The organism is Petrimonas sulfuriphila (assembly GCA_038561985.1).
GTDB classification, from domain to species: Bacteria; Bacteroidota; Bacteroidia; order Bacteroidales; family Dysgonomonadaceae; genus Petrimonas; species Petrimonas sulfuriphila.
Genome location: CP073276.1, coordinates 2,422,200 through 2,479,870, shown reverse-complemented (window position 1 = coordinate 2,479,870; position 57,671 = coordinate 2,422,200). Strand labels below are relative to the sequence as shown.

Annotated in this window: 41 protein-coding genes, 1 tRNA gene and 5 pseudogenes (2 of these 47 cut by a window edge); 36 read left to right on the top strand and 11 right to left on the bottom strand. The window is 42.0% G+C overall.

What is annotated here, in order from left to right:
* The 11 genes from KCV26_10350 to KCV26_10300 all read left to right on the top strand — a co-directional run.
* Nucleotides 1-876: the 3' portion of a sugar MFS transporter gene (locus tag KCV26_10350; GenBank protein ID WZX35713.1), read on the top strand. It extends 393 nt beyond the left edge of the window; 876 of the gene's 1,269 nt are visible here — the last part of the coding sequence; the start codon falls outside the window, past its left edge; the stop codon is at nucleotides 874-876.
* 47 nt (nucleotides 877-923) lie between these two features.
* Entirely contained in the window at nucleotides 924-1,784 is an 861-nt protein-coding gene (locus KCV26_10345; protein ID WZX35712.1) for an N-acetylglucosamine kinase, read from the top strand.
* Nucleotides 1,781-2,518, top strand: coding sequence for an SGNH/GDSL hydrolase family protein (locus KCV26_10340; GenBank protein WZX35711.1), 738 nt, complete (start codon nucleotides 1,781-1,783; stop codon nucleotides 2,516-2,518). The genes KCV26_10345 and KCV26_10340 overlap by 4 nt, the downstream gene beginning before the upstream one ends.
* A gap of 92 nt (nucleotides 2,519-2,610) precedes the next feature.
* The gene (locus KCV26_10335; protein WZX35710.1) at nucleotides 2,611-4,737 is read left to right on the top strand and encodes a hypothetical protein; all 2,127 of its coding nucleotides are present in this window, start codon (nucleotides 2,611-2,613) and stop codon (nucleotides 4,735-4,737) included.
* 16 nt (nucleotides 4,738-4,753) lie between these two features.
* Nucleotides 4,754-5,821: a Tat pathway signal protein gene (locus tag KCV26_10330; protein WZX35709.1), complete on the top strand. Its 1,068-nt coding sequence runs from the start codon at nucleotides 4,754-4,756 to the stop codon at nucleotides 5,819-5,821.
* Between the two features lie 590 nt (nucleotides 5,822-6,411).
* Complete coding sequence (locus KCV26_10325) at nucleotides 6,412-7,785, top strand: DegT/DnrJ/EryC1/StrS family aminotransferase (GenBank protein ID WZX35708.1); 1,374 nt, start codon at nucleotides 6,412-6,414, stop codon at nucleotides 7,783-7,785.
* A 185-nt stretch (nucleotides 7,786-7,970) separates the two neighbouring features.
* Entirely contained in the window at nucleotides 7,971-9,023 is a 1,053-nt protein-coding gene (locus KCV26_10320; GenBank protein ID WZX35707.1) for a hypothetical protein, read from the top strand.
* Nucleotides 9,024-9,251: 228 nt separating this feature from the next.
* Nucleotides 9,252-10,616, top strand: coding sequence for a DegT/DnrJ/EryC1/StrS family aminotransferase (locus KCV26_10315; GenBank protein WZX35706.1), 1,365 nt, complete (start codon nucleotides 9,252-9,254; stop codon nucleotides 10,614-10,616).
* 10 nt (nucleotides 10,617-10,626) lie between these two features.
* On the top strand, nucleotides 10,627-11,988 hold the full coding sequence (locus KCV26_10310) for a neutral/alkaline non-lysosomal ceramidase N-terminal domain-containing protein (protein ID WZX35705.1): 1,362 nt from the start codon (nucleotides 10,627-10,629) through the stop codon (nucleotides 11,986-11,988).
* 29 nt (nucleotides 11,989-12,017) lie between these two features.
* Nucleotides 12,018-13,397: a hypothetical protein gene (locus KCV26_10305; GenBank protein ID WZX35704.1), complete on the top strand. Its 1,380-nt coding sequence runs from the start codon at nucleotides 12,018-12,020 to the stop codon at nucleotides 13,395-13,397.
* A gap of 61 nt (nucleotides 13,398-13,458) precedes the next feature.
* A complete protein-coding gene (locus tag KCV26_10300) occupies nucleotides 13,459-15,864 on the top strand; it encodes an alpha/beta fold hydrolase (GenBank protein ID WZX35703.1) in 2,406 nt (801 codons plus the stop codon).
* A gap of 659 nt (nucleotides 15,865-16,523) precedes the next feature.
* Here KCV26_10300 and KCV26_10295 read toward each other — a convergent pair.
* The 5 genes and pseudogenes from KCV26_10295 to KCV26_10275 form a co-directional block, all read right to left on the bottom strand.
* Nucleotides 16,524-18,239 (bottom strand): RagB/SusD family nutrient uptake outer membrane protein, encoded by a 1,716-nt coding sequence (locus KCV26_10295; GenBank protein ID WZX35702.1) that lies wholly within the window; start codon nucleotides 18,237-18,239, stop codon nucleotides 16,524-16,526.
* Between the two features lie 20 nt (nucleotides 18,240-18,259).
* Complete coding sequence (locus KCV26_10290) at nucleotides 18,260-21,304, bottom strand: TonB-dependent receptor (GenBank protein WZX35701.1); 3,045 nt, start codon at nucleotides 21,302-21,304, stop codon at nucleotides 18,260-18,262.
* Nucleotides 21,305-21,957: 653 nt separating this feature from the next.
* Nucleotides 21,958-22,236, bottom strand: a pseudogene (locus KCV26_10285) (acetylgalactosaminidase).
* Between the two features lie 356 nt (nucleotides 22,237-22,592).
* The gene (locus tag KCV26_10280) at nucleotides 22,593-23,975 is read right to left on the bottom strand and encodes a DUF4886 domain-containing protein (GenBank protein ID WZX38374.1); all 1,383 of its coding nucleotides are present in this window, start codon (nucleotides 23,973-23,975) and stop codon (nucleotides 22,593-22,595) included.
* 646 nt (nucleotides 23,976-24,621) lie between these two features.
* Nucleotides 24,622-25,227, bottom strand: a complete 606-nt coding sequence (locus KCV26_10275) for a hypothetical protein (GenBank protein ID WZX35700.1) — start codon at nucleotides 25,225-25,227, stop codon at nucleotides 24,622-24,624.
* A 2-nt stretch (nucleotides 25,228-25,229) separates the two neighbouring features.
* Between KCV26_10275 and KCV26_10270 the strand changes: the two are divergent.
* The 3 genes and pseudogenes from KCV26_10270 (at nucleotide 25,230) to KCV26_10260 (ending at nucleotide 27,525) form a co-directional block, all read left to right on the top strand.
* Nucleotides 25,230-25,349, top strand: a pseudogene (locus KCV26_10270) (phenylalanine--tRNA ligase subunit alpha).
* Nucleotides 25,350-25,433: 84 nt separating this feature from the next.
* Nucleotides 25,434-26,516, top strand: a complete 1,083-nt coding sequence (locus tag KCV26_10265; protein ID WZX35699.1) for a DUF4831 family protein — start codon at nucleotides 25,434-25,436, stop codon at nucleotides 26,514-26,516.
* A 139-nt stretch (nucleotides 26,517-26,655) separates the two neighbouring features.
* Nucleotides 26,656-27,525 carry a DUF3298 domain-containing protein gene (locus tag KCV26_10260; GenBank protein ID WZX35698.1) on the top strand — a complete coding sequence of 290 codons (870 nt, stop codon included), beginning with the start codon at nucleotides 26,656-26,658 and terminating at the stop codon, nucleotides 27,523-27,525.
* 23 nt (nucleotides 27,526-27,548) lie between these two features.
* Here the strand turns inward: KCV26_10260 and KCV26_10255 are convergent, their stop codons facing one another.
* Nucleotides 27,549-28,118, bottom strand: coding sequence for a YceI family protein (locus KCV26_10255; GenBank protein WZX35697.1), 570 nt, complete (start codon nucleotides 28,116-28,118; stop codon nucleotides 27,549-27,551).
* Between the two features lie 179 nt (nucleotides 28,119-28,297).
* Between KCV26_10255 and sufB the strand changes: the two genes are divergently transcribed.
* The 5 genes from sufB to KCV26_10230 all read left to right on the top strand — a co-directional run bounded on the left by sufB (nucleotide 28,298) and on the right by KCV26_10230 (nucleotide 34,045).
* A complete protein-coding gene (sufB, locus tag KCV26_10250) occupies nucleotides 28,298-29,749 on the top strand; it encodes a Fe-S cluster assembly protein SufB (protein WZX35696.1) in 1,452 nt (483 codons plus the stop codon).
* Nucleotides 29,750-29,822: 73 nt separating this feature from the next.
* On the top strand, nucleotides 29,823-30,713 hold the full coding sequence (locus KCV26_10245) for a hypothetical protein (protein ID WZX35695.1): 891 nt from the start codon (nucleotides 29,823-29,825) through the stop codon (nucleotides 30,711-30,713).
* Between the two features lie 139 nt (nucleotides 30,714-30,852).
* Nucleotides 30,853-32,181, top strand: coding sequence for a GntP family permease (locus tag KCV26_10240; protein WZX35694.1), 1,329 nt, complete (start codon nucleotides 30,853-30,855; stop codon nucleotides 32,179-32,181).
* A 9-nt stretch (nucleotides 32,182-32,190) separates the two neighbouring features.
* On the top strand, nucleotides 32,191-33,495 hold the full coding sequence (locus tag KCV26_10235) for a glycerate kinase (protein WZX35693.1): 1,305 nt from the start codon (nucleotides 32,191-32,193) through the stop codon (nucleotides 33,493-33,495).
* 49 nt (nucleotides 33,496-33,544) lie between these two features.
* The gene (locus KCV26_10230) at nucleotides 33,545-34,045 is read left to right on the top strand and encodes a hypothetical protein (protein WZX35692.1); all 501 of its coding nucleotides are present in this window, start codon (nucleotides 33,545-33,547) and stop codon (nucleotides 34,043-34,045) included.
* A 40-nt stretch (nucleotides 34,046-34,085) separates the two neighbouring features.
* Here KCV26_10230 and KCV26_10225 read toward each other — a convergent pair.
* Nucleotides 34,086-34,160, bottom strand: a tRNA-Pro gene (locus KCV26_10225).
* A gap of 144 nt (nucleotides 34,161-34,304) precedes the next feature.
* Here KCV26_10225 and aspS point away from each other — a divergent pair.
* A pseudogene (gene aspS, locus KCV26_10220) lies at nucleotides 34,305-36,042 on the top strand (aspartate--tRNA ligase).
* A gap of 81 nt (nucleotides 36,043-36,123) precedes the next feature.
* Here the strand turns inward: aspS and KCV26_10215 are convergent.
* The 3 genes from KCV26_10215 to KCV26_10205 all read right to left on the bottom strand — a co-directional run bounded on the left by KCV26_10215 (nucleotide 36,124) and on the right by KCV26_10205 (nucleotide 39,690).
* Nucleotides 36,124-37,449 carry a Gfo/Idh/MocA family oxidoreductase gene (locus KCV26_10215; GenBank protein WZX35691.1) on the bottom strand — a complete coding sequence of 442 codons (1,326 nt, stop codon included), beginning with the start codon at nucleotides 37,447-37,449 and terminating at the stop codon, nucleotides 36,124-36,126.
* A 154-nt stretch (nucleotides 37,450-37,603) separates the two neighbouring features.
* Complete coding sequence (locus KCV26_10210) at nucleotides 37,604-38,926, bottom strand: Gfo/Idh/MocA family oxidoreductase (protein ID WZX35690.1); 1,323 nt, start codon at nucleotides 38,924-38,926, stop codon at nucleotides 37,604-37,606.
* A gap of 101 nt (nucleotides 38,927-39,027) precedes the next feature.
* Nucleotides 39,028-39,690, bottom strand: a complete 663-nt coding sequence (locus KCV26_10205) for a Crp/Fnr family transcriptional regulator (protein WZX35689.1) — start codon at nucleotides 39,688-39,690, stop codon at nucleotides 39,028-39,030.
* A 252-nt stretch (nucleotides 39,691-39,942) separates the two neighbouring features.
* On the opposite strand from KCV26_10205, the gene hcp reads away from it, so the two are divergent.
* The 4 genes from hcp (at nucleotide 39,943) to KCV26_10185 (ending at nucleotide 43,802) form a co-directional block, all read left to right on the top strand.
* Nucleotides 39,943-41,604 (top strand): hydroxylamine reductase, encoded by a 1,662-nt coding sequence (hcp, locus tag KCV26_10200; GenBank protein ID WZX38373.1) that lies wholly within the window; start codon nucleotides 39,943-39,945, stop codon nucleotides 41,602-41,604.
* Between the two features lie 117 nt (nucleotides 41,605-41,721).
* Nucleotides 41,722-42,045 (top strand): cupin domain-containing protein, encoded by a 324-nt coding sequence (locus KCV26_10195; GenBank protein ID WZX35688.1) that lies wholly within the window; start codon nucleotides 41,722-41,724, stop codon nucleotides 42,043-42,045.
* A gap of 4 nt (nucleotides 42,046-42,049) precedes the next feature.
* Nucleotides 42,050-43,285 carry a DUF438 domain-containing protein gene (locus tag KCV26_10190; GenBank protein WZX35687.1) on the top strand — a complete coding sequence of 412 codons (1,236 nt, stop codon included), beginning with the start codon at nucleotides 42,050-42,052 and terminating at the stop codon, nucleotides 43,283-43,285.
* The gene (locus tag KCV26_10185) at nucleotides 43,272-43,802 is read left to right on the top strand and encodes a DUF1858 domain-containing protein (protein ID WZX35686.1); all 531 of its coding nucleotides are present in this window, start codon (nucleotides 43,272-43,274) and stop codon (nucleotides 43,800-43,802) included. The genes KCV26_10190 and KCV26_10185 overlap by 14 nt, the downstream gene beginning before the upstream one ends.
* A gap of 256 nt (nucleotides 43,803-44,058) precedes the next feature.
* Here the strand turns inward: KCV26_10185 and KCV26_10180 are convergent, their stop codons facing one another.
* The gene (locus KCV26_10180; protein ID WZX35685.1) at nucleotides 44,059-44,400 is read right to left on the bottom strand and encodes a type II toxin-antitoxin system HicB family antitoxin; all 342 of its coding nucleotides are present in this window, start codon (nucleotides 44,398-44,400) and stop codon (nucleotides 44,059-44,061) included.
* 617 nt (nucleotides 44,401-45,017) lie between these two features.
* Between KCV26_10180 and KCV26_10175 the strand changes: the two genes are divergently transcribed.
* From KCV26_10175 to KCV26_10120, 12 genes and pseudogenes are all read left to right on the top strand, one after another.
* Nucleotides 45,018-45,332 carry a hypothetical protein gene (locus tag KCV26_10175; protein ID WZX35684.1) on the top strand — a complete coding sequence of 105 codons (315 nt, stop codon included), beginning with the start codon at nucleotides 45,018-45,020 and terminating at the stop codon, nucleotides 45,330-45,332.
* A gap of 10 nt (nucleotides 45,333-45,342) precedes the next feature.
* Nucleotides 45,343-45,546, top strand: coding sequence for a hypothetical protein (locus tag KCV26_10170; protein WZX35683.1), 204 nt, complete (start codon nucleotides 45,343-45,345; stop codon nucleotides 45,544-45,546).
* A 199-nt stretch (nucleotides 45,547-45,745) separates the two neighbouring features.
* Nucleotides 45,746-47,017: pseudogene (locus KCV26_10165) on the top strand (IS5 family transposase).
* 112 nt (nucleotides 47,018-47,129) lie between these two features.
* Nucleotides 47,130-47,897, top strand: coding sequence for a glycoside hydrolase family 16 protein (locus KCV26_10160; GenBank protein ID WZX35682.1), 768 nt, complete (start codon nucleotides 47,130-47,132; stop codon nucleotides 47,895-47,897).
* Nucleotides 47,898-48,688: 791 nt separating this feature from the next.
* Complete coding sequence (locus tag KCV26_10155) at nucleotides 48,689-48,796, top strand: hypothetical protein (GenBank protein ID WZX35681.1); 108 nt, start codon at nucleotides 48,689-48,691, stop codon at nucleotides 48,794-48,796.
* Between the two features lie 300 nt (nucleotides 48,797-49,096).
* Nucleotides 49,097-49,561, top strand: coding sequence for a transposase (locus KCV26_10150; protein WZX35680.1), 465 nt, complete (start codon nucleotides 49,097-49,099; stop codon nucleotides 49,559-49,561).
* Between the two features lie 441 nt (nucleotides 49,562-50,002).
* Complete coding sequence (locus tag KCV26_10145; protein ID WZX35679.1) at nucleotides 50,003-51,373, top strand: DegT/DnrJ/EryC1/StrS family aminotransferase; 1,371 nt, start codon at nucleotides 50,003-50,005, stop codon at nucleotides 51,371-51,373.
* 3 nt (nucleotides 51,374-51,376) lie between these two features.
* Entirely contained in the window at nucleotides 51,377-52,738 is a 1,362-nt protein-coding gene (locus tag KCV26_10140; protein ID WZX35678.1) for a neutral/alkaline non-lysosomal ceramidase N-terminal domain-containing protein, read from the top strand.
* 28 nt (nucleotides 52,739-52,766) lie between these two features.
* Complete coding sequence (locus tag KCV26_10135) at nucleotides 52,767-54,146, top strand: hypothetical protein (protein WZX35677.1); 1,380 nt, start codon at nucleotides 52,767-52,769, stop codon at nucleotides 54,144-54,146.
* Between the two features lie 137 nt (nucleotides 54,147-54,283).
* Nucleotides 54,284-55,370: pseudogene (locus KCV26_10130) on the top strand (IS110 family transposase).
* Between the two features lie 407 nt (nucleotides 55,371-55,777).
* Complete coding sequence (locus KCV26_10125) at nucleotides 55,778-57,157, top strand: DegT/DnrJ/EryC1/StrS family aminotransferase (GenBank protein ID WZX38372.1); 1,380 nt, start codon at nucleotides 55,778-55,780, stop codon at nucleotides 57,155-57,157.
* A gap of 32 nt (nucleotides 57,158-57,189) precedes the next feature.
* A protein-coding gene (locus tag KCV26_10120; protein WZX35676.1) for a hypothetical protein crosses the window boundary here: on the top strand, nucleotides 57,190-57,671 show its beginning. Its footprint extends 922 nt past the window's final position; the window shows 482 of its 1,404 coding nt (coding positions 1-482); it begins with the start codon at nucleotides 57,190-57,192; its stop codon lies beyond the right edge, outside the window.

Here is a 57,671-nt window from a genome sequence, read left to right as displayed (position 1 = left end):
CCCCGGGAAAGCGGAGCCCGCAGGATGAGCATCATGGGCATCTGCAATGGTGTTGCCGGTATTCTGGGGCCCCTCATCTTGGGATCCATTGTCCTGAAGGATGCAGACGGACTTACTGCTGCACTCGAGACGATGGCCGCTGCCGACAAAGCAGTAGTGCTCGATGAACTGGCCCGCAAGGTGATTGTACCCTACCTGCTGATTGCAGCCTTGCTTGTACTGGTTGCCTTGGCAATCTATTTTTCCTCACTGCCGGAGGTGGTTGAGGAAGAAACGGAGGGGTCGTCCGAGACTAGTTATAGCGCTTCAAAAAAAAGCATTGTTCAGTTCCCACACCTTATGCTAGGCGTCTTCACCCTCTTCCTTTACGTAGGGGTCGAAGTGATTGCCGGGAACACCATTATAGGATATGGCTCTTACCAGGGAATAGCTTTAAGCAGTGCCAAGCTATTCACTTCAATGACCCTCTTTTTCATGCTGACGGGTTATGTTATTGGAATCATCGGTATCCCCAAATACTTCTCTCAGCAGCAGTCACTCATATTTTCCGCACTGCTCGGCATTATTTTCATCATCGCCTCTCAGCTAACCAGTGGTTTTGTGTCGGTACTTTTTATTGCGCTGTTGGGATTGGCTAACTCCTTGATGTGGCCTTCCATATGGCCCCTGGCAATATCCGATTTGGGACGATTCACCAAGACTGGCTCTTCCCTGTTAGTGATGGCTATTTCCGGAGGAGCCGTACTGCCGCTCATCTACGAGCGACTGGCTGGCAGCCTGGATGCACGTCAGGCATACTGGATGGTAGTCCCCTGCTATATGATTATTGCGCTCTACGCTTTGTGGGGACACAAAATCAGAATCAGAAAGAGGTAGCAACAAAAAATAGTTACACAAATTTTAACACCGAATTATTAACTGATATGATACTGATTGCTGATGGAGGATCAACAAAGACAAGCTGGGTGCTGCTGGATCAGACAGGGGAAGTGCTGCAATTTGAGACTGAGGGGTACCATCCTTTTTTCGTGGGGAGTGACTACATCCGTGACTCACTGGAGAAGAAACTGCCAGAAGAGCTGAAAGAGAAGACCTGTAGTGTTGAAAGAATCTTTTTCTATAGTGCTGGTGGAGGCTATTCTCAGGAGACTGACAACATCCTTGTAAAAGGAATATCAGGTGTCTTTACATCGGCGCAGATTATTATTGAAACCGACCTGCTGGCTGCTGCCCGTGCACTGTTGGGTGATAAGGAAGGTTTTGCCGCCATCCTGGGCACAGGAACCAATAGCTGTATTTACAACGGGGAAGAGGTGACAGTCAATATTGAATCACTTGGATTCCTGCTGGGTGATGAAGGAAGCGGCAGTTATATAGGGAAGAAATTAATTGGAGATTATATCCGGGAAGTGATGCCTGATACAATCAGGGATGTTTTTTTTCAAACGTATAATCTCACCGGTACGGATTTGTTGAACAAAGTTTATGAACATCCTTTAGCCAATCGTTACTGCGCCTCCTTTGCAAAATTTGCAGGTGATCATTTACAGGAGGACTCCTATTATGAACACCTGATAGTCAGCGCCTTTCGGGATTTCTTCCGGAATATTGTAGTCCTGTATCCCAACTACCGGAAATACAAGTTTAACTGTGTCGGTTCCATCGCTTACTATTTTCGCGAACTCCTGGAAAGGGTAGTTATTGAACAGGGCATGCTACTGGGAATTATTGATAAAGATCCGATAAAGGGATTGATTGCCTATCACCGAAAAGATCTGTCATGAATAAAATTCTTTCTGTCATATTCTTTTTTCTGATATCTATCTCTGCCCTGCCGCAGACCGACTCATTAAGGATTGTGGCCTTTGGCAATTCCACCACTGCCTTTAGAAAAGGGGTGGATAAAGTCTATTCGGTCAGGTTACAAGAGAAACTTACCCAGGCTGGCATTTGTGCTTGTGTAGTCAATTCAGGGGTTGGAAGCAGCCATACCGGGTCAATTAAAGATAATGATTTTGCAAAGGTAAAACACGGGATGGATCGGTTTAAAACCGATGTGCTGGATCTCCGACCCAATTGGGTAATTATTAATTTCGGACTGAATGATGCTTATCAGGATGAGGGAATCAAAGGCAAACCAAGGATACCTTTGGTAAAATACCGTGAGAACCTTGAATATTTTATCAAAAAAATAAAAGATCAAGGGGGAAATGTAATCCTCCTCACGCCGAATCCTTTGGGTAGCAGGTATGAGCAGTTCAGAAAAAGCCAGGTAGAGAAGTATGCCAACTGTGTACGGGCTATCGCCAGAGAACAAAAGGTGGCGTTAGTTGATTCCTGGGAATTGTTCAGCCGACATGCTTCTGCAACCCATGTCGCGGGTGATATTGATTTTCTATACCTGGACGGTATCCATCCCAATGATCTGGGACATGAGCTGATTGCAGATGCATTATTCCGTTCGTTAACTCATTTTTTGAGTAATGAATCTGAAAACTTCCGGAATAATGCGGAATAGTGTTGAAAACAATACAATCATATATAACCGGTGTTTAAACAATTTTTCGGGACAGAAAGCTTATACCATAGGGTTAAAAATATAAGTATTACATGAAAACAATTATCAACAGAAGAGATTTTATCAAAAGTTCCGCACTGGTTGTTGCCGGAACAGGATTGGGGAATCAACTTTATTCTGCTGTTGCAGAACATCCATTTCTTTCCATCACTCCGGATCAGAGACTGATTACAGCTCCAGATATCCCTTTCCGACCCAGACGGGTTGCCAGCTGGTGGAATACACTGGATGATTTGCTTTGGTCGCAAAAGGTCATTAAAGACAAGGTGAAAAGGAGGGCAGAAGGTTTTGCCAGCGCCCATATTGATACAGCCATGAACTATGGTTTTCATGTGAGATTTGACTATTCAAACTATTTCGGTCGTCTGAATGAATACTTTCATTTCGTGAAGGAGGAACTGAACCAATACGATATTAAGTTTATCGAGCATTATTCCTGTAATCATGTACACCGTCCGAGGGGAAAAGAAGAGCGGGAGAAACTGCACCGGACACATCGTCATCATGTTCTGCTGTTTCATGATCCGGAAGCTGCGGAGCATGCACAATATGAAGGGCATCTCTTCAGGGATCTTGTTGAGGTAGATATCATTGATGGTAGCAGAGGGTATGCACGTCAATACCAGATGGAGGCTTTCTGTCACAACAACCCGGGGTTCCTGGATATGCATCAGAAATACCTGGAGCGCCTCATCAAAGAAGTGGACTTTGATGGTTATGAAATCGATGATATGTGTGACTATGTGGGTCTTAGGGCTTGTGGTTGCAAATATTGCAGAGAAAGATTCAAACGCGATTATGGACATGAGTTTCCCCCGGTAACCGACACGAATTTCTGGGGAGATATTACTAAACCAATGCTCCAATGGGGTAACTATGGCAATCCTGTGTTCAGGGACTGGATAAAAATGAAGGATGATATTATTGCCGATCATGTAACAATGGTAAAAAAGGTTATTGGCAATAAACCGCTCTTCACCTGTTGTTCGAGCACCGGACCCATCATACTCAATTCAATATCTCTTAACCTCGAACGTATTGCAGATAAACTCGATTTTTATATGTTGGAGAATGTGGGGATCAACATTCGCTCCGTAAACTGGGGAGAAATGGATGCTGAAGCACTGCAACAGAAAGATATTGCAGAGAAAAGAGGTAATTCTCCCGCAATTGCCCTGAGCTACACCATTTATCCCGACGGTGGTTATCTGGGATGGAGCCTTGCACGCTTCTGGGGAGTGGCTAACTGGGCAAGCACATTTCAGCATCGGGTTTACGAAGAGGACCCTGCCGATTCTATGGAGACAGAAGATATGATCCGCCCTTACAACAATTGGGAAATGAAGCTCAGCGATCTCAATCACCATCAATCGAAAGATCTTCCGGAAGTTAGATTGGTGTACAATTATTATTGCAGGATTAACGGCTGGAAAGACCAAAAAGGTGTAGAACACTGGAATAAGACAAAAATGTGGTCAAAAAAATTTCTAGAAAATAATATTGGTTATAGAATTCTCAGATACAAAGAATTATCGGATGTAAATTGTCTGCTTTCAGAAAAGAGTCCGCTCTTGCTCGATGGTGTGGCATCCCTATCTGACAACCAGTATAATGCCATTGAAAAATATGTATCCAGGGGAGGTACACTCTGGGTCTCTCTTCCCTTTGGCACCCACGATGAGAAAGGAAACCTAAGGAAGAAACCCCTTTCCGATATATTGATAAACAGCAAGCGGAAAAATCTGAAACTGATAGATTCAATTTCTGATAACGACAATGTATTTCAGCAATTTGTTCTGGACAAGTCCTTTTCACCGATAGTACGTCAGGTCTCTGGCGATATCGGTTGGGTAGTAAGGTTACGTGATTACAAAGGGAAGAGAGTGATTCATTTTATGAATACCAATATGAAAGCAATTCCCCATCCAACTGTAAAAGATATCGGTCAATCACCCGTATTAAGTAGAATTGAATCGAGTATTAAAAATAACGTATTGAAGTTTGAGATTGACACAAAACAGTTTGATATTACAAAACTAAATCTGTATAGCCCTGAATTAGGAGATCAGTCAAGGGAAATCCATCTTTCCCGGGCACGGGGAAAAACAATCTTGGAAGTGGATTTGACTGGAATCAGAGTTTATGCCGTAGCACAATAATTAAAACAGTAAAACGATGAAACGTAGAGATTTTATTCAGAGTATCGCAGCAGCTAGCTTGATGGCCAATGTCCCTCAATCTCTTTTCGCTGAAAAGAGCGGAAAACAAAAAAATGATTTTATCTGGGCCAATCTCCTTCACTTGAGCTACAACATGTGGGAAGATCACACACCTGCACCTTATCAGGACTCAGTTTTCACGGGTAATGATTGCCGGGAAGCCTATCTTTGGGCACATAAATATCACCCTGATCTTTCATTTGATAAAAAGATGTGGGATCGTTTATTAATCAGAATGGCTGATGTGGGGATGAATATGGTTTTAATTGATTTGGGAGACGGTGTAAAATACGACAGTCACCCGGAAATTGCGGTTAATGGAGCCTGGAGCCCCTCCCAATTGAAAAAAGAATTAAAGACAATTCGTGAACTTGGATTGGAGCCCATACCCAAACTAAATTTTTCAACAGGACACAAAGCCTGGTTGGGACCCTATCAACGCATGATCTCCTCTGATACATATTATAAGGTATGCTCCAACCTAATTCATGAAGTGATCGATTTATTTGATAAACCCCGTTTCTTCCACCTCGGGATGGACGAGGAGACTGCAGAAAACCAAAGAACACATCAAAATGTGGTGGTACGACAGGGTGACCTTTGGTGGCACGACTTCTATTTTCTGACTGAACAAGTTGAAAAACAGAATGTCCGTTCTTGGATCTGGTCTGATTATGTATGGAGTTTTCCGGATGAATTCTTTAAGAAGATGCCAAAATCTGTACTCCAGAGTAACTGGTACTATGGGACTCAGTTTGAAAAGTTTGACAACGCATTGAATGAAAAATATGTCAGGATATACGATCGGCTTGAAGAGCATGGTTTTGACCAAGTACCAACGGGCAGCAACCACAGTAATGATATAAATTTCAGAGAAACAGTAACATATTGTGAAAAGAAGATTGCCCCGGAGCGACTGAAAGGTTTTATGCAGACTGTATGGAGACCAACACTTCCTGCCTGTCAACAAAAACACATCGATGCAATTGATCAGGTTGCAGAAGTGATTCGGAACCGTAGCTGAAACAGAAAAAACAGTAGAAATTAATGTGCTTTTGTTGAGGATATTTGCGTATTTTGAGGGATGGGTTGCGTAATTAGAAAATAAATTTAATCAATTGTATTCTATATTTGTCATTGAGGGGAAGCATCATTTTTAAAGGTCAAATCTGTGTTTAATTCTTCAGTAAAATGTTTTTCGGCATAGTGTAATTTTAAGTTGGTATTTAAACAAAAACGACTAATTCTACAAAAAACAAATGAAGATGTGCCATTGATTTATCACTCTGATGAAAAACTTTTCCCATTACATAAACATAGTCCATGGACAAGTGAATGGCATTCTAAAACATTTTTTTTACCGGAGTACTTTAACGTAAATTATTTAATAACAAAACTGTTAGTAGATAACGCATTAAGAAAATCCTCGATTCCTCTATGAAAACACCGGAACATATGTATTTAGATAGAAATTAGAAAATGTAAACGGAAATCCGCTAGCAAGATCAGCCTTTCTCCCGGATAATCAACTTTTTTGTCTTATAAGCCTAAAGCGGTTTTTAGGACTAAACACACTTAAAAAATAACAAGTTTAATTAATAAAAAGTAATCAACATGAAAAGTAATGAAATCAGTCGTCGTCGCTTTATAGGTACATTAGCTGCCGCCACAACAGGGGTAGCAGTATCGGGCATTACGCCCGTTTTTGGAAATTCCCGGGACACTTCGGATAAGCTTGCCCTTCTCGGTGGAATCCCTGTCCGGGGGAATAAGAAATGGCAGACCTGGCCGCAATGGGATGCTGAAAAATTCAATCCTAAAATGAACGAAGTGATGGGTAACCGGGTTTGGTCTCGGAGCCGCAAGGTTGCTGAATTTGAAAAAAAGTGGGCAGAAATGCACGGGTCGAAACATTGTCTCACTACGGTTAATGGTACTAACGCTTTGAGTGCAGCATGGATGCAATCGAATATTGGTCCTGGCGACGAAGTAATCTGTTCCCCTTATACCTTCAGCGCTTCAATTTTCGGCATCCTCTATAAAGGGGCCATGCCGGTTTTTGCAGACATTGATCCGGAGACATTCCAGATTGATCCCAAACAGATAAGGAAAAAAATTACTCCTCGGACCAAGGGTATTTTACCAGTTCATATTTGCGGATATCCATCTGATATGCCAGAAATTATGAAGATTGCCAAGGAACATAATCTGTTCGTTGTGGAAGACGCTTGTCAGGCTCACTTGGCAGAAATCGGAGGTAAAAGAGTCGGAACATTCGGTAATGCCGGTTGCTTCAGCTTTCAGGCATCGAAAAACCTTCCTATAGGCGAAGGAGGAGGAATCCTGACTGACGACACCGAATATTTTGACCGGCTGTATTCGTACCATAATTTCGGCTACGCATCAGGGTCTGTATCCGGGCAAATAAGTTCTATTTCGGCGCTCATCCTGGCAAACAAAATTCGTATGGCTGAGTACCAGGCTGTAATTGGATTGTGTCAGTTGGAAAAACTCGAAGAGCAACACAAAATCAGGAACGAAAACGGAGCTTACCTGAATGAGAAACTTGCTGCCTATCCCGGTATCACACCGGTCAAATTGCACAAGGGTGCAACAGCGGCTTCCTATTACATTTACTCCATGGTTTACAACCAGGACAAACTTGACGGACTGCCGCGTCAACGGTTTATCGAAGCGCTCAGTGCCGAAGGTGTTCCGGTAGGGACCGGTTATCCGAACGATCCTCTTTACGGTCAGCCGATGATGCGTGAGGTATTCAAATCCGAAATTTACCAAAAGGTTTACACTGCAGACGAATTGGATTTTGAAAAATATAAGCAAAAAAATCACTGTCCTTCTTTGATTAAAACTTACGGTTCAGCACTTTGGATTTGGAATGGCGGACTCATGCTCGGAACGAAATCCGATATGGACGACATTATCAACGCTGTAGATAAAATCCATAACAACGTTGCGAAACTCAAATAAATACAAGAACTGCGTAATATTTTGCACACAGGTTGTCTGCTCCGGCTATACAAGATAGTCGCATGCCCGGTTTGAATGGAAATATATCGACGGTTAGATTCTACCAAAATTTTGGGGATACGTTTGAATGATTTTTCCGTATTGAAAACCTGGCATGCGCCGGAGTATATCTTCGCCGAAAACACATGGCTGAAGCAGTAATTATTCTGTCAACCACAAATACATTACAGAAACGGGGTATGAGATTTTGCATTATCCTTTTTTCCTTTTCTCTATTACACTCATTTATTGTGAACGCACAGGACACTTTTAAATGGACATTAGAGCAGGAAACGGCAGCGTGGTCACCGAGAGATTCACAGGGAGAAGTTGTACATAACGGATATATGTGGATATTGGGTGGGTGGCATAACTCATACGAAGCTCCTCCCCGAGATGTATGGCGATCGAAAGACGGCAAGAACTGGGAGCTTGTATTTAGAAATGCTCCATGGATACACAGTGATTTACCTATGAGCATATCTTTTAAAGGTAAAATGTGGATGATGGGAGGCTGGTACAATGGCCGCTTAGAAAACCGATCGGCCAGCCATATGGTTTGGTCTTCTCAAGATGGTAAAGATTGGAATTTGGTTACCCAAAATGCAGAATGGACTCCGCGATGTGCCGCAGCAATAGTTTCTTTTCAAAACAAGTTGTGGATATTAGGAGGAACTACAGACTATTATTATGGTAACAAAAATAGTCTTTTGAATGATGTTTGGTGCTCGGATGATGGAAAAAATTGGACACTTGCAACAAAAAATGCGGAATGGTCACCCAGAGCTTTTCATCAAGCTGTCGTATTAAATGATCGGATTTATGTAATGGGTGGAGGAAACTATGACCCGGAATATTGGGGTTATAATGACGTTTGGAGCAGTTCGGATGGTGTTCATTGGCAAAAAGAGACTGAAAATGCACAATGGCACGAACGAATATGGTTTTCTTCAGTAGTATACGGAGGGTATATGTGGATGATAGGAGGTTGGTCGGGAAACCCTTATAAGAATTGGGATGATGTTTGGTATTCAAAAAATGGTAAAGACTGGAAAGAGTTAAAAACGGAAGGATCAAAATGGAAGGAAAGACACGAACATGCTGTTTTTGTATTTCAAAATAAAATATGGATAGCCGGAGGAATGATCCCGCCGTTAAGCAATGATGTCTGGTCTCTGGAACTTCCTTCCGATTGGTAATGTAATACAAAGGAAAAAAATGCATTTGTTCCAGACCGGCTTTACAAACTCCGGGTTGGAAGCTTTCATACTAATTTTAAATTGACATTATAGCAATGCGAATGTAGCCAAGTACCTAAATTTTAAAAACAGATTAATTAATGAAGTTTGTGGAAGTTGAATTAACATTAAATTAGCAGCGACGAACAGTTATTCATTGTACAAATACAAAATCATTCAATAAATAATATGAACAGACGGAAATTTTTCAAAAAAAGTGTAATAGGTAGCGCTTCCCTGATGACACTAAATGGTTTTGGTAACCAAAAAGCTTGGGCTTTTAATAAAGTTGACATAAAACCTGCTATTCTGGGTGGTGAGAAATCATTTACAGGCCAATGGCCCAAATGGCCAATATGGAATCCTGCGACCGATGAGAAGCAACTTCTCGAGGTCATGCGCAGCGGCGTTTGGTCGAGGAGTAAGGTTACAGACGAGTTTGAAAAAAAATGGGCACAGTTGCTGGGTGCTAAACGCAGCCTGGCAGTTGTCAATGGAACCAATGCATTGAACACTTCTCTTGCCCAGTTGGAGATTGGTTGGGGCGATGAAGTGTTGGTTACGCCCTATACCTTTATTGCTTCTGTATCCAGTATTCTGTTTAATGGCGCAATACCTGTATTCGTGGATGTAGATCCTGAAACATTCCAGATGGACCCCAATAAGATTGAAGAGAAGATAACACCTCACACCCGGGCAATTCTTCCGGTTCATATTCTCGGCCTCCCGTGTGATATGGAAAGAATCATGAAAATTGCTGCAAAACACAACCTGTTGGTCGTGGAGGATGCATGTCAGGCATGGTTGGCCGAAATTAACGGGAAGAAGGTGGGAACATTCGGAAAAGCAGGTTGTTTCAGTTTCCAAAATTCCAAAAATATGGCAATGGGGGAAGGAGGCGCAATCATCAGTGATGATGATGCGTTTATGGATCGCTGTTATTCCTATCACAATTATGGCAATCCACACGGAACCACGGCAGGACAAATTGGAGCCGGCACTGTGATGATCGGCACCAAGCTTCGTATCACGGAATATCAGGCAGCAATTGGGTTGGCACAGTTGAAACGGCTTGAAGCTGAGACTGAATTGAGAAACAAAAATGCCACCTACCTCCAATCACTCATCGGTGATATACCCGGTATATCCCCTTATAAGTTATATAAAAATGTAACAAAAGCTGCATACCACCTTTTTCCCTTCAGATATCACAAGGAATATTTCAAGGGATTATCGAGAGCTGAATTCCTGAAAGCATTGCAGGCTGAAGGCATACCTTGTTCTGCCGGGTATAGTGAGTTGAACAAAATGCCTTATTTGAAAAACGCTTTTGAGAGCAAATATTTTCAGAAATTTTATCCAACAGAACGGTTGAATTATGAAAAATATGCGCAAGCAAATAAATGTCCTTTGAATGAGAAGCTTTGTAATGAAGAAGCGGTATGGATTTCCCAGAGTCTACTTCTCAGTTCAAAATCAGACTTAGATAAAATTGCGGGAGCAATAGAGAAAATTCAAAAACATGCAGAGCTTATAGTAGCTAAAACAAAATAACCACTCGTTGATGAAGAAAATAATTACACGGATTGGATTACAACTATTTTTCCTGTCGTTTTTTATATTACAGTTGCAAGCTGTGAATGATAACGAGGAAAAATATACCTGGAAAATCGGCACGGGACGAACCGTGATTACCCCAAACGAACCCACATGGATGGCAGGTTATTCCAGTCGCACTTCCCCGTCGGAAGGGAAATTGCATGACTTATGGGCTAAGGCTCTCCTGCTGGAAGATGCACGAGGCAATCGTTCCTTGCTTATTACGATGGACATACTGGGTGTTTCAAAGGATTTCTCGGATGAGGTGAGAAATCTGATAAACCGTAAATACAACCTGAACAATTCGCAGATAATTCTGAGCAGTTCCCATACACACTCCGGACCTGTCATCTCTCGCGCATTGCAGTATATCTATCCAATGACTGAGCAGGATTGGAAGGTTGTGGACAAGTATACGGAACAACTGAAAGAGAAGCTGGTTGAGTTGGTTGACCAGGCGATAAAAAATCTACAACCGGCGCACATTTATACGCAAAACGGTATTACACGCTTTCAGGTGAACAGGCGTAACAACAGGGAAAACAGCATTACACCTACCACTGAACTGAAAGGCCCCAACGATTATGCTGTGCCGGTCATTAAGATCGAATCACCGGACAAACAATTACTGGCTGTAGTTTTTGGTTATGCCTGCCACCCTACAACATTGTCCATCAATATGTTCTCCGGAGATTATGCCGGGTTTGCCCAGCTGGAACTGGAGAAACGCTATCCGGGTGTAACAGCCATGTTCTTTCAGGGCGCCGGTGCTGACCAGAATCCTCTTCCCCGAAGAACCGTTCCTCTGGCAATTCAGTATGGCAAGCAACTTGCTGCCACTGTCGAACGGGTTCTTTCTGAAGAGATGCCTCAGCAGGAGAGCAATCTGATCACAAGGTATTCCGAAATAGATCTTTTGATCGATGACCCTCTTCCAACAGAAGAACTACAAGTTATAGCCAAAGGTAGTGATTATCAGGCCAGATGGGCTAATGGCATCATCAGTGAACTGAAAACTAAGGGCCATTTGATTAAATCTTACCCGTTTCCTGTTGGATACTGGCAAATTGGCCAACAGAAACTGTTTATTCTCGGAGGAGAATCTGTGATTGCATACAGCGTGAAATTGAAACAGACTTACGGGGAGCAGATTTTTGTGATGTCATATGCCAACGATGTTATGGGTTATATACCTTCCGAAGTGATCCTCGAAGAGGGAGGATATGAGGGTGACACCTCACAACGGGTTTATGGTTTACCTTCCAAATGGAGTAAATCAGTAGAATCAAAGATTATTAGCGAATTAAAAAATATTACAACAAAATAAAATCATTATCATTTGAAAAGATTAACATCATGAAGAAAAATTATTTGTTTTACAGTGCTATACTATTACTAGCGTTGTTTTTTACTCAATGCGTTCAACAAAACAAGCAAGCAAATCTAAGTGAAATTTCCTCTGGGAATCAAACCGATACAATGATTGCCAAACGGTATTTTTCAGGTTTTGAGGATGCACACGATACCTATAATGCAATTACGGAAGCAAGCGACGGAAAGATTTACTATATCCTCTCCTCTACTCGTCACGATGTGGGCGGTCAGATGTATTCATATGATCCTCAGCTAGATAAGACAGAGTTTATAGCCGACCTATCTGAAGCATTGGGAGAGAAAGAACAAAACTACATTGCGCAGGGAAAAAGTCATACCGAATTTTACGAACATGACAATAAACTGTACTTCTCAACTCATGTAGGTTACTACGAAATGATTGACGGTGCGGAACATTTGCCGAAAAATGCACCGGAAGGCTACAAGCTTTACCCGGGTGGTCATTTTCTTTATTATGACATGAGCACCAAAAAACTGGTAAGTCTCGGACTTGCCCCCGACGGAGAGGGGATTCTCACCATGACCATGGACAAAGAGAGGGGACACCTTTATGGTATTACCTGGCCTAAAGGATATTTTATCGACTATGACCTCAATACCAACAAGATGAACAATTTAGGCCTTGTTAGTGAACAGGGAGAAAACGGTGTAATCGGGAAAGACTACAGGGTGCTCTGCCGCTCTATGTTCGTAGATCCAAGGGATGGCAATGTCTATTATTCTGTTGCCGAAGGAGACATCTATTATTACCATCCTTCCGATCCTCAACTGAAAAAAATGGATGGAGTGGATTTGAGACTCGATTATTTTGGGAAATTTGATGCCAGTGATGCCGGCAGTATGGGATATAACTGGAGAAAAATATACTGGTACGAACCGGAAAATAAAGCATACGGCGTGCATGGCAACTCCGGTTATCTTTTCACCTTTGATCCCCTTAACAAGAAAGTGGAGATTGTGGATAGAATTACTTCGGAACCGTCCAGAAAAAGTGGAATGTCCGACCAGTTCAGCTATGGTTATCTTGGATTCAAAATTAAAGACGGCGTTATCTATTATCTTACCGGAGCTCCTATCTACAAGGATGGCGTTAGAGTTGCCGGTCTTGATAAAATTAACATGGGTGCAGCTAAAGGCCTGGAACACCTGCATGTGGTAACATACAATATTCCCGAAAAGAAATACAAAGACCTGGGACCGGTCTTTTATGAAGATGGTTCTTTCCCTACTTATGTCAACTCAATCGCAATGGGGAGCCAAAACGACATTTACACACTGGCCAGATTCGAAAACAACGGAAAAGTCATTGAAGATCTGGTAAGAATCGATATAAAACGATAAAAGACTGTTACTAACAGGCTGAGGAAACTCACAGAAGTTGAATTTATAAAAAAAAGATGGGATGATTAACAACAAACGGCTGAAAGTAATGAGAATGCAATTTGTTTTTCTTCTTCTTTGTATTGCGGGATCAACATTTTCAAAGACTTCAAATGTTGATCCCCGGGAGAAACGAGGAATAAGGATTGCTACTTTTGATGTGGATGCTACTCCACCTATAGGGAGCAGACTCACTTACGATCCGATGATAAACTCCGGAGAACAAACATTGAGGGCAAAGGGCATTGTTTTATTTGGCGAAGGTGATCCTATCGTGTTGTGTTCTGTTGACTGGATAGGTATTGCTAACGAGTCACAGGATGCCTTCAAGGAAGCCATGGCCGAAGCTGCGGGTACTATTCCTAACCGGGTGGTGGTACATACAGTTCATCAGCACGATGCTCCCATCTGTGATTTCACTGCAGAAAAAATTTTAAAAGAAAACAACATTCCAGCAGGCTGTTTTGACGGCACTTTTGCAAGGGAGTTGATTCAAAGGCTTCAGTCATCAATCCGTTTATCACTCAAAGACGTGAAGGAGGTGACAGAGATAGGTATCGGTAGTGCGGAGATACATCAGGTAGCTTCAAACAGAAGAGTTTACAAAAAAGAGGGACGAATTGTTACGATGCGTGGCTCTTCGAGTAAGGATTCTCTCCTCCGTTCCATGCCAGAGGGATTAATAGATCCGGATGTGTCGCTTGTAAGTTTCTGGAATGAGAATACTCCGCTGGCTGTATTGAGTTTTTATGCAACCCATCCGCAGAGTTACTACCTGACCAAAACAACCAACCCTGATTTTCCCGGTATTGCCCGTTTTTTGCGTCAATTGGCTGTACCGGATGCCTTGCATGTTCATTTCAACGGGGCTGGAGGTAATGTTGCAGCCGGAAAGTATAACGATGGCAGCCATGAAACCCGTTTCATCCTCGCAAAGAGAATGGCAGACGGCATGGAGCGCGCGTGGAATAATACCCAAAAGTTCAGTGTTCAATCAGAAGATCTGGGTTGGGATACCGAAAACCTGTTGCTACCCTATCGGGATAAAATCAAAAAGATAGAGACGACCATGAATCAAATGGATAGCCGTTTGCTTGCCAACAATATGGGGCGTTTGGGATGGTATAAAAGGAGGGTTGCAGGAAAGGGGATAGAAATCGCCTGTTTGCGTATTCATAACGCCCGTTTGCTCTTTATGCCGGGTGAACTCTTTGTGGAGTATCAGCTGGCAGCCAAAAAGATGGCGCCGGATCATTTTGTTGCGATGGCAGCTTACGGTGATTACGGCCCATTTTATATCGGAACGGAGGCAGCCTACGCTGAAGGAGGGTATGAGATTGAATCCAGTCCTGTAACCGCAGAATCGGAAAAGTTGATCCTGACGAAGATTAAGCGGCTTTTAGACCGAAACAAAGCCAACCAACCCCGGGAGTTGTTGACCTACAAAGATCGTAGCGGTCAAATTTTTCCTGTCACAAATAAAAAAGAATGGGAGAAAAAAAGAGAGGAGGTACTAAACAATATGCAACTTGTCATGGGAAAAGTCCCGCCACGGCAGAAGAAAAAATTGCATGTGATCTATACTGACTCTGCTGTGTATGAAAAATATGTACGTTATAGTATCAACTTTGAGGCAGCACCCTCTGAAAAAGTGTTCGCCTATCTCTACCGGCCAAAAAATAAATCGATGTTATCTCCTGCTATGCTTGCTCTTCACGGAACCGGCATTGAAGGCAAGAAGATAATAGATGGCGTTACCAGTATTAAAAACAGGGCTTACGCCAAGGAGCTTGCAGAAAGAGGATATGTAGTTATTTCACCAGACTATCCGAGTATGGGTGAGCTGGAAAATTACGACTTTGCTAATGACCGCTATGATTCGGGAACAATGAAAGGGATCTTCAACCATATCTCTTGTGTCGATATACTGCAAAGCCTGCCTTACGTTGACAAGAAGAGAATTGGGGTTATAGGCCACTCACTGGGTGGTCATAATGCCCTGTTTGTTGCTGCCTTTGATCCCCGGATAAAAGTAATCGTCTCCAGTTGTGGATGGACATTGATGGACTACTACCACCCCGGTGAACAAGTAACTGCCGGATACGGTGGCCGTCTGGGTCCGTGGGCTCAAGAGCGATATATGCCCTTTATAAGGGATAAATACAATCTGGATGTTGAAAAAATCCCTTTTGATTTCGATGAAATCATTGCATCACTTGCCCCCAGGCCTTTTTATTCAAATTCTCCTGTATCTGACCTCAATTTTTCTATTGAAGGCGTCAGAAAAGGCATCAGTCACGTCAGGGAGGTTTATCGTTTTTTGGATAGCGAGGATCATTTAAAAATCGTTTACCCTCAAGCAAGTCACGATTTTCCCTCTGATATAAGGGAAGATGCGTACCGATTTATCGACAAATATTTAAAATAAGTTAGTTGTAAATGGGAATTTATACCTAATAACTGAGGGTATACCTGACACAAATGTCTTCGAAAATTAGTCTTGATAGCAGATATTTCTTTTCTCTCTATTCACCGAGAAATCAAGTACTTTTTTTTGCTTAAAGTGTTTATAGCCTTTGGGAAGCTATTTTCCCTTAGCATTTGGCTTTGTCCGTTTTAAAACGAAATGGGCGATATTTTTATCCAATTGACGCAATCTGTTGAACGATTACTCTTTAAACCTACCAAAATCTGTAGTTGTCGGGACCTTGATGTACCTGTAGAATTCACTCATTCACAACCCAGCTTCCTCGAAAGTCACGAAGCAAATGTAGTGATGTTTCAAAAAAACAAATGGACTGAACCTCTCAGTACTCTTCTGTTATTATGGTATCGCACAACCTGAACGTCCCTCGCATTTGAAGCTGTTGTCACGACTCTTATTTTCATACTAGAAACACCCTTAACGCGGTAAATTTAGCAAAACAAATTAAATGTGTGCTGATAGTCTGATATTTAAGACCGTCCTAAATTGAATGAGACAAGTTAGAGAAATAATGGGCAAGTGACCCCATAAAAAAACGATCAGGGGATTACCCCTGATCGTTTTTTTTATCTCCAAAATACTCTGACGACGAAAACTAAGTCTTAATATCCCGGATTTTGCGGAAATTCCGCATCAATATTCAAATCAATCTGTGTTTGAGGAATTGGCCAACGGAAATTATGCTCCTCGATATGTGCACCCGGGCATAATGGATTATCGTTGTATTTCCGTACCCTCTCAATGAGCTTACCGGTACGACGCAAAGCAATAAGGCGCCATTCTTCACCATAAAGTTCTCTGGCACGTTCATCCAAAATGTAGTCTATATCAATAGTACTTGCTGATACGGGCTTGGCATTAGCCCTTGCTCTTACTACATTCACGTCTGCAGCAGCTAAATCCGGACGATTAATTCCCAAATAGGCTTCGGCCCGCAACAGTAATGTTTCCGCAAAACGTAACGCATACCAGTCTTTATGAGTATTACCGGAACCTGCTCTGGGTAACTGCACCGTATAATTACAGGGATCATGAAATTTCATAAATGTAGGGAACATCAGTCGTATTGTATCATCTAACGGATTGGTTCGGGGATACGGTGTTCCTTCATAGAGTTTGAAATCAATCTTATGTCCATCATAGGCCGATTCGGGATTGTCGTAATAATAATTCCTCCTGAGATTGTGTTCAGCGTTTCGGATATCATTATCCCAATTGTCCTTCCATATGTAATAATGAACCAGATTGGTTCCTCGTCCGTTGGCGCAAGGACGGCTAAGTGTATCGGAGATTCCGGTATACTTCCCGCCATAAAAAGTTCCAAGTGTTGCTTTTTTTCCGTCAGGGGTTAGTGCTATATCAAAATAACGTGGCCCATAAATATATGCAGAATTGATTGTAGTTTCGTCCGACGTTCCTCTCTCTACTTGAATCACCCACATAGCTTCAGTATTGTTAGGCAGGTTATGGTTAGTATATCCAAACAGATCAAAATACGCATCACCTGAACCCAGAATATCTGTACCCAACCTGTTTCCGAATCGCTCAGTCATTAAGGCATAATCATAATCATTCACTGCATGGCTTGCTGCCGTAACAGCTTCTTGTGCATTTCCCATCTCTAGATAGGTTTCAGCTAAATAGTGCCATGCAGGACCTTGGGTAACTCTTCCGGGTGCACTCTCTTCTCCCGGTTTAGGAAGATTTGCAGCAGCAAATTTGAAATCTTCTTCCATAAATTTGTGAATTTCAGCGACAGGGGCTCTTACATAATCTGTTTTTGCCTTTGTTGTCGGTTCATCCAGTAATGGAATGTCTCCATAAGTTGAAACTAAGTGGCGATATATAAATGCACGGAAAAAACGAGCTTCGGCAAGATAAGCATTTTTCCCGGCTTCTCCCTGGGTGAATATTGTCGCATCAGCCTTTTTTATACCGTCAATCAATACGTTGGCCCATTGAATAATTTCAAATCCCCTCACCCAATGATCGACTACCGGTGTAAATGTGGGGGTTAAATCCCGGTACGAATTCAGATACCGGCTTCCACGGTCTGGTGTTTCACCATTGAATCCAACATCTGATCCATGTGTTGCCCAATTCATTGTACCAAAAGAGCCATAGGTGTAATATACAAATCTGATTCTATTTTGAATAGCAGTAATCCCCTGCTCTATACCCGTTTCGGTAGTATATGCATTTTCCGGCGATAAAAAATCGAGAGGTTTTTCGTCCAAGAATGCCTCACTGCATGAAGATAAAACTGCCGAAAAAAATACAAATCCAATTACTAGTTTTTTTATAATCGAAGTTCTCATAATTGTCAAAATTTTAATGATTAAAAGCTAAATCTTAAACCCAAAATAACATTCCGGGTCAGCGTTGGGAAAGTAGACGTAGAGCTGTAACCAGTTTTGCTATCACTTCCCGTAGTCCCGATCTCAGGATCCCAGCCTTGCCATTTTGTCCATACATAAGGATTTTTGCTAGACAAATAAATTTGACAGGAATTAATGTTTATTCTATCTAATAATTGCTTTGGAAAGCTGTATGCAAGAGAAACATCCTGAAGTCGTATAAAACTCCTGTTCTGATAAATTCCACTCCAAATCGGCGGATTATTGTAGATACCCGTTGTATTTGTAGTAGGAGCTTCAGGACTCCAATACGGATTAACTGCTGAGACATTTTGTCTTTCAGGGTAATAGATCAACGGGTTGACATTATCACTGTTATTGGCCATGAATCTATTTTTGCCCCCTTGTATAGAGTTGATAAAGAAGGAAAAAGTGAAATCTTTATACCGCAGTACATTTTCAATACCGAAACGATACGACGGAGATTTATAACCGATGATGCTTCGATCATTCACGGCATCAATCGAATTACTACCATCTAAATCAGCTAACTTAAACTGTCCTGGATACCATCCAGGATATACTTCACCAGCAAAAAACTCTTCTTCCGTCCATACTTTTTCAATTTGGTAATCGTAAATTGCCTGAATGGGCTTACCTACAAACCATCCGTTAGCTACATCCGCATCACTCTCTCCCCCGTAAAGTTTGGTTATTTTATCCCTATCAAGCCCAAAAGTGAATTTAGTGTTCCAAGTGAAGTCCTTACGGTTAACATTTAATGACCTTATTTCCAAATCGATACCTTTTGTTTGAAGTTCTGCAACATTATCCCATACATTGGCATAACCCGATGTAGCCGGCAACTGCCTTCTCACCAACACATCGTCTGTATTGGATAAATAGGCATCTATCGATCCTGAAAGACGGTCGTTTAGGAAACTAAAATCTACTCCAACGTTATTGGAAGTCGTCCTTTCCCAAGCCAACTCCGAATTCCCAAGTTTATTTGGATATAAACCAACAGCATAGTCCCCACCGTATACATATCCCAGATTGCTCATTGTAGCTAGACTGGCGTACCGGCCACTACCCTGATTACCGTTGACACCGTATGAAAACCTCGTTTTCAGGTAGAATGCAGGATTATTCATAAAAGGCTCTTCTGTAAGCACCCAGCCAAATGAAAGCGACGGAAACGTAGCCCACTTGTGATCTTTTCCAAATCCGGAAAAACCATCCCGACGAACTGTTCCTGTAAATAGATAGCGTTGTAAATAAGTATAATTAATCCTGGCCATATAGGCAATATTAGACTCTTCATAGGCAGAGCTAGCTACATACGGTGTAAGACCCAGGCCCATGTTATTGTATCCCAGGGTTTCGTTATCAAAACCGTCTGCACGCAAGGTAGAAGCATTCCCTGAAAGCTTATCAAGACTGTACAATAACGTACCGTATATGGAGTGGTTGCCAAAAGTCTCTGTATAGCTAAGAATATTATTCATTAACCATTTATTGGATTCTGTATGAACTTTCGTAGCACGTCCCCCGTATGCCATTCCTCCGGGTGTTCTGGAATTCCAATAGGTATAGTTTCCAGCAGTATTATACCTGTCTGAAATATCAAATTCAAATTTCAATCCTTTTAAGAACGGAAAATCAACAACTGCACGGCCTATTCCGAAAAATGTATGATTCAGATTCGAATTATCCGCGTAAGTAAAAACCAATGGATAAGGCTGAAACAACTCATTGGTCAGGTATATATCGTAGTCATCTTTTCCAATATGATTATCTGCCCAGGGAGTTGCTACCCTAGCATAATGTATATTGGCCTGCTCTCCGGATTGATCGGTTAATGTATAGGTAAGGTTTGTACTGATTGTAAGCCAATTATTAACTTTACTTTCTAAATTGCTCCGCAATGTAAATCTTTTAAAATTGTCGTTTAATTGTATACCTTCAATATCCGAATAGGATGCCGATAAATAATATTTTGAATTTTCTGATCCTCCGTTTAAACCGATATTGAAATTCTGCATCGGAGCAATTTGAGTCACTTCTTTAACCCAGTCAATAGGTTCTCCATTTAAATAATTGTTTTGCTCTTCCGGGGTTTTCAAATAGGTCGCAACCAATTGACGATTGGTAATATCCGGGCGCGCGGGACGGCCTGCAGCAGAAGTGGGCTTTGTAGCATACCATTTGTAAACATCGCTTTGCCATTGCCAATCCACCATTCGAATAGCAAATTCCTCTCCGTTCATTACCCGCATAGGGGTATTAGTCATATCTTGAAAACCATAATAAGCATCTACTGAAACCTGCGGTTTTTCATTTTTTCCTTTCTTTGTAGTAATCAGGATGACTCCGTTTTTCGACCTGGATCCATAAACAGCTGCGGCACTGGCATCTTTCAAGACATCAATGGTTTCAATGTCGTTTATATTAAAATTGGATATGGAACCATCGTAAATAATACCATCGACCACAATCAATGGAGAAGAAGAGGTTGACAAGGTGTTCTGACCACGTATTGATATAGAAGATTCACCTGTAGCACCTCCCCTTTGTTGAATATTAATACCTGCTACTCCTGACAAAACCTGTGAGAGATTCACGTTTGCCTGAAGACTTTTATCATCAACTGTAACTCTGGAAACTGCACCTGTTAAGTCTTTTTTTCGCATTGTACCGTATCCCACAACCACCAATTCATCCAACAATTCTGTATCTGTTTGAAGAATTACCCGTAAGTTTGGAGCGGGTGAAACTTCCTGAGTTTTCATCCCTACATAAGAGATAATCAACGTACTTTCGTTTGAAGGTACAGTCAGCGAAAAATTTCCGTCATAGTCCGTTACCGTGCCCTCTCCTGTTCCTTTAACCTGAATAGATGCGCCTATAACAGGCTCATTCGATTCATCCACAACATTACCTTTTACGCTTACTTGTGAGTACAATCCAAAAGATAATATCCACATAAAAGCGAAGAATAAACTTTTACATTTGAAAGATTCCATATTATTTCATTTTTTCTACTTTCGCAAGCTCCATCAGCCTGCCTGCGATAGGCTTTTAAATTTAAGAATTTTACAACATTTTCATTTACATATGTTTGATATGTATATCCTGAAAACCCGTGTTATTGTGGCAAAAAAATCAATGGTGGTGCCTCGAGTTTCTATCCCACAAAAATCATGAAACGGCAGACCCTTATCATGTGCATATGAATCATTAACTAACTGTGAAACAAAAGGGCCTGTTTCTGATGCATATAGCTTGACAGATTTAAATTCAATACATTATTAAATATAAAGGAATATATTTTAAAAGATAAAATCTCCTGTTTTTGCGAAAAGAAATCTTCAAAAAACGTTTTTATTTACAAACTGATATTTATTCAAAAAAAGTCTACAACCACATCGATTGATTATATAATAATCAATTAATTATGTTATACTTATATAAGACAAAGCTATTTTCTTTGGGTAATTTAACAGAAAGTCCGCCGTTGTCTTTTACCGTTTGTCTACTTTTTTGCCATCACCCAAAAGAGGTGTAAATTCCAACCTGATATTTTTTGGTAACCATGTAGTAATGTCTGTTGTTTCGTTTTTGTTGAATTCCCACAACACCAACAGAAAGTCCACTTTTTTTCCGATTTACACTATTTTTACTGAAAGAATTCCAATCCTTGTAACTCATTCCAATCTCCCCTGGTGAAATCGGGAATTTTCACCGGCTGCCCTCCATTGGTAGTGGATGTTTTTGTAAGTTCTACGAGACATGACCATTCTGCGGCATCATATACGTCCATATCAAGAGGCAAGCCATTTCTTAAGCAATAAATCAAACGATAATCCATCATGTAGTCCATTCCTCCGTGTCCGCCCACTTTTTTAGCTTTCTCTCCTATCTCTTTTATGAAGGGGTGCTCATACTGTCTCATCAGGTCATTAAACGTTCTATTACTATAGTATATTTATAGCTATAGCCTACTATATTTATTTCCTTTATTATCTATTCTTTATATTTTCCTTTCTTTTAATTTCATTGCATCAACCTGGGAAGCAAGATGTTCTGTCATTTCTAAACAAAATTTGAAAGTTAAAAAACATTGCTCCCCTTATGGACAATAAAGCAGAAAAAGAGGAGAAGCCGATATTAAGCATTTATCCCCTTTTTAATTGCACCCAAATAGTCAATGTCAGAAATTACAAAGGAAGAAAGGAATGAAAAAGATAGATCAGATTAATCCGCAGACTATTCCTTAAAAAACGGAAAAATAGCTGAAAAAGTAATAAATGATTATTCGTTTGGTGTGAGAAACCATTCAAAAAAAGCATACAACACTTTATTTGATTCCGCATTTGGGCTATGTTCAGGGCGGTTGGTCATAGCAACCCGGTGTGTATAGCCCAACAATTTATTAACAGCAACGGTATGATTCAGAGGAATCCAACGTTCAACCTGGTCGGACGATCCTCCAGACACAAGAAAAGGACGTGGAGCCATAAGGGCATGTAGTTCATGAAGGTCGTATTCTTCTTTTTTAAGCTTTGGATACACCCCCCGGCCATTTTCACCTGTCTTGCTCCATGTTTGTTTCCAAGGCGGTTGATAATAACCCAAGTACCACGGTTCCCAGTAATTTACCCCGGAACCCTTGGTCTCATCCAAAACGATGCCGGGATCAACCCACGCTGCACAAGCAAACTTATCGTACAGACAGGAGGCAAACATAGCCCACTTCCCTCCGTATGAGTGCCCGACAATTCCTATCCGTTCCGCATCTACATCCTCTACTTTTGTTAGTGCTTCCAGCGCATTTGCTGCAGCGTAGGCCAATGCTGATAAAGGTTGTATGATTGCAGACTCTCTATTTGGATAATAGATGGAATATGTTTTGTTTTTCGTTGTTTCAGAAGTACCTAGGGAGAGAGTAACAAATCCTTTTTTTACCAATTGATACGCAAAATCCCTATAAGGTTTTCCTCCTATTCCCACTGCTGTTTCCGGTTCATAGAAAACAGATATCACGGCAGGCTTTTGACCTTTCTTATCAGGAATCAGTAAATATCCTTCCGTTTGTTCATTGGGTGTCCAATAAAACCGGACTCTGTATTGTGTAAAATCTTCTCTTTTCTCTTTGTCGATAATTTTAAATTCCTGTTGATCCAATATAGGTGGCCATTCTCCCAACATCTCCATCCAGCGGGAACGGATCTCTTCACGCCTCTTTCTCCAATCTGTTCTGTCCTTTACAAGAGTACCGTCGTAAAACTGCAGGGGAGAGCGATATCCGTGGAAACTATACTCGTACTCTTTGGGTGGATAGAAATAGGGAGCAATAGTACGCCAGGAATATTCACTCACCTCAACAGGCGTTACTTTATCGGGATTGGCTACAGCATAATGGGCGGAAAGCTGAGCTATCTTTGCCTGAAAGGGAGTAACCGTACAGGGCACATAACTGTTTCCTACAACCGTTTTTTTAAATAGTTTCTCGTACCATGCACAAGAAGCCGTATACCTTCCGTAGTTCAGTTCCAGATGATAGCCATCTCTGCAAAAAGTGTCTCCCAGACTACTTGTTCTACCGTTTTGTATAGCCGTACCGGCCGGGATAATAATCTTGATTCCCGTTTTTTGTGCTGCACGGCCAGAGGCATCAATAATGGCATTGTACATCGAACCCTGATTGTTACTGTAATTCTGAAAACCCGCATGTGTAGAAGTTTGTGCATATGCCCAGGTAGCGTGTAAAATGGGCTCCATATCCGGATTGGAGGAGTATTTTTCTGCAAAACTAATCAGTTCTTCAAGGTATGGGAAATAGGACTCATATTGTCCGGAAAGGGAACTTACTTGTTGAAAGGAGATGTAGTCCCACTCTTCATCTCCAAAAGCATCGATCAGCGTGTAACCGGGTGTCGTAGTCTTAACCCCGTTAACAATTTTTCGATATGAGTAGTCGGGGGAATTATTTACAGAATTGTTGTAATGCTTTTCTAAAGAGCACCCGCCAATGTACATGTTTCCGAGTATAATGGTATCTCCATTTGCTTCAGCTAATCCGGAGAGATAATATTCAATTGCATCGTCTGAGAAGCTGTTTCCTATCGCAAGGAGTTTTATCTGTTTCGCATGAACAGATAAAATTGAGACACCAAACACAAGAAAAAACAGGGTGAATTTGTTCATCATCATTATGGATTATAATCTGTTTATATACTTTCACCTGTGTTACGATAAAAGCCCACAGGCTATCAAAAATCAACTCACTTCAATCAAACAACCTAGCAGATTTCACCTTAACAAACATCATTTAATTGCATTATTCTTCTCTCAGTTCAGGAATTTGATCAAACAATAAAAATCCGGTTATACGATCATTTTTATCGGCCCGTTTTCTTTTCCAGGATGGATGATCAAGAGTTTCCTTTTGCCATTGGACGAGCAACTTGGCTAATTTCCTACCCTCCTGTATATGTTCTTGTACATCGGCAACATTGTTCAATTCAAGAGAATCATTCTGCAAATCATACAGTTCTACCATCGGACGGGGAGCAGTAAATACTTGCATTTGATCTTTTGTCAAGAGACCATTATTTTGCTGCTTTCTCAATTCATACCAACTTGCGCTTGAACTCAAATCAGATGCTGTTCCATGCGGAACTTCAAAGTAGGCGTTATAAATAAGTTTATATTTCTCTGTGCGAATACAGCGTATGTATTCATCTGTGTCGTGCCAGTTTCGTTCAGCGAAGATGTAATCTCTTCCCCTTTTAGTATGATCAAAAACAATCTCATGAAAGCTGTTCCCGTAAATATTCTGAGGTAACGGAATATCAACAAGGCCTAAAAGCGTAGGAGCTAGATCAACACAACTGATTAAACCATTATCATGTACTGTATTAGGATTAATTTTCTCTTTCCACATAAGGATACGCTCTTGGAATGGGTATTGAGCGTATTACAAACCTGAAATACCAGGTAAAAGACCTGCGGATGTTTTCGGAAAACGATCTGCGCTTTTTGAAGCAATTTCAGGCAGCACATTAGACTTTAAAATTCAATACGGCCACTATTCGTACTATCGGGGAACTATTCAACTAAACAATTGAATATCATAAAACAACAAATGATATGATTAAAATAAAACGTCTTGTATTGTCCGCTTTAATTGTCTCACTCACTGCAGTTAGCATGCAGGCTCAGCAAACCGTGAGAATGAATGCCATCAAAGCCAGCGACTACGGTGTAATCTATTCATTGCCAAAAACGTCTCTGGTGGTAACGCTAAAAGTAAAAAAAACGGTTTACAATCGCGGCGAGTTTTATCAGTTTGCACAACGATACTTGAGTATTGACCCTATCACCGAAAGTGGAACCGAATTTACACTGGAAGATGTGATGATAATGAACCGCGGAATCGCCGACAAAGATAATTCGTTTATGGTAATCTTCAAGCCTAACTCAATCGCGCCCTACGTTCATCTCACGCAGGACGGACTGATTTCTACCATAAATACAGACCCTGAATTAGAAAAAACATCCTCTTTCGACGTTCCTGAGCCATCTCCCGCTCCGCTGAACCCGAGAAGGTTTTTGTCGGAAGAAACGCTGATGGCGGGCTCAACAGCCAAGCAGGCAGAATTGATCTCAAAACAGATCTTTGAGCTACGGCGAAGCCGCAACGATATCCTGATCGGCGAAGCCGATAATATGCCACCTGACGGTGAAGCATATAAAGTAGTGATGGAGCAAATAAACAATCAGGAAAAAGCATTAACTGAAATGTTTTCGGGAAGTACACAAACCGAATATTTCACCAAAGAAATTGTGGTCATCCCCACAGAAAAAGATATTGATAAAAGGATAATCGGCCGGTTTTCCGAAAAACTGGGCCCTGTGGATGCAGATAATCTTGCCGGTATTCCCATTTACCTGACACTGAGAAGCAAAACACAGAAAGTAGAGACCGTACTTTCCGACAAGGAGAAAGAACGCCTCGCAAAAAAACTCTCCGAAGGAATAGTGTATAATATTCCAGGAAAAGCGCAACTCACACTGGAATTCAGGAATAAAACGTTAAAAAATATGGAAACGGATATCGTTCAGTTTGGGACAAAGGATGTACTAGCCAAGAAAATGTTCGACAATATGAAACAACCCATTAAGGTGGTTTTCTATCCCGATCTGGGTGCTATAAAACAAATTATTCAGTAATATTCAGACACCACCCTTCGCCCTACCGGCATCACAAGACATTTCCAGGCAAATAAATCATTTTAAGGCCAATGCATGAGAACAAAAGGTGGAAAACCAGAGACTACATTTACCGACAGTCTCAATAAACAATTTAGACATGAGAAAAAATATTTTTATTCCGGTTGTTATTCTATCATTCATACTTTCGTGTACTCTATTTTCCTGCAAAAAGACCGCACAAAACTCCACAAAAATAGTTTTTGACAGTATTGTGGTTAAAGAACAGATACCTCTACTCGAAACGAATGACACAACATTGCCTTTTGCCGATATTAAAATAAGCTTTACCTATCCCGTGGAGTTTGGCAACAAGGAAGATCTTGCCCGTTTACAACAAATTTTTATCGGTACATTTTTCAACAGCCTCCATCTTGACACCCTTTCTCCGCAAGAAGCTGTAAATGCATATGTTTCCGATTACAAAGAAGAATATAAGTCACTGTCAAACACCTATTATTCCGAAATAAGCCGGCTTCCAAAGGGTGAGATGCCTATGTGGTACTGGTATTATATGTACAACACCAACAAGGTGATGTTTCAGAACGATTCTCTGCTGAGTTACGCTATAGAATATAGTGATTATACCGGCGGTGCGCACGGCTCGTACAGAATAACTTATGCGAACATTGATTTGGGTAAACTAGTGACTGTGTCGGAAGAAGACATCTTTATCCCCAATTATAAAAAGCCGCTCACAGAAATCATAATTAACAGACTGATGGATCACTACAACGTCAGCGTTCCCGATTCCTTAATCAGCTTAGGATTTTTCAATCTCGACGAAGTTTTTCCGAACAACAATTTTTGGCTGGACAATGAAGGGATTCACTACTCATTTAATCAGTACGAGATTGCACCCTACTCAATGGGTGTGATTAATGTGGATATTCCCTACGGGGATTTGTCGGCTGTCCTCAAACCGGAAAACGTTACACAAAAATTCTTTTTAAACTCAGGTCATCGCTGACCCGAGTTTTTTGAAAGATTCAGTTAATTGGCGACAAACTCCATATAAAGAACAAGATCTACATCTTTTGCAATCGCCTTGGAATCAGGATCGTAAGCTACGTTATAATCCAACCGGTTGATACTGTTTTTAGCCGTAAAGCCGATAATATCCTTACCGTCTCTGCCCACAATTTTTCCACCGTATTTAACCTCAAACGTAACGGGTTTTGTTACATCTTTGACGGTAAGCAAACCGTTTAATTTGTATTTCTTGTCGCCGGTTTTCTCGATGTCTGTACTTTTAAAACTCATTTTTGGATACTTTTCCACATCGAAAAAATCCGCACTACGCAAATGCTTATCACGCGGCTCAATCCGGGTATCAATACTTTCCGCATCAACCGTAAACTCAATATTGGCATTCTCCAGGCTGTTTAAATCCCCTTCTATAAATCCTTCGAAAGAATTAAAACTGCCGTTGACAAAAGATATTCCGTTATGTTTCACTTTAAAATTGACGGAAGAATGTGCTTTATCCACCAAATATCTCGTTTGGGCCATTAAGCCGAACATAAAAAACAATACTAAAAATGTTAAACCTGTTTTTTTCATCGTTTTATTCCTTTTTTAATTTAATTCCACCTTTTAACCCACCTACCACAGGTTTTGTTCAGAAATTGATGTAATTTTGCGTAAACAAATCCATACAAAGTTTGTTTATCCATGGAGGGGGAATTGGGCTCTCTTCTTTATTAAGAACCGATCACAGCGATCGATAATCAATATTTATCATGCAGGAATTAGATCAAGATCAGATATTAACCGACTTAACAACACAAGATTACAAATACGGATTCGTCACGGACGTTGAAACATATACAATTGAAAAAGGGCTGAATGAAGACGTTGTCCGGTTAATTTCTTCGAAAAAAAATGAGCCGGAATGGTTACTGGAATTCCGGTTAAAAGCATATCGTCATTGGCTGACAATGAAACTGCCCGACTGGGCGCAGTTAAATATCCCGGAAATAGATTTTCAGGAAATTATTTACTACGCAGATCCGACTCAAAAAAAGACTCCAAAATCGTTGGAGGAAGTAGATCCGGAGTTGTTGAAAACATTTGAACGATTAGGTATTCCGCTCAACGAACAAAAACAGCTGACCGGCGTGGCCGTAGATGCCGTTATGGATAGTGTCTCCATAAAAACGACTTTCAAGGAGGTCCTTGCTGAAAAAGGAATTATATTCAGCTCCTTCAGTGAAGCCGTGAAAAACCACCCCGACCTGGTGAAAAAATACCTGGCTACCGTGGTTCCTTACAAGGACAACTTCTATGCAGCATTAAACTCTGCCGTTTTCAGCGACGGCTCTTTCGTGTATGTCCCGAAAGGAGTTCGTTGCCCGATGGAATTATCTACCTATTTCCGTATAAATGCGCAAAACACAGGCCAGTTTGAACGTACGCTTATTGTTGCTGACGACAATTCATACGTAAGTTATCTGGAAGGATGCACGGCCCCTATGCGTGACGAAAATCAGCTGCACGCGGCAGTGGTGGAGATCATTGCCCTTGAGAATGCCGAAGTAAAATATTCGACGGTACAAAACTGGTATCCGGGTGATAAAAACGGTAAGGGCGGAGTTTATAACTTCGTTACGAAACGCGGTATCTGCAAAGGTAATAATTCAAAGATTTCCTGGACACAGGTTGAAACTGGTTCAGCAATTACCTGGAAATATCCCTCGTGTATCATGGCAGGAGACAACTCCGTAGGGGAGTTTTATTCAGTTGCCGTTACCAACAACTTCCAACAGGCCGACACAGGAACAAAAATGATCCACCTGGGCAAAAATACCCGCAGCCGCATCGTCTCCAAAGGAATTTCAGCGGGAAGCAGTCAAAACAGCTACCGGGGATTGGTGAAGGTTTCTAAAAAAGCGATCAACGCAAGAAACCACTCACAATGCGATAGTTTGTTACTTACCGATCATTGCGGAGCCCACACTTTTCCTTATACCGACATCCAAAACCCCTCAGCGATTTTGGAACACGAAGCCACTACTTCAAAAATCAGTGAAGATCAGATTTTTTACTGCAATCAGCGCGGTTTAGGAGAAGAAGAAGCCATAGGATTAATCGTGAACGGATATGTGAAAGAAGTAGTAAATAAACTTCCTATGGAGTTTGCCGTGGAAGCGCAAAAGCTGCTGCAGATCAGTTTGGAAGGCAGTGTAGGTTAATCTCCGGGTATGTATGGGTTGTGGATTGAAGACAAGTTAATTAGCTGTATAACTATTTAAAGCCGACACTGAAATGCAAAATGCTATTACAAAATTAACAACCGTTCTCATAGCACTTATCACGGTTCTATGTTTCACAAGCTGTGGAACTTCCTATTACGGGGCAGCGGAGAACAATTACTACGACAATTATTACGACTACAATCCGGCATGGGCGCCCGATTATTACTTTGGAACGCGCTATTACTATTTTCCCGACATTGAAACGTACTACGATCTGGGCACACGCAATTTCGTATATCTCAATAACGGACGTTGGCTTTTCGTACCAACGCTTCCGCCCATTTACGCTGCATTCAACCTGAATAATGCATTTATTGTAATCGTCAACCGCAGTGTGTACACCCCCTGGATGCATCATCACTATTACAATTCGCACTATCCACGCTATTATTACATTGATTATTACGACTTCAGCAATATCCCGTACGTAAGGGGATACAACGAAAACGGACGCAGGGCAGTATATTGGCGAGAAGCAGAACGAAACCGCGCACGCGAGTGGGGTGACAGGAACATTCGCGAAGGACGTAAATTCAAATACTCAACCGACGACCGGCGTGTGCAGCAAGAAGTTACCCGCCGGGTAGCACAACGTACTGCCGTATCGCCTGAAGAGCTCAGGCAGATTGCAAATACTGAAGAAGGGAGAATGACTACAACCCGACCACGCACTGCGCGAACTTCTGCTCGACAGACCACACCAAATACTACCCAGCGTACTAGCACAAGCCGTTCTGCAGAAACCAATTATTATGGCGGAGAAATCGGACAACCGGTGAAAGTTCAGCCACAAATGCGCGGGAACACAAGTGGGCGTAGTTCTTCAACAAGGAGTGAAGGAACGTCAACACGAAACAGAGAGAAAACAACTTCAGGAAGGAGTTCTGATTCCCGCCGATAACTATTTCACGGTCGCAATAAAACAAGATCGTTAAAATAAACACATAAAATATATTTATTTTACCTCTGTTATTAGCTGTTTAAACAAAAAAATCTGAAAAATTCTTACCGGAAAGCCAGTAAAAAACCTAAAAATACACATGAGCATCCTTACCATTTCCGTTCTTGTACTGCTGAGCATCGTACTGATTGTAATCCTTACATCCGTCACAAAGCTCAACGCATTTGCATCGTTGTTCATGGTGTCTTTACTGCTTGCGGTTATCGCACTACCAGGTAAAGACATCGTGGAAATTCTTAAACAGGGCTTCGGCAACACCGTATCATCCATCGGATTTCTTATCATTTTTGGAGCAATCATTGCTGTGGTATTGGAAAAAACCGGTGGTGCAGCCAGCATCGCCAATTATATTTTATCGAAGACAGGACACCGGAACGCTGCCTCGGCAATGGGAATCACGGGGTTCATTGTAGGATTGCCCATTTTTTGTGATTCTGGATATATCATTATGAGCGGACTGGCAAAGTCATTCAGTTCCAAAGCCAAAGTCGCGCTGCCTTTTATTGCATTTGTACTGGCGACTTCGCTCTATTCAGTTCATTGCCTCACTCCCACCCATCCCGGTGCTTTGGCCGCCTCCGGGATTCTGGGTGCCAACCTGGGTATGCTGATCGTCTTGGGAGCACTGTTTGCTATTCCTGCAGCTTTGGCCGCCTTTTTGTGGATTAAATGGCAAACCCGAAACGACATTTACACAGAAACCGAAAATTCTCATCATGAAATCCGGAGCAATGAACAACTTCCTCCGGTTCACCTTTCCTTGTTACCTATCGTTACACCGCTTTTGCTTATAGCAACCGGCTCGTTGCTAACCGTACTGGATATTTCCAATGTCAACTTTATACTAAAAGGATTGGCTTTTCTCGGACAACCTATCGTTTCACTGATGATTGGGGTATTGCTATCGTTGTTTCTACTAAAAAACAGGGCAATAAAAAATATCAATATAGTCCTAGAATCTGCTATTGAAAAAGCTGGACCGATACTGATCGTTACCGGTGCAGGAGGAATGTTCGGGCTGGTGATCAAGGAAACCGGGGTGGGCGCTTATGCGGGCGAGTTTTTGCTGCAAACGGGATTGGGACTTGCCGTTCCGTTTCTCATAGCATCAATTTTAAAAACGGCGCAAGGTTCTTCTACCGTGGCAATTATCACGGCTGCATCTTTCGTTGTACCAATGCTACCCGCTTTGGGACTTGACTCTGAACCAGGAAAACTTTTGGCAATGATCTCGATGGGTGCAGGTTCGATGATGGTATCACATGCCAATGATTCTTACTTCTGGGTGGTTTCCCGGTTCTCGGGAATCGGCTCAAATACAGCGCTGAAGGTATACTCATCAGCCACCGTTGTGATGGGAATTGTAACGTTTCTTTGCGTGTGGCTGACTTCGCTCTTCATGTTGTAACCGGAAAAGATGAAAAAAATTGCCGAACTGATATTTTTTGCCGGAGTGAACGGTGTCTTGCCTGAGAAGCTGATGCAATCACAGGTGAAACTCTCTGGAGATCTATTGCAAGTCGCAGAAAAGAGATTCCCGTTATCCCGTTTCAGGCACATTTATGTTTTAGCTGCCGGTAAAGCAGCCGCCTCAATGTCTAGGGGGGTGGAAAAAGTTTTAGGCGACAAAATAACAAACGGTCACGTTGTCACCAAGTATGGACACGGAATGAACCTGAACTACCTGACACTTACCGAAGCTGGTCATCCTATACCCGATGCGGAGGGGGTAAAAGGTACTCAAAAAATAGTTAATATCGCCCGAAAAGCAACCGAAGATGACCTGGTTATCTGCCTGATATCCGGAGGAGCATCGGCTTTAATGGCCGATTTCCCGGAAGGTGTAACTCTCGATGATTTAAAACGCACCAATGAATTGCTGACCAAATGCGGCGCGAATATTACCGAAATTAATACGGTACGTAAGCATTTATCAAAAATTAAAGGAGGTCAACTCGCCCGGATACTCTTTCCGGCAACAACGGTGTGCCTGATATTATCGGATGTGGTCGGTGATAGGCTGGACGTGATTGCGTCTGGGCCAACTGTGGGTGATTCAAGTAGTTTTGCGGATGCACTGACTATTATTGATAAGTATTCGCTACAAAACCGGCTTCCCTCGTCTGTGTTGCATTATTTACTCGAAGGTGCAGACGGTTCAATTGCAGATACTCCCAAACCGGACAATCCGGTTTTTCAAAATGTGCACAACTACATTATCGGTAGTAATGGTATCGCTCTCGAAAGCTCCGCAAAAAAGGCGATGGAACTGGGCTTTGAAACGCATACAGTAACCGACAGTATACAGGAGGATGTCACCGAAACCGCCAATTTTATTCTGAAAACAATCGATAATCAGAAGCCCACCGGTAACAAACCCGTTTGCCTGCTATTCGGCGGAGAGCCCACAGTAAAAGTTTCGGGGAAGGGACTAGGTGGGCGTAACCAACACCTGGCCTTGTATTTAGCAACAAAAATCTGTTGTAAAAAAAACATCACTATTCTTTGTGCGGGCACCGACGGTACAGACGGGCCTACAGACGCAGCAGGGGCAGTTGTGGATTACGAAACCGCGACCAAGGCTGTAGAGAAGGGTATCGACCCGAATCATTACCTCTCCAATTGCGACTCCTATCGTTTTTTTCAACAAGTTGGAGGGCATATCATCACCGGAAATACAGGTACAAACGTGATGGATATAATTGTGGCAATTGTTCAATAATTTTGTTTAAATTTGTACGACAAGCCCATAAAATAAAATCGAATCAACAATGAAAAATCTTGCCACAATTTCCACCATCATCGCATTACAATTATTATCGGTGAGCTTTCTTCACGCACAAAATCTTTCCGAAAAACTTGGCGCAGTCCAAACCAATCTCATTATTACGTCGCATGGTATGGAACTTGAAGTTACAAATCAAATTATCGCAAAAAGAGCCGAAAGATTTTACGACTGGGGTGGACATAACGATGGCGCATACGGATACGGTTACGGATATGAATCATTCCATTTGGAATTTACGGTAAAGAACGGAGAAATAGACCTGCCGCAACCCGGTGGGCTTTTGAAAGGAGAAAAGCGCACTATCCTGGATTTCTACGATGCGGAAGATAATTTGTTGGGGTCTATTGCAAAAGCTCCGCGTGAAGTCCGTCTTGTCAGCAATAACACCCTTGAGAACAAACTAATGCATTACACCATTGACCTTATAAACATACCTTTACCGTTGCTGGATGCTACAAACAGAATTGATATTTATAGGGAATAAAAGCAAAACCACTCGCAAAAAATGCAAGTGGCTCTCTCTGTCGGGGTGGCGGGATTCGAACTCGCGACCCCCTGCTCCCAAAGCAGGTACACTAACCGGACTGTGCTACACCCCGAGTCGTTCTTTTCAAAACGTGGGTGCAAAAGTACGATTTTATCCCGATAATATCAAAACTTTTCAGCTTTTTTTAATCGATAAGCGGTTTCAACGTTAGAAATGTGTAAATTTGCAATTCAAACATGGCAAACGAGCAAAATATATGTATAGAAACAGGACTTGTGGCGAATTACGAATCGCCGACATAAATAAGGAGGTCACCCTTTCGGGCTGGGTGCACAAAATTCGTAAAATGGGAGGTATGACTTTTATTGACTTACGCGACCGATACGGAGTCACTCAATTATCGTTTAACCAGGAGATAGACCGCGAACTTTGCGAACAGGCAAATAAACTGGCACGTGAATATGTAATTCAGGTGACGGGAAAAGTAGCAGAAAGATCAAGCAAGAATCAAAACATACCTACCGGAGATATTGAAATAGTAGCAACGGCTGTGACTGTTTTAAACGCAGCACAAACGCCTCCTTTCACCATCGAAACAGAAACTGATGGGGGTGATGATTTACGCATGAAATACCGCTACCTCGATTTACGACGCAGCATAGTTAGAAAAAAACCTTGAACTCCGTCACAAAATGGCGTTCGAGGCACGGAAGTATCTCGATAAAAGAGACTTTCTGGAAGTAGAAACTCCCGTGCTTATCGGTTCTACTCCGGAAGGTGCACGCGATTTCATTGTACCATCGCGTATGAACCAGGGAGAGTTTTACGCGCTGCCACAATCGCCGCAGCTCTTTAAGCAGCTACTGATGGTTTCGGGATTCGATCGTTATTTCCAGATCGTGAAATGCTTTCGGGATGAGGACCTGCGCGCCGACCGCCAACCGGAATTTACACAAATCGATTGTGAAATGTCGTTCGTTGAGCAGGAAGACGTGCTGAATATGTTTGAGGGACTGACGAAACATCTTTTTAAAACGCAGAAAGGAATTGAGCTTCCCGATTTTCCGCGGATGAGCTACGCCGATGCCATGCGGCAATACGGATCGGACAAGCCCGATATCCGTTTCGACATGAAGTTTGTGGAAATAAAGGATTTGACAACCGGCCGGGGTTTTGGTGTCTTCGACTCATCGGAATACGTCGGTGCCATTTGTGCTCAGGGATGCGCTGCATACACCCGCAAACAACTCGACGAGTTGACGGATTTTGTGAAGCGACCGCAGATCGGAGCCAAAGGGTTAATCTATGTTCGTTACAACGAAGATGCAACCTTAAAATCATCGGTAGATAAATTCTTCTCCGAAAGCGATTTGAAATTGTGGGCGGAACGTTGCAACGCCAAACCCGGAGACCTGCTTCTTGTGTTAAGTGGAGAAACCGAGAAAACACAAAAACAACTCTCTGAACTTCGTCTCGAAATGGGTGCGCGCCTAGGATTACGAGACAAAAACAATTACAAATGCCTTTGGGTAGTAGATTTTCCTTTGCTGGAAAAAGACGAAGAGTTGAACCGGTTTTTCGCCAAGCATCATCCCTTTACCTCCCCCAAACCGGAAGATATCGCACTGCTTGATTCAGATCCGGGAGCTGTTCGCGCCAACGCTTACGATTTAGTAATCAATGGCGTGGAAGTTGGTGGCGGATCTATCCGTATCCATGACAGCGCGCTGCAAAAGAAAATGTTTTCGGTTCTTGGTTTTACCGAAGAACGCGCCCAGGAACAATTTGGATTTCTGATGAACGCTTTCAAGTACGGGGCACCTCCGCACGGAGGGATAGCCTTCGGCTTGGACAGGCTGGTTTCACTCTTTGCCGGGCTCGATAGTATTCGCGACTGCATCGCTTTCCCGAAAAACAATTCCGGACGCGACGTCATGATTGATGCTCCTTCGCGCATTGAACAAGAGCAGCTGGATGAACTGGGCTTGATTATCGTAGAAAAAAGAAAAAATAAGTTTTGGCGAACAATAATATTAAAAAAAGCTGCCAAAAAAATTTTGGCAGCTTTTTTAATATCAGATCGAAAACCCTTCACTGTATGTTTTCGTGAGGTATTTTGTCGCTTCGGGGTCATCTACAAATGTTTGAGTTTGCGGATCCCATTTAACCGGACGTTTCAGTTCAATGGCAATATTGCCTAGATTGCACGTAGTACACGTGCTGTGCCCAATCTCTACCGGGACAATGGGATCAATATTTGACTTTACGGCATCGATAAAGTTCTGATTATGTGGAACTCTCGTTTCATATCTTCCTCCCTGAGTTTCTGCCTTAGGAGGCATCAGACTTTCATCGGAAGCATGATAGAATTGTCTCGAAACTTCAATCCAGCCTTTATCTCCCCAGAACTTAATTCCCAATGTTTTTTCCTCGTCAAACGGCTCGTTGGTCACAACTACTCCATTATCGTATTTGAACGTAAGAAATTCCGTGCCCGCGTAGCCGGCGGGAATAATTTCAACTGGACCGCTCTTATCCATCCCGATACCCCATTGAGCGATATCGAAGTTGTGCGCTCCCCAGTCGGTAGTGTATCCTCCGCCTAATCCCTTGTTGTAACGCCATTCAGCCCAATAACTTTCATTCTGCTCCGGATCAAGCGAGATGGGTGGATTCAACCGGGAATTGTAATGAAAATACTCCAACGGGCCTAGCCACATTTTCCAATTCAAATCGGCAGGTACAGGTTCTTCCGGCAGATCATACGGATGTGGTCCAGGGCCTACATAAGCATTCACTTTCTCAACTTTCCCGATCTTCCCTTCCTGAACCATTTTCACAGCATGTTGAAAATTCGGATCCGAACGTTGCTGGCTGCCTACACCAAGAATTACATTATTTTCGCGTACGGCCTTGACCAGTTCCTGACCCTCTTTTATCGTAAATGTTAACGGTTTTTCCAGATAAATGTGTTTCTTTGCTTTACAAGCATCAATGGCAATAAAAGCGTGCCAATGATCGGGTGTGGCAATCACAACGGCATCAATATCATCGCGAGCCAGAAGATCTTTGTAATTTTCATAAACATCCACTGAAACAGTTTTTTGCTGCGATCCATAATGATCGTTCAACCGTTTTAGAAAACGTTCCCGCTTAATCCCGTATACATCACTTCCTGCTACAACCTCCACTCCTGAAATAGTCAGAAATGCACCCAACAGGCCTATACCCTGCTGACCTAAACCGATGAACCCTAAACGAGTGATACCATCGTCAATCTTCTCATTTCCCGATTTTTTGTTTGAGTTGCAGGAAGCCAAAAACTGGGGAAGCACCGTTACACCAACCACTCCAACGGCTGCTGATTTAATAAATTTTCTCCTTGTTAATTGATTACTCATGACTTTAGATAAATAAATATAAGTTAATTTAACACCCGACACCAGTCTTTCGACTTGTCTGGATTTTATTCAAAATGGTATGTAAACATGGATCAGCAGGAAAAATGATGAGGGTATTCCTTAAAGAACACCCTCACGCCATAAATTGCTTCTTTTAAAGGATATAACCTTCAGTATAGGTTTTATTAAACAACCTGTTTTTATCCGCTTCCGGATCATCTACAAATTTTTCTGTGGCAGGATCCCATTTTATCGGGCGCTTCATGTCGTAAGCGATGTTTCCGAGCGTACATACTGTACAACTGCGATGTCCGATTTCAACCGGCACAACCGGATCGGTTTTCGTTTTTACAGCATTGATGAAGTTTTCCAAATGCGGGACTTTCGTTTCATATGCACCTTCTGTTTCTTCAACTTTAGGAGGTAACAAACTGTCATCCGAAGCTAAGTAGTGCCCCCTCGATACTTCAATCCAACCTTTATCACCCCAAAACTTCACACCTTTTGTTTGTTTTTCGTCGAAAGGTTCTTCAGTCATTACAGCGCCATCAGCATATTTGTACGTGAGAAATTTTGTATCTTGATATCCTGCGGGAATAATTTCCACCGGACCACTATTGTCCATGCCTAATCCCCATTGTGCAATATCAAACATATGGGCACCCCAGTCGGTAGTGAATCCACCCCCTAGCTCTTTGTACCAGCGCCATGCTCCCCAGAACTGTTCTTTTTGCTCGGGATCAAGTGAAATGGGCGGGTTTAATTGCGAGTTATAATGTATAAATTCAGAGGGGCCCAACCACAGTGGCCAGTTCAAGTCGGCCGGAACGGACTCTTCGGGAAGATCATACGGTGTTGGGGGAGCGCCTACGTAAGCATTTACTTTTTCTATTTTTCCAATTTTTCCTTCTTGTACCATTTTTACGGCGTGCTGGAAATTGGGGTCTGAACGTTGTTGGCTGCCAACAGCAAGAATTACTCCGTTGTTTCTTACTGCTTTCACCAATTTCTGGCCTTCCTTGATGGTAAATGTTAACGGTTTTTCGAGATAAACGTTTTTCTTGGCATTACATGCTGCTATGGCAATAAACGCGTGCCAGTGATCGGGCGTAGCAATCACAACCGCATCGATATCCTCGCGTGCGATCAAGTCCTTATAGTTCTCATACACCTCTACGGCTACAGATTTCTGTTGCGTGGCATTGTGATCGTTTACGCGTTTCAGAAATCGTTCCCGCTTGATACCGTATACGTCGCATCCGGCCACAACTTCCACATCCGACATTCCCATAAATCCGTTCAGCAAGTACATGGCTTGCTGCCCTAATCCAATAAATCCCAAACGAATAGGCCCATCGGAAACTCCACCGTCCTTCTTGTTCTGACAAGATGTTACAAACTGTGGGAATACAGCCACGCCAACGGCACCGATAGCTGCCGTTTTCAAAAATTTTCGTCTTGTTAATTGATTACTCATGACTTTTAGATAATTTTTTTTAAGTATAACTTTTTTCTTTCAACTTTACAAATATAACGGATAAATTCAAATGTAGGTCCATTTAATGCGGAAAAAATGTTTTAATAATGCTCCAGCTTTTTCCGGTTTAACACCTTTAATTCCTTTTTGTATAAAGAAATAACTCCATCGTTGATCATCTCGCCGATGGTCCGTGCAAGAGACGGACGCTGAACACCAAAATATTCGGCTAATTGCGTCTGAGTCCTTTTTAAAATAAAACTGTCCTGATCGGGAGAGGTGTTCTCAAGGATATACAAGGACAACTTCGCACGTAGGCTCTTGATGGAAAGCATTTTAATCTTCCCCGACAAAAAAACCGTCATGTTGGAATTCAGCCTCAAAAAGTTTCTCAGCAGCGTTTCATTCAACATCATTTCTTTGAGGAAAACAGATTTTGGGATCACGTAAACAACCGTCTTTTCCATTGCAATGGCATCCACAGGAAACCTGTGCTGGTCGGAAAAAATAAATGCAGGTGCTAATGGACGAACGGCCTCAATGAATTCAATTTCCACCAAATTACCCTCCGCTGTAATCATTTCGGTACGCACAATCCCTTCCGTCAATAAATAGAGAAAAGTGATGGTGTCTCCCTGCCTAACCACATGTTCGCCCTTCTGAAAAGTCAGGATTTCAGATACTGTGCCGGATATAAAATCCTCTAGGGTTTTATCGTCGATTCCGGAAAACAGCGGACAATCAGCAAGAATAGGGTTGTACATGTATTTTTTTTGAAAAGCAAAAATAACTAAATCTACACAAATAATCAAAGAAACATGTTTATTTACCGAATCAGTTACGTCTCGCATGTTATTCCTCCAAAGGGTTGTACCTACATCGTGAAAATTCAACAAATCATTTAAAATTACCTAAAAAAACCTCGTGTAACCTGGGTTACAAAAGTTCATAATTCTCCGGACTACCTTTGTGTCACTAAACAGTAACAATAAAAATAAAAAAGTAGTATGGATAAAATGTTTTGTTTTCAGTGTCAGGAAGCAGCAAAAAACGAAGGCTGCACCGTTAAGGGAGTATGTGGAAAAACTACGGAGGTGGCTAATCTTCAGGATTTGTTGTTGTTCTTATGCAAAGGGATTTCACATTATACCGTTCCGTTGAGAAAATATGGAATTGAAATTCCGCAGATCAACAAATTCATTACCGACAGTTTGTTTATGACCATTACAAATGCCAATTTCGACAAAAGCCGGTTTACCACACGCCTGCTTATGGCTTTCGAAATGCGGAATGCAGCTAGGGAACGCCTGGCAAATACGGGTACGGACATTGAAGGGATTACCTTTGACGGTGCTCTCTGGGTGGGAGAGACCGAAGTCGAAATAACAGAAAAAGCGTTCGAGGTGGGTGTGCTTACCACAAAAGATGAAGATGTACGCTCCCTTCGCGAACTCACCGTTTACGGACTGAAAGGAATGGCTGCATATGCCGAACACGCTTTCAATTTAGGTTACGAGGAAAACGAAATTTTCGCTTTTATGCAGCGCGCGCTGGTCGCCACAACCGACGACTCCCTTTCGGTTGACGAGTTGACCGCACTGGTTCTCGAAACCGGGAAATACGGTGTACAGGTAATGGCATTGCTGGATAGAGCAAACACATCGAGTTACGGAAATCCGGAAATCACAAAAGTAAACCTTGGCGTACGTAACAATCCGGGGATTCTCATCAGCGGACACGACTTAAAGGATATGGAAGATCTGCTGAAACAAACCGAAGGGACAGGGGTAGATGTTTACACGCACAGTGAAATGCTTCCGGCAAACTACTATCCGGCATTTAAGAAATACAGCCACTTCGTGGGCAATTACGGGAGTTCATGGTGGCATCAAACCGAAGATTTTGAGAATTTTAACGGAATTATCCTGTTTACGACCAACTGCATTGTCCCTCCCCGAAAATCATCCACTTACATCGACAGGGTCTATACAACAGGGGCATCGGGATTCGAAGGATTCAAGCATATCGGGGACCGAAAGGAGGGACAACCAAAAGACTTTTCTGCAATGATTGAACATGCCAAAAAGTGTGCAGCTCCCAAAGAAATTGAGACGGGTGAGATTGTAGGGGGATTTGCACATAATCAGGTCATTACACTTGCCGATAAAGTAATTGAAGCAGTGGAGTCCGGCGCCATCCGTAAATTCTTTGTGATGGGAGGATGCGACGGAAGAATGAACGGAAGAAACTATTATACCGAGTTCGCTCAAAAATTACCCGGAGATACAGTCATCTTAACCGCCGGTTGCGCCAAATACCGCTACAACAAGTTACCGCTGGGTGAAATCAATGGTATTCCCCGTGTACTTGACGCGGGACAGTGTAACGACAGTTACTCGCTCGTAAAAATAGCACTTGCATTGAAAGAAGCCTTGGGATTAACCGATTTGAATGATCTCCCCATCGCTTATAACATTGCCTGGTACGAACAGAAAGCGGTAATCGTTTTGCTCGCCCTGCTCTATTTGGGAGTGAAAAACATTCACCTGGGACCGACCCTTCCTGCATTCCTTTCACCCAACGTGGTGAATGTGCTGGTAAACAACTTCGGTATCTCAGGAATTACAAGCGTGGACGAAGACATGAAACTTCTCCTCGAAACGGTGGAGAGCAAATGATCCGATTTACTCAAAAAGTGAAAGATATCGAAAAAATTCTAAACTGTAACCTGAGTTACAGTTTAGTTTCAATCTAAATAATATCTTTACCGCATCAATCATCAATTAAAACCAATTATGGCAACTTTTGAACCTGCAAAAATTTTTACGATGGAAGATTCAATTGAATATTCCTCCGGAGGCGTTATCAGCAAACAAGTTATAAAAAAGCAATCGGGAAACGTCACGTTGTTTTCTTTCGATAAAGACCAGGGACTGACGGAACACACCTCGCCCTATGATGCGATGGTATACCTGCTGGACGGTGAGGCAGAAATCCGCATAGACGGCAATCCTCACCATTTGAAAAAAGGTGAGTGCATCATTATGCCTGCCGGGTTCTCTCATGCACTCTATGCTATTGAGCCGTTTAAAATGGTGTTGACAATGATTAAGCAATAAATTTATGAGTGAAGTAATCAACAACTCGTCGCAGCGCAAAGAACTGTTGCGACACCTTCTCCTCCGTTTACACGAAGGAGAAAACCCCGAAGTGCTGCGACAAAGACTTATCGAAGTGCTCCGCAACATCCCATACAACGAAGTGGTGGAAGTTGAACAGGAACTCATCAATAGCAACGCACTTACCGAGGAAGAAATTCTCGATTTTTGCGATTTACATACGGCTGTGCTTGACGGCAGCATAGATTTGGGTGGTGCCAAACCCGTTCCAGCAGGGCATCCGGTGGACACATTCAAAAAAGAAAATCAGTCATTAAAAAGAGAAGTAATTAAAATCGCCGGCCTGTTTGATAACGTAACTGATCTTAGCAAAAAACAACTGCCGGGGTTCATATTGCAGCTCCGTACAATATTCAATAACTTATCCGATGTGGACAAGCACTACAAACGGAAGGAATACCTGCTTTTCCCTTTCTTGGAAAAACACCTCATCACGGGCCCACCCAAAGTGATGTGGGGTAAACACGACGAGATCAGGAATCTGTTGAAAAGTTCTTTCGAAGCGCTGGAATCACCCGTTTCAACGGTGGAAGAAATGAAATCCCTTGTTCAGCTCGTACTTGCTCCGGCCGTTGAGATGCTGGACGGAATGATTATGAAAGAAGAGGAAATTTTGTTTCCAATGGCTATGGACACATTAACCGAAGAAGAATGGTACAAGGTCTATCAGGAAACGCCAGAATTCGGTTACTGTCTTTTTGATCCGGAAGACGAATGGCAACCGTCAGATGCGAAAGCTGAAAAACAGGAGTACATAACCGCCGATGCTATACGCCTTTCCTCCGGAGCATTTAATCTCGCCGAGCTGGAAGCCCTTTTCTTACATCTTCCCATCGACATCACATTTGTAGACAAATATGATAAGGTACGTTTCTTTTCTCACAGCCCCAAAAGGGTTTTCGAGCGAAACCGTTCCATTATCGGACGTGATGTACGGATGTGTCATCCGCCGGGAAGCGTGCACGTGGTAGAGCAAATACTTTCCGATTTCAAAAGCGGGAAAGAAAACAAAGCCGCTTTCTGGATGTCGAATTTCATGGGGCGGTTCATCTATATCGAATACTCGGCTGTACGCGGAAAAGAAGGGGAGTACCTGGGTGTTGTGGAAGTAACACAGGACATCACACAAATGAGAAAACTGGAAGGCGACCAGCGACTGCTTTCGTATGATCACAAATAAATCCGACATCACTCCCGACACCAAAGTTGCCGATTTATTGAATGAATTTCCGCAACTAGAAGAGCTTTTAGGCCATTTCTCTCCTGCTTTTGCTGCATTAAAGAATCCAGTATTGCGAAAAACGGTAGCAAAGGTAACCTCATTGCAGCAAGCGGCAAAAGTGGGAGGTGTGAGTATAGTGGAGATGATTAATGCGCTCCGAGAGAAAGCAGGGCAACTGCCGCTTGGAGATAGTTTCTGTCCCGGCAGTGAAGATATCCGAATCCCATTTTCGGAAAAAGCTCCTCAAAAAGTCGTTACGCACAGGTTGGATGTCCGCCCGATTATTGAAGCCGGAGAACATCCTAAAGACCAGGTTCTCGCTCTCGCCAATGAGTTAAGCCAGGGGGATTGTATGGAGTTTATCTCCTCGTTCCCCCCCACCCCGCTTATCGATTTGCTGCAAAAGAAAGGCTACAGCGTAACGATGCTCGCTCCCGATAAAGGAGTCGTAAGAACATTTGTAGAGAAAAAGTAATTTGCGTTTTTTGATGATAATCGGACGCAAATAGAAAACGGTAGATGCCGATATCAATGTGGGATGTATCAGCACAGCCCTGGCCCATTTAGGTAATATCGCCCAGCGTACAAAAACTACATTCAGGACCAATCCTGTGAACGGACATATCATTAACAACCGAACAGCTGATAAACTCTGGAGCAGGAAATATCAAAACGGCTGGGAAATGAAATTGTAATGTTGAAAGTTATATGATTGCGGAGTTTGGGTTATTTCACATTATATGTTTCAGTTCGTTAGATATTGCCCTATTGATAAACTCATTAATAGTGGTTCCTGTATTGGCAGCAATAGTAGCGACACGGCCATGAAGTTCTGAAGACATTCGTAAATTAAGCTTTCCGCTGAACGGTTTGCGTGGTTTTACCCCACGATCTTCACAACTTGCCAGATAGTCCTCAATAGCTCCCTCAAAATCTTTTTTCAACTCCTCTACGGTTTCACCTTCATAGGAAATCAAATCATTGTGCATACCAAAAACTTTACCGTACAGACAATTATCTTCTTCGCTGTACTCCACACTTCCAACGTATCCTTTGTATTTTAACTGTCCCATCATCTCCTCCTTTTCCTGCTTTTATTATTTACATTCTTCTCTATAAGGCGATGTTCACGAATAAACGAAAGCATTTGCTTCATTACATATGAGCTCAGCCCATCCGTACTAACAAATTCAACGCGTGAACCGGAAGTACCACCTTTTGTTTTCTCTACATAACCTAATATTCCAAATAGTCGCTTCACTTCTTCAATAGTACCACAAAACAAGTTATTTACGGAAATTTTTCTTTTTTCTTTAAAATGTTTTGTTAGACATAAGCATTACCAGCCCATCTGGGTGATGGATTGTAAACTGAAGGTTTTACCTCGAGTACATACGTCAATCAGCAATCAAGCGTTTAAACTATAATAAACTCAAGCCCGAATATTTACAATATTATTTCAATAATTTTGTTATAAATTCAACCCGCTCATGCTCACCGCCGTTTCGTAATATAATTACTATCCAAACAAAAATGTTGAACAAAAAAATCTGCTAATTAGGAAAGGTTTCTTTCAATGTTGTAACTTTGTTGTGGAGGCAATGAATAGCTGCGCTTTTTGAGGGTAAAATTTCGATATTTATTTTAAATTAAATTAGTTAAGTTGCATCTTTGTAAACCGATAATGAATGTGTATAAGGAAATTCAATATGATTTGCACAGTGGTGTAATTTTTCCGATCGGCTATATCCCTTCCGGAAAATCATGGACAGGCTTTCAAAGCATTTATGACGGGTATGGCTATTTTTTAATATTAAGGGAAAACAACAAGAATAAATCCAAACAATTGCATACATGGTTAAAACCAGGGACAGATATAAAATTAGAGAAAATTTTGGGCGAAGGTGATAATTTTCAGGCAAAAGCAGGTGAAGAGGGGCAAACTAGTTTCACATTGGAAGCGGAGAACAGTTATTCACTTTATAAATACAAAATAGTGCAGTAACATAGCCTGTATGCAAGAGGTACCGGATTGTGAAGGATGGATAGTCACAAAAGATAGGTTTTTCGCCATCGGCACATGGCATGTACCCGGTTATGTATTTACCCAGGGACCCGAAGTTGACAGCCTTACTTATGTCCGGAATGAATCACTTTATGAATGTAGAGGATGCGATAAGATTTGTTTATCCTCGTGCAGGTCACAAGCCCCCCTCTAATATCGAAGAAGACGCATATCATTTTATCGATAAATATTTAAAATAAAAACCATTTACATAATAAATTTAAAATGAAAACATTAATTAGTCAGCCCTTAAAAAGTGTTCAATCGTCTATGATACAGTAAAATAATAGATATTTTCCTTGGTTATATCTGCAAGTTTTCGTAAATTTGAGATATAAATCTTGCAGAAAATCATGCTGGCAAAACAACAAGACCGTTCACAACACTCATTGTTCTTTTCACTGGAAAGCACATTGAATCATAAGCACCCGCTATTCATTCTGGCCAATAAAATTGATTGGGAGATGTTTGAAAGAGAGTTTTCACCCCTGTATTGTCCCGATAACGGACGTCCGGCGAAGCCCATTCGCCTGATGGTGGGATTATTGATCCTGAAACACATCCGAGATCTCTCGGATGAAAGCGTGGTGGAACAATGGAGTGAAAACAATTACTACCAGTATTTTTGTGGTGAACAGGAATTCCAACCTCGTGTTCCTTGTGAAGCGTCAGAGTTGGTTCATTTCCGTCACCGCATCGGCAAAGAGGGTATTGAGCTGATCTTAAGGGAGAGCATCCGTATCAATGGTAAAGACTCGAACGACAAGGACGTTTACATCGACACCACTGTCCAGGAGAAAAATATCACCTTCCCCACGGATGACAAACTGGCAAAGAAGATTATCAAGAGGTGCTGGAAGATAGCAGACAGGAACAGTTTGGATTTGCGCCAAAGTTACACGCGAATTTTAAAAGACCTTTCCTACGATCAGCGCTTCCGAAATCACCCACGAAACAGGGGTAAAGCCAGGAAAGCGGATAAGAAAGTGAGAACCATAGCCGGACGGCTGGTACGCGATGTGGAAAGGAAGCTGGGTCCGATGGTTGATGGTTACCGGAATGAACTGGACCTGTACAAGCGGGTACTGGCCCAGAAGAAGAAAGACAAGAACAAGATTTATTCACTGCACGAGGTGGATGTGCAATGCATCAGCAAGGGGAAAGAGCATAAACTGTACGAGTTTGGAAACAAGGTATCCATCACACGAACCGGCAGCGGTGTAATTGTTGGAGCACTGAGTTTTAGAAATGAATTTGACGGGCACACGCTAGACAAGGCTATCGAGCAAGTGGAGAAGTTGACTGAAAGAAAACCCCGAAACGGTATCTGCGACAGGGGGTACCGGGGAAGAAGTAAAGTCAGGGATACACTCATCCACATCCCCAAATCCTTTTCAAAGGCTCTAAGCACCTATAGGAAGAATAAAGAGAGAAAGTACTTCCGCAAGCGGGCAGGTATTGAGCCGGTAATCGGACACCTGAAAGAAGATCACCGTCTCTCCCGCAATTATTACAAGGGAATCACCGGGGATGAGATCAATGTTATGCTCGCAGCTGCCGGATTCAACTTCAAAAGGATGATGAACAAGTGGAAGTCATCTTTTTGGCTCTTCCTTGAAAAGATAATTGTGTTCCTGAACAGGCAACTTCACCCCATCAGGGACAGTATAATTTTACAAACCATATAAAAATGGGCTTTTTAAGGCTCGACTAATTATTGTTTTAACATTAGGTATCATGGCGGTATCTGCGTGTACAGAATCAAAAAAAAAGACAGCAGAGCGTGTTATCTCGGAAAATACTGCGCTTTCGCAAGATCTCTTTATTCCCGAGAATGAAGGTTATTCCCTCTTCTGGGAAGATCATTTTGAAGGAACGGAACTGGATACATTAAAATGGAGAATCAGGGGAACCGGCCCTCGCCGTATCGGTTACAACGACCCCTCCATGGTTGCCGTAAATGATGGATGTTTACACCTGATGTATGACATCAGAAAGGACAGCATCATGGGTAGTGCTGTAGGGAGCTATCAAACTTTTAATACTACTTATGGTTATTTCGAATGTAGAGCACGCCTTCAAAAATGCGATGGCCCTTGGGCTGCATTTTGGATGCAGTCTCCGCTGATATCGGAAGGTGAAGACCCAGCAGTTTTTGGTGCAGAAATAGATATTTTTGAATATTTCAAGGGATTAGGTAACGATCATATGACCCACTGTGTTCACTGGGCTTATGGGCCAAACCAGAAATCGGTGGGGCGTCTTGACAGCGATCTGAAAGGGCTTTCAGAAGGTTTTCATACCTTTGCACTTGAATGGACACCGGAGAAATATGCATTTTTTATTGATGGACTGAAGTTTCATGAGGTAAGCGAAGGAATATCGAAAATTGATCAGTATATGATTCTCAGTATGGAGATACCAGCCACACTTGAAGGGATAAAGAATGCTTGCGCTCCTGATACATTTATGGTAGATTATGTAAAAGTGTATAAAAAGAAATAGCCGCTGCTGTTGAGTCTGAAGATTTATCCATAATCATGATAAATGCAAAAGTTGAATTCTTAACAATTTCCGCACTTTTGAAACTTGAATGTTAATATTGAACCCGCTTGGGAAAAAGTCTTTTTTCACAAAGAAATTTCAAGCACCAGTCAGTTAGACATTTACAAACTCTGATTTGAAACATTTTAAAGGGGTTCAATATTTTTTGTTTTTTAAATTGGAGTACCCGTCATTCCACAAAACGGGCTTGTAGTCCTGATTTTGACAAATGTGCCACCCTATTTGCCATTTCAACTCGATTAGAGGCTTAATGATCTCTTTCTGTGATGTTGTGTAGAGTGTCTGTGTGTTGAGTTCACCGTTCGGCAGTCGAATTTTAAGGATCGATATCGTCTTCGCGATGTCCAGAACCTTATCCACGCTCATCCTTATACCGATAGTTCGGATAGTTCGTTCAAGTTCCTTCTAAAACCTTGTAAACAACAAAGCAAATGCAGATATGGACCTCTATTCGTTTCTCCGTAAAATGGAACATCGGAGGCATCTATAGCGTGCTTTTAGCAATCTGAAACACTGTTGTCCGATAAAACTTTTTTAAAAGAAGTGCGAGGGCAAATTAGATTTTGATCAACGCATTAATAATTGTAGCTTTGTATCCACCACAAAAACAAGGCTACAATGAACAAGAGCACACATTTTTTGGATAATCGGTTCTTGGACAACTCATTATCTATGATTAATACAAGGATATTATTGTACGGAACAGCAAACGATACAAGGCAGACCATTATGTGAAACGCTTCACGGCGAAGGATCACCTTATCAGCATGCTCTTCTGCGGTGTGTACCACGACTTGCTCCGGGGAGTACGGGCACGTGATCTCGGACATCCGGTTTAAGAAAGTAATAAACAAACAAATCGAGTTCTTTGACAGTACGGTCATCAGTTTGTTCCAAGATATCTTGAAGTGCGTGGGCTGCCCCCCCTCGGACGGTAAACGCAAAGGAGGATCAAGGTGCATACCGTTATCAATGTCGATGAAGCTTGTACCAAAGATGATATGGTTCTCATCGGCTGCCACGAGCGACCATTTACTCTTAAAGAGGATCACTCACGATGCCAACACCATCTACGTCTTTGACAAGGATCCAACGATTATAAAGCGTTCAAACTGTTTTGTGAAAAAGGAGCCGGATTTGTGACACGCCTCAAGGACAATGCCATTTACAAGGTGGAAGAAGAACTTTACATTGATGAATGTATTCACAGTGGCGTGCCGGAAGACACCATCATCGGGATAACGGTGAAGGAAGTGGTGTTTTATGACAGGGTGTTGAAGCGCAAGTTCGAGTTCCTGACCAACCTGTTCGGTATGCGCCCCAACATGATGGCCGCCATATACAAAATAAGGTGGCAAATCGAGGTACTCTACAAACAGTTGAAAGGGAATTTCCCGCTCAAGTATTTCCCGAGAGACAATGAGAACGCGATAAAAATACAGATATATTGTGTTTTGAGCGTGAACCTGTTACTTACGGTTATACAGAAGCGTTTGAAACGTCCCTGGGCATTTTCGAACCTGGTGTCATTTTGCAGGATACACTTGTTTAACTATCTGCATTTGATAATAAACCTGTTAGAGGTCACGAATAATCAAAACTAGTTTTTATCGGACGGCAATGATTTACAATATTATCTCAATAATTTTGTTATAAATTCAATCGGTCCGTGCTCACCGCCGTTTCGTAATACAATTACTATTCAAGCAAAATGTTGAATAAAAATCCGCTAATTCGAAAAGGGTTCCTTCAATGTTGTAATTTTACACCTCTTTCCGTTGTCAAGAATAAGGTGCGACAATGAATGACTGCGTTTTTTGAGGATAAAATTTCGATATTTATTTTAAAACGAAACAGTTAAGTTGCATCTTTGTAATTAGATATTCAATATCAATCTGTAGACTTATGTTATTGAAGATAATTTCCATATAACTAGCTGATTTATATACTTTTTGATATAGGAGATATACCTGAGAGAAAGTTTGTCAATAAAACGCATACTCTTTCGGTTTATCGAAAAGAGTGGTGATATTATAAGTTTTACTATGAATAGGAGATTTTTTATTAGAAAATCTGTTTTGGGAGGAGCAAGCTTACTGGCTGTTTCGGGAATAAATAGTTCATACGTTTTTGCTAAATCGAAGGATAGTCTAAAACTACCTGCAATCCTTGGCGGTCCGAAATCGTATACCGGTTTATGGCCCGATTGGCCCAGATGGAAATCCCCCAATTACGATGAAAGTATTTTGAACATTTTGAGAAGTGGGGTTTGGTCGCGCTCTAAAGTTACATCTGAGTTTGAAGATCAATGGGCCAACATGATAGGGACCAAGCGCTGTCTCTCAGTAGTAAATGGCACCAATGCTTTAATTACGTCTCTAGCTCAATGGAATATTGGGCCGGGAGATGAGGTGATTGTAACTCCCTATACATTTGTTGCGACTGTCCAAGCCATTTTACTTAATGGAGCATTACCTGTTTTTGCAGATATTGACGCGGATACGTTTCAAATTGATCCGACCAACATAGAGAAAAAGATTACAGAAAAGACCAAAGCAATTTTACTGGTACATATTCTGGGAATTCCGGCGGATATGGAGCGAATAATGAGAATAGCCCGGAAGCATAACTTAATTGTTATTGAGGATGCTTGTCAGGCCCATTTGGCGGAAGTAGGAGGGAAAAAGGTAGGTTCCATCGGACATGCAGGCTGTTTTAGCTTTCAAACATCAAAAAATATGCCTATCGGAGAAGGTGGGGCCATTGTCAGTAACGACGATGAATTTATGGATCGCTGTTATTCTTATCATAATTTGGGATTCCCTTATGGTACACAAGTCGGAAATATTAGTGGAGGCGCGGTTATGGTCGGCACTAAAATCAGGTTTACGGAATATCAGGCTGCCATCGGATTGAACCAGATGAAAACATTACGGGCAGAAACGGATAAAAGATGGGATAATGGCATGTATTTAGCGAAAAAAATTGATGCCATACCCGGCATTTCTTCCGTTAAGTTATATATGGAAACGACTAAAGCTGTCTTTCATTTGTTCCCTATGATTTATGATAAGCAAAAGTTTAAAGGAATGCCAAGATCCTTATTCCTTAAAGCTTTGCAAGCGGAAGGCGTTCCCTGCTCTGCGGGATATACACCTCTTCATACCCAATCTTTTATAAAGAATGCGTTTGAATCGAGATTATACCAAAAGCTTTATTCAAAAAGTGAAATTGATTACAATGACTTTCTTGAAAATAACCAGTGTCCGGTCAATGATAAGATTTGTGACGAAAAATCTATATGGTTGACTCAGAATATGCTGTTGGGAGACAAATCTTCTTTAGATAGCATTGCGAACGCGATTGAGAAGATCTCTATGAATGCCGAGAAAATTATTAAAAGAGAAGGAATGTAGGTCATGTTGCAGAAAAGAATAATTCGCCATTGTCTTATACTTGTACTGTTTATTCTGCCTTCGTTCGGATTTTCTGGAAATGTGGAGGAATCTGCAGACATATGGGAAATAGGGGTTGGCAAAGTAAAGATTACTCCTGAATTTCCGATGTGGATGGCCGGTTATGCCAGTCGGACAACACCGTCAGAAGGTGTTCTTCACGATTTATGGGCAAAAGCGATTGTATTCCAGGACCAGAAAGGATTCAAAACTCTTTTGATAACAATGGATATCCTTTCGATTCCGCAGGATTTTTCCAATGAATTGAAGGGAATATTGAAGCAGCGATATGACTTTGAAAAATCGCAAATTATTATAAGTAGTTCCCATACTCACTCAGGACCGGTGGTTGCCCGCGCTTTAAAATATATTTATCCGATGGATCGTTCCGAATGGCAAAAAGTGGATATCTATACAGCACAATTGAAAAAGAATTTGTTGCTATTGGTTGAGCAGGCATTGAGTGGTTTGAAACCAGCCAGAATATATACCGGGAATGGAATTTCCAGATTTCAAGTAAACCGAAGAAATAACAGTGAAAATCAATTGTTGTCGGTCACAACGTTAAAAGGCCCTAATGATTACGCTGTGCCTGTGATTAAGATTGAGGATTTGGATAAAAAGCTACTCGCCGTGATCTTTGGCTACGCTTGTCATCCTACTACTCTGTCTATTAATGAATTTTCAGGAGATTATCCCGGATTTGCCCAGATAGAACTGGAAAAAATGTATCCGGGGGCAATGGCGCTTTTTTTTCAAGGTGCAGGAGCAGACCAGAACCCCTTGCCGAGAAGATCTGTTCCTTTAGCCATCCAGTATGGAAAACAATTAGCGGTATCAGTTGAGTGTGTCCTTTCCGGGGATATGAAAATTCAAAAGAGTAATATACAGGTTGCATACGATGAGGTTAATTTGTTATTCGATACACCTCTTCCGATGCAAAAAATTCAGGAAATATCTCTTAGGGACGATTACGAAGGTCGCTGGGCAAGGGGAATGATTGCCGAATACGAATCCAATAAATCATTCCGACATAATTATCCTTTCCCGATTCAACATTGGCGGATAGGAGAACAGCAGTTGTTTGTCCTTGGAGGGGAGTCGGTAATTTCCTATGCCCTTCAGTTGAAGAAGTTGTATGGCGATGAATTTTTTGTAATGTCTTATGCAAATGATGTAATGGGATATATCCCAACAGTCACAATTCTCGAAGAAGGGGGATATGAGGGTGATGGCGCTCAGCGGGTATATGGGCTGCCGGCAAGATGGGATAAAAGTATTGAGTCTAGGATATTAGCGGGATTTTCAGAAATATTAAAAATGTAACCAATATAAATTAAAAATGAACTTTAAAATGAAAAAAACAATCTTGATTCCTTTTTTATCAACTTTGTTACTCATTGCTTGTAACAACAATTCGAAAACCGTTTCTGTCGAGAAAACAAATGATTTTATTGTCGGTGATACCTTAATTGCCAGAACTTACTTTTCCGGGTTCCCGGATGCGCATGACACCTATAATGCGATATCGGCAGCAAGTGATGGAAAAATATATTATGTATTGTCCTCCACTAGGCATGATATCGGAGGACAATTTTACCGTTATGACCCCAAAGAGGATAAGACGGAATTTATTGCAGATTTATCAGAAGCATTGGGAGAGAAACAACAAAAATATATCGCGCAAGGCAAAAGCCATGTTGAATTTTATGAAAAAGACGGGAAACTGTATTTCGCTACCCACCTCGGTTATTATCAAATGACAGATGGTGCCGAACATGTTCCCACAGTTGCTCCGGAGGAATATAGGTTATATCCCGGTGGCCATTTTCTTTATTATGATATGAAGAGCGGAGAAATAAAGAGTCTCGCCCTAGCACCGGAAGGGGAGGGTATCATTACAATGGTGATGGATAAAGATCGAGACCATTTGTACGGACTGACTTGGCCAAGAGGGCTGTTTTTGGATTATAATATCCAGAAAGGAGAACTGAAAAACCTCGGTTCGATATCTAAAGCAGGAGAAACGCAGCTAGGTACCGAAAATTTCAGGGTAATTTGTCGTTCCATGTTCATAGATCCTCGTGACGGGAATGTTTACTATTCTACTGCCGACGGAGACATATTCTATTATAACCCTTCTGATCCCGCTTTGAGAAAATTGGACGGAGTTGATCTGCGACTCGATTATTTTGGTCAATATGATCCCAAAGATGCGGGAAGTATGGGGTATAACTGGCGTAAGATATACTGGTATAGTCCTGAAAATAAGGCATATGGCGTGCACGGAAATTCAGGGTATCTTTTTACATTTGATCCGCGTGAGAAAAAAGTTGAAATTGTTGACCGCATTACATCTTTACCGTCGAAGGAAAGCGGAATGTTCGATCAATTCAGTTATGGTTACCTTGGCTTCTGCATCGATAAGAGCGGTATGATTTATTACCTTACGGGTGCGCCGATATACAAAGACGGAAAGAGAGTAGCCGGACTCGACAAAATTAATATGGGTGCCGCGAAAGGGATGGAATATTTGCATCTTGTTACTTACAACATCCCTGAAAGGAAATATCAGGATTTAGGTCCAATTTTCTATGAGAACGGTTCTATTCCAACCTATGTAAATTCGATTGCATTGGGGAATAATAATGACGTATATACATTGGCCAGATTTATAAACGAAGGAAAGGAAATTGAAGATTTGGTCAAAATTCAGTTGGTGGGTATTAAATAATAAGAATGTACTTAAAAAAAATTAGTTCCTATGTTTAAACTTGGAAAAGACGGATAGGTAGTCCAGTAAAAAAGCTATATCATTTTAGTTAACTTTGTTTTTGAGAGATAACAATCTTAACTTAAACAATATAGCTTATGAATACAAGGCAAAGTAACAAATTAGATTTCAAAGGACAAAATATTTACATAGGAATTGATGTCCATTTGAAGAGTTGGTCGGTATCGGTATTGTCGGAACATTCGGTTCTGAAGAGGTTCAGTCAATCTCCAAGTCCGGAATCGCTGCACAAGTTTTTGACAACCCATTATCCGGGAGCGGATTATCATTCGGTTTATGAAGCGGGCTTCAGCGGGTTCTGGATACATGAGAAGTTAGTAACATTGGGGATCAACAATATCGTAGTCAATCCGGCGGATGTGCCGACCATGAGTAAGGAGAAATTGCGCAAGACCGACGCGGTTGATTGCGGGAAACTGGCCAGGGAGTTACGGTCGGGAACATTAAAAGGTATTTATGTGCCGGATATAGCCACCCTGGAAATGCGTTCTTTGATAAGGTTGAGAAACAGGATCGTAAAAAGACACCACGAGGGAGAAGAACCGGATAAAGTCATTTTTACGCTTCCACGGGATAGATATCCCGGAGGAATTCACACGTTATTCGGTGGGTAACTGGTCAAAGCGGTTTCTGGCATGGCTACGCGAAGTACTCCTTTCTACCGAATATGGAAAGGAAGCACTGGGGATACATATTGAGCAGTTTGTACGCCTGCGGGGCATACTCCTGGGGCAAACACGCCTGCTGCGTGCGTTATCCCGCAGTGATGCACTCAAGGAGCCAATACGTCTGCTGACTTCGGTCCCGGGAATAGGGATAACCACCGCCATGTCGTTGGCGGTCGAGATAGACGATATCGGGCGGTTTTGCAATGCCGATGCGCTGGCCTCCTACATCGGTCTGATACCGATGTGTCATTCCAGCGGGGAAAGTCAGGCAAACGGTAACATCACGGTTCGCAAGCACGCCATGTTGCGCTGTTATATAATCGAGGCTGCCTGGATAGCCATAAGGAAAGACCCGGCAATGACGATGGCTTACCAAGGGTACCGTAAACGGATGAACGCTCAGAAGGCCATCGTCAAGATTGCCCGTAAACTGGTGAACAGGATATTTTTCGTACTCAAACATGGACAGGAATATGTGCCTTGTGTTGTCAATTAACATACAATCCTACAGTGTAAGCAATTTTTCCACGGGGGAAACACTATCATAATGTTGCAGCTTTGAAGTCTGCTTAAATTAGTATGTGACCCCCGCCTATCGTAAACTGATACAGGAATTTGCAGCTCCCGCCGAAAGGACGGACAGTCTGCTGTGGAAAGATTGTTTACCGTAGGATGTAGGATCGGGTTTTCTTAGCCATATGGACAGTATCAGTAATACAAAAAGGGAGGTAGAATCTCGACCTCCCCCAGTAGCATTACTGCGTACCGTCAGGGTGCTTATTGCTGACAGGTTGCCCCCCGGCAGAGCCTGTTTCCTCTTAACACCCTGACACAAAGATAAAATTTAAAAGTTAATTAAAGTGAATTGTCCAATTTTATTTGGATTTTAAATGGAAAAACATTATGAAATCAAAAAAAGTTAGCAGAAGAGCATTTCTGACAACCGTATCAGCTGGTGCAGCTGCGATGGCGAGTTCAAATGTTGTGAAACCGTTGGAAAGTATTTCTACGAATATTTATCTAAAGAGTGATATTTCCAAATTAGCGGCACTTGGAGGAGAACCGGTTGTGAATAATAAGGTTTGGCCCAAATGGCCATATGTGGATGAACAAATAGTTGAAAGCCTTTCGAAAACAGTCAGAAGCGGTAGATGGAACAGAATAGACGATAACCTAAACGGAGCTGTTCCAACTTTTGAGAAAAGATACGCTCAGCTTTTGGGAGTGAAGGGGTGCGTGACCACCGGCTCTGGAACCCAGGCGTTGCATACGGTTGTCGAAGCCATGGGATTTGGGCCGGGTGATGAAATAATTACTACTCCCTACACCGATATGGGCACCATTTCCGCAATTATCAGCGCACGTGCTCTCCCCGTGATGGTCGATTTGGATAAAGAATCGTTCCAATTGGATCCTAAGGAAGTAGAAAAGAAAATCAATAAAAATACGGTGGCTATCATGCCGGTACACATGATGGGACAGCCGTGCGATCTGGACAGTATTTTATCTATTGCAAAGAAACATAATCTTAAAGTTATCGAAGACGCTTGTCAGGCACATCTTGCTGAGCACAGAGGTCAAAAATTAGGTTCTTTAGGGGATGCCGGATGTTTCAGTTTTCAAACCAGTAAAACAATTTGCTGCGGAGAGGGTGGCGGCATTATTAGCAATAATGAGAAATTGCTTAATGACTGTTATACGGTGATGAATCATGGCACGAATAAAGAGGGTCGTTCCGTTACCATCGGGCCAAAATACAGAATGAACCAGTTTGAAGCTACTATTCTTTTAGAACAGTTAAAGCATGCTCAGGAGCAATTTGAAACACGTAGCCGTAACGCTGCTTTCCTGACCTCTAAGTTGAAAGATTTTAAAGGTTTGGTCCCTCAAAAAATGTATCATAAAACCGATAAAGGATCATATTACCTATATACAATGGCTTTCCACAAAGAGTATTGGAATAATGTTCACCGGAATGTTTTTTTGAAAGCAATAGCCGCTGAGGGAATTGAGCTCAGTCCGTATATTAAAAACGGCCTGCATCGCGAACCATGGACGGATAATATTCTTTCAAGAAGAGAATATAAGACCATGTACTCCGCTGAGAGGTTACAACAGTTCAAGAGCGACTTATTCCTCCCGGCTTGTGATTGGGTTTGCGATAATATGGTCATGCTTTGGGCGTCAGGCCCCTTGCTCGCGAATGAGAAAGACATGGAAGATGTGATCAATGCTATCATGAAAGTATATGAAAACAGGGATAAACTCCATCTGATTTCCTAGAAAGGGTCAAACTACTCATAACAGTAAGCCAAATGCTATTAAAAAATGTATCAAGAAGATCGTTTTTGACGACCGTAACCGGCGGGATTGCTGCTGCAACTGCTGCAGCCGTCCCGTTTGGAAACATCTACCGCTATATCGATAATAAAAATGGCGATTCTCTAAAATTGGGCGTATTCGATGTTGATGCCACGCCGCCCGTGAGTAGCCTTTTGACTTACGACCCAATGATCAATTCCTCTGAATTAGGGCTGAGAGCGAGAGGCGTAGTCATAACCGGGGCCGGCCTCCCTATAGTTTTATGCGCTGTCGATTGGATAGGTATTTCAAACGAATCTCAAGATGTCTTTAAACAGGCCATCGCTGAGGCGGCAGCCACGGCTTCCGACCGAGTGGCTGTGCATACCGTACATCAGCACGATGCGCCTATTTGCGATTTTACAGCCGAACGTTTATTAAAAGAGAAGAATTTGCCTATCGGTTGTTTCGATGGCACCTTCGCCCGAGTTCTTAT

Coding starts and splice junctions, on each gene's coding strand:
- sufB (WZX35696.1), top strand. CDS start 28,298: ATGCAGGAATTAGATCAAGATCAGATATTAACCGACTTAACAACACAA.
- KCV26_10320 (WZX35707.1), top strand. CDS start 7,971: ATGGCTGAAGCAGTAATTATTCTGTCAACCACAAATACATTACAGAAA.
- KCV26_10345 (WZX35712.1), top strand. CDS start 924: ATGATACTGATTGCTGATGGAGGATCAACAAAGACAAGCTGGGTGCTG.
- KCV26_10295 (WZX35702.1), bottom strand. CDS start 18,239: ATGAGAACTTCGATTATAAAAAAACTAGTAATTGGATTTGTATTTTTT.
- hcp (WZX38373.1), top strand. CDS start 39,943: ATGTTTTGTTTTCAGTGTCAGGAAGCAGCAAAAAACGAAGGCTGCACC.
- KCV26_10205 (WZX35689.1), bottom strand. CDS start 39,690: ATGTACAACCCTATTCTTGCTGATTGTCCGCTGTTTTCCGGAATCGAC.
- KCV26_10230 (WZX35692.1), top strand. CDS start 33,545: ATGAAAAATCTTGCCACAATTTCCACCATCATCGCATTACAATTATTA.
- KCV26_10140 (WZX35678.1), top strand. CDS start 51,377: ATGTTGCAGAAAAGAATAATTCGCCATTGTCTTATACTTGTACTGTTT.
- KCV26_10275 (WZX35700.1), bottom strand. CDS start 25,227: ATGTGGAAAGAGAAAATTAATCCTAATACAGTACATGATAATGGTTTA.
- KCV26_10245 (WZX35695.1), top strand. CDS start 29,823: ATGCAAAATGCTATTACAAAATTAACAACCGTTCTCATAGCACTTATC.
- KCV26_10145 (WZX35679.1), top strand. CDS start 50,003: ATGAATAGGAGATTTTTTATTAGAAAATCTGTTTTGGGAGGAGCAAGC.
- KCV26_10170 (WZX35683.1), top strand. CDS start 45,343: ATGCAAGAGGTACCGGATTGTGAAGGATGGATAGTCACAAAAGATAGG.
- KCV26_10180 (WZX35685.1), bottom strand. CDS start 44,400: ATGGGACAGTTAAAATACAAAGGATACGTTGGAAGTGTGGAGTACAGC.
- KCV26_10185 (WZX35686.1), top strand. CDS start 43,272: ATGATCACAAATAAATCCGACATCACTCCCGACACCAAAGTTGCCGAT.
- KCV26_10305 (WZX35704.1), top strand. CDS start 12,018: ATGAAGAAAAATTATTTGTTTTACAGTGCTATACTATTACTAGCGTTG.
- KCV26_10290 (WZX35701.1), bottom strand. CDS start 21,304: ATGGAATCTTTCAAATGTAAAAGTTTATTCTTCGCTTTTATGTGGATA.
- KCV26_10300 (WZX35703.1), top strand. CDS start 13,459: ATGATTAACAACAAACGGCTGAAAGTAATGAGAATGCAATTTGTTTTT.
- KCV26_10260 (WZX35698.1), top strand. CDS start 26,656: ATGAGAAAAAATATTTTTATTCCGGTTGTTATTCTATCATTCATACTT.
- KCV26_10310 (WZX35705.1), top strand. CDS start 10,627: ATGAAGAAAATAATTACACGGATTGGATTACAACTATTTTTCCTGTCG.
- KCV26_10235 (WZX35693.1), top strand. CDS start 32,191: ATGAAAAAAATTGCCGAACTGATATTTTTTGCCGGAGTGAACGGTGTC.
- KCV26_10195 (WZX35688.1), top strand. CDS start 41,722: ATGGCAACTTTTGAACCTGCAAAAATTTTTACGATGGAAGATTCAATT.
- KCV26_10215 (WZX35691.1), bottom strand. CDS start 37,449: ATGAGTAATCAATTAACAAGGAGAAAATTTATTAAATCAGCAGCCGTT.
- KCV26_10240 (WZX35694.1), top strand. CDS start 30,853: ATGAGCATCCTTACCATTTCCGTTCTTGTACTGCTGAGCATCGTACTG.
- KCV26_10335 (WZX35710.1), top strand. CDS start 2,611: ATGAAAACAATTATCAACAGAAGAGATTTTATCAAAAGTTCCGCACTG.
- KCV26_10330 (WZX35709.1), top strand. CDS start 4,754: ATGAAACGTAGAGATTTTATTCAGAGTATCGCAGCAGCTAGCTTGATG.
- KCV26_10315 (WZX35706.1), top strand. CDS start 9,252: ATGAACAGACGGAAATTTTTCAAAAAAAGTGTAATAGGTAGCGCTTCC.
- KCV26_10325 (WZX35708.1), top strand. CDS start 6,412: ATGAAAAGTAATGAAATCAGTCGTCGTCGCTTTATAGGTACATTAGCT.
- KCV26_10265 (WZX35699.1), top strand. CDS start 25,434: ATGATTAAAATAAAACGTCTTGTATTGTCCGCTTTAATTGTCTCACTC.
- KCV26_10280 (WZX38374.1), bottom strand. CDS start 23,975: ATGTACAATGCCATTATTGATGCCTCTGGCCGTGCAGCACAAAAAACG.
- KCV26_10135 (WZX35677.1), top strand. CDS start 52,767: ATGAAAAAAACAATCTTGATTCCTTTTTTATCAACTTTGTTACTCATT.
- KCV26_10125 (WZX38372.1), top strand. CDS start 55,778: ATGAAATCAAAAAAAGTTAGCAGAAGAGCATTTCTGACAACCGTATCA.
- KCV26_10160 (WZX35682.1), top strand. CDS start 47,130: ATGGCGGTATCTGCGTGTACAGAATCAAAAAAAAAGACAGCAGAGCGT.
- KCV26_10255 (WZX35697.1), bottom strand. CDS start 28,118: ATGAAAAAAACAGGTTTAACATTTTTAGTATTGTTTTTTATGTTCGGC.
- KCV26_10340 (WZX35711.1), top strand. CDS start 1,781: ATGAATAAAATTCTTTCTGTCATATTCTTTTTTCTGATATCTATCTCT.
- KCV26_10190 (WZX35687.1), top strand. CDS start 42,050: ATGAGTGAAGTAATCAACAACTCGTCGCAGCGCAAAGAACTGTTGCGA.
- KCV26_10210 (WZX35690.1), bottom strand. CDS start 38,926: ATGAGTAATCAATTAACAAGACGAAAATTTTTGAAAACGGCAGCTATC.